General features: G+C 69.6%; 54 protein-coding genes (1 of these 54 cut by a window edge). 19 read left to right on the top strand and 35 right to left on the bottom strand.

The window, feature by feature from the left end; genetic code table 11:
* From HFP15_RS10355 to HFP15_RS10315, 9 genes are all read right to left on the bottom strand, one after another.
* Positions 1–753, bottom strand: partial view of an N-acetylmuramoyl-L-alanine amidase gene (locus HFP15_RS10355; RefSeq protein ID WP_168514083.1) — the 5' portion only. 393 nt of this gene lie to the left of the window's left edge; 753 of the gene's 1,146 nt are visible here — the first part of the coding sequence; its start codon is at positions 751–753; its stop codon lies off the left edge, out of view.
* Positions 754–960: 207 nt separating this feature from the next.
* Positions 961–1,287, bottom strand: a complete 327-nt coding sequence (gene trxA, locus HFP15_RS10350; protein WP_168514081.1) for a thioredoxin — start codon at positions 1,285–1,287, stop codon at positions 961–963.
* A gap of 27 nt (positions 1,288–1,314) precedes the next feature.
* Positions 1,315–2,307, bottom strand: coding sequence for a thioredoxin-disulfide reductase (gene trxB, locus HFP15_RS10345; protein ID WP_168514079.1), 993 nt, complete (start codon positions 2,305–2,307; stop codon positions 1,315–1,317).
* A gap of 95 nt (positions 2,308–2,402) precedes the next feature.
* Positions 2,403–3,152, bottom strand: a complete 750-nt coding sequence (locus HFP15_RS10340; RefSeq protein ID WP_168514077.1) for an RsmA family anti-sigma factor — start codon at positions 3,150–3,152, stop codon at positions 2,403–2,405.
* Positions 3,149–3,754, bottom strand: coding sequence for an RNA polymerase sigma factor SigM (gene sigM / locus HFP15_RS10335; RefSeq protein ID WP_168514075.1), 606 nt, complete (start codon positions 3,752–3,754; stop codon positions 3,149–3,151). Before sigM ends, HFP15_RS10340 begins: the two co-directional genes overlap by 4 nt.
* A gap of 10 nt (positions 3,755–3,764) precedes the next feature.
* Entirely contained in the window at positions 3,765–5,354 is a 1,590-nt protein-coding gene (locus tag HFP15_RS10330) for a protein kinase family protein (RefSeq protein ID WP_168514073.1), read from the bottom strand.
* Between the two features lie 78 nt (positions 5,355–5,432).
* A complete protein-coding gene (gene murJ, locus HFP15_RS10325; RefSeq protein ID WP_168514071.1) occupies positions 5,433–7,262 on the bottom strand; it encodes a murein biosynthesis integral membrane protein MurJ in 1,830 nt (609 codons plus the stop codon).
* 336 nt (positions 7,263–7,598) lie between these two features.
* On the bottom strand, positions 7,599–9,719 hold the full coding sequence (locus HFP15_RS10320) for a DUF6049 family protein (RefSeq protein ID WP_168514069.1): 2,121 nt from the start codon (positions 9,717–9,719) through the stop codon (positions 7,599–7,601).
* The gene (locus HFP15_RS10315) at positions 9,716–10,240 is read right to left on the bottom strand and encodes an NUDIX hydrolase (RefSeq protein WP_168514067.1); all 525 of its coding nucleotides are present in this window, start codon (positions 10,238–10,240) and stop codon (positions 9,716–9,718) included. Before HFP15_RS10315 ends, HFP15_RS10320 begins: the two co-directional genes overlap by 4 nt.
* A 131-nt stretch (positions 10,241–10,371) precedes the next feature.
* Here HFP15_RS10315 and HFP15_RS10310 point away from each other — a divergent pair, with 131 nt between their 5' ends.
* On the top strand, positions 10,372–11,802 hold the full coding sequence (locus HFP15_RS10310; protein WP_168514065.1) for a CCA tRNA nucleotidyltransferase: 1,431 nt from the start codon (positions 10,372–10,374) through the stop codon (positions 11,800–11,802).
* Between the two features lie 93 nt (positions 11,803–11,895).
* Positions 11,896–13,143, top strand: coding sequence for a sensor histidine kinase (locus HFP15_RS10305; protein ID WP_168514521.1), 1,248 nt, complete (start codon positions 11,896–11,898; stop codon positions 13,141–13,143).
* A gap of 31 nt (positions 13,144–13,174) precedes the next feature.
* Here the strand turns inward: HFP15_RS10305 and HFP15_RS10300 are convergent, their stop codons facing one another.
* Genes HFP15_RS10300 through HFP15_RS10290 form a run of 3 tightly spaced genes read right to left on the bottom strand, consistent with a single transcriptional unit; the run spans position 13,175 to position 17,402 of the window.
* On the bottom strand, positions 13,175–15,010 hold the full coding sequence (locus tag HFP15_RS10300) for a TNT domain-containing protein (protein ID WP_168514063.1): 1,836 nt from the start codon (positions 15,008–15,010) through the stop codon (positions 13,175–13,177).
* 28 nt (positions 15,011–15,038) lie between these two features.
* Positions 15,039–16,106, bottom strand: coding sequence for a TNT domain-containing protein (locus HFP15_RS43845; RefSeq protein WP_312871524.1), 1,068 nt, complete (start codon positions 16,104–16,106; stop codon positions 15,039–15,041).
* Positions 16,107–16,163: 57 nt separating this feature from the next.
* A complete protein-coding gene (locus tag HFP15_RS10290; RefSeq protein WP_168514059.1) occupies positions 16,164–17,402 on the bottom strand; it encodes an MFS transporter in 1,239 nt (412 codons plus the stop codon).
* Between the two features lie 407 nt (positions 17,403–17,809).
* Here HFP15_RS10290 and HFP15_RS10285 point away from each other — a divergent pair, with 407 nt between their 5' ends.
* Positions 17,810–18,391, top strand: coding sequence for a YqgE/AlgH family protein (locus HFP15_RS10285; protein WP_168514057.1), 582 nt, complete (start codon positions 17,810–17,812; stop codon positions 18,389–18,391).
* On the opposite strand, the gene HFP15_RS10280 is transcribed toward HFP15_RS10285, so the two are convergent.
* Positions 18,392–18,796, bottom strand: coding sequence for an SdpI family protein (locus HFP15_RS10280; protein ID WP_168514055.1), 405 nt, complete (start codon positions 18,794–18,796; stop codon positions 18,392–18,394).
* Positions 18,797–18,866: 70 nt separating this feature from the next.
* Between HFP15_RS10280 and leuS the strand changes: the two genes are divergently transcribed.
* Positions 18,867–21,698 (top strand): leucine--tRNA ligase, encoded by a 2,832-nt coding sequence (gene leuS, locus HFP15_RS10275; RefSeq protein ID WP_168514053.1) that lies wholly within the window; start codon positions 18,867–18,869, stop codon positions 21,696–21,698.
* Here leuS and HFP15_RS10270 read toward each other — a convergent pair.
* Positions 21,695–22,438, bottom strand: coding sequence for a TetR/AcrR family transcriptional regulator (locus tag HFP15_RS10270; RefSeq protein WP_168514051.1), 744 nt, complete (start codon positions 22,436–22,438; stop codon positions 21,695–21,697). The two genes, leuS and HFP15_RS10270, sit on opposite strands and share 4 nt — an antisense overlap.
* Positions 22,439–22,803: 365 nt before the next feature.
* On the opposite strand from HFP15_RS10270, the gene HFP15_RS10265 reads away from it, so the two are divergent.
* Both HFP15_RS10265 and ptsP read left to right on the top strand, forming a co-directional pair.
* On the top strand, positions 22,804–23,676 hold the full coding sequence (locus tag HFP15_RS10265; protein WP_168514049.1) for a ribokinase: 873 nt from the start codon (positions 22,804–22,806) through the stop codon (positions 23,674–23,676).
* A 103-nt stretch (positions 23,677–23,779) separates the two neighbouring features.
* Complete coding sequence (gene ptsP, locus HFP15_RS10260) at positions 23,780–25,411, top strand: phosphoenolpyruvate--protein phosphotransferase (protein WP_168514047.1); 1,632 nt, start codon at positions 23,780–23,782, stop codon at positions 25,409–25,411.
* Here the strand turns inward: ptsP and HFP15_RS10255 are convergent.
* The 4 genes from HFP15_RS10255 to HFP15_RS10240 are packed head-to-tail and all read right to left on the bottom strand — an operon-like array spanning position 25,408 to position 29,036.
* Positions 25,408–26,016, bottom strand: a complete 609-nt coding sequence (locus tag HFP15_RS10255; protein WP_168514045.1) for a DUF1707 SHOCT-like domain-containing protein — start codon at positions 26,014–26,016, stop codon at positions 25,408–25,410. The genes ptsP and HFP15_RS10255 overlap by 4 nt on opposite strands.
* 49 nt (positions 26,017–26,065) lie before the next feature.
* Positions 26,066–26,710 (bottom strand): response regulator, encoded by a 645-nt coding sequence (locus tag HFP15_RS10250; protein ID WP_168514043.1) that lies wholly within the window; start codon positions 26,708–26,710, stop codon positions 26,066–26,068.
* The gene (macS, locus tag HFP15_RS10245; protein ID WP_168514041.1) at positions 26,707–27,861 is read right to left on the bottom strand and encodes a MacS family sensor histidine kinase; all 1,155 of its coding nucleotides are present in this window, start codon (positions 27,859–27,861) and stop codon (positions 26,707–26,709) included. Before macS ends, HFP15_RS10250 begins: the two co-directional genes overlap by 4 nt.
* Positions 27,858–29,036 carry an AI-2E family transporter gene (locus HFP15_RS10240; RefSeq protein WP_168514039.1) on the bottom strand — a complete coding sequence of 393 codons (1,179 nt, stop codon included), beginning with the start codon at positions 29,034–29,036 and terminating at the stop codon, positions 27,858–27,860. The genes macS and HFP15_RS10240 overlap by 4 nt, the downstream gene beginning before the upstream one ends.
* A 205-nt stretch (positions 29,037–29,241) precedes the next feature.
* Between HFP15_RS10240 and HFP15_RS10235 the strand changes: the two genes are divergently transcribed.
* The 6 genes from HFP15_RS10235 to HFP15_RS10210 all read left to right on the top strand — a co-directional run bounded on the left by HFP15_RS10235 (position 29,242) and on the right by HFP15_RS10210 (position 36,255).
* Entirely contained in the window at positions 29,242–29,970 is a 729-nt protein-coding gene (locus tag HFP15_RS10235) for a hypothetical protein (RefSeq protein ID WP_168514037.1), read from the top strand.
* 364 nt (positions 29,971–30,334) lie between these two features.
* The gene (locus HFP15_RS42675; protein ID WP_246271586.1) at positions 30,335–31,153 is read left to right on the top strand and encodes a hypothetical protein; all 819 of its coding nucleotides are present in this window, start codon (positions 30,335–30,337) and stop codon (positions 31,151–31,153) included.
* A gap of 49 nt (positions 31,154–31,202) precedes the next feature.
* Positions 31,203–31,460 carry a hypothetical protein gene (locus HFP15_RS10225; protein ID WP_168514035.1) on the top strand — a complete coding sequence of 86 codons (258 nt, stop codon included), beginning with the start codon at positions 31,203–31,205 and terminating at the stop codon, positions 31,458–31,460.
* A gap of 56 nt (positions 31,461–31,516) precedes the next feature.
* A complete protein-coding gene (locus HFP15_RS10220) occupies positions 31,517–31,774 on the top strand; it encodes a hypothetical protein (protein WP_168514033.1) in 258 nt (85 codons plus the stop codon).
* A 253-nt stretch (positions 31,775–32,027) separates the two neighbouring features.
* The gene (locus tag HFP15_RS10215; protein WP_168514031.1) at positions 32,028–33,002 is read left to right on the top strand and encodes a hypothetical protein; all 975 of its coding nucleotides are present in this window, start codon (positions 32,028–32,030) and stop codon (positions 33,000–33,002) included.
* A gap of 178 nt (positions 33,003–33,180) precedes the next feature.
* The gene (locus tag HFP15_RS10210; RefSeq protein WP_168514029.1) at positions 33,181–36,255 is read left to right on the top strand and encodes a beta strand repeat-containing protein; all 3,075 of its coding nucleotides are present in this window, start codon (positions 33,181–33,183) and stop codon (positions 36,253–36,255) included.
* A 60-nt stretch (positions 36,256–36,315) separates the two neighbouring features.
* Here the strand turns inward: HFP15_RS10210 and HFP15_RS10205 are convergent, their stop codons facing one another.
* Positions 36,316–37,086 (bottom strand): dioxygenase family protein, encoded by a 771-nt coding sequence (locus HFP15_RS10205; protein WP_168514027.1) that lies wholly within the window; start codon positions 37,084–37,086, stop codon positions 36,316–36,318.
* 134 nt (positions 37,087–37,220) lie between these two features.
* On the opposite strand from HFP15_RS10205, the gene HFP15_RS10200 reads away from it, so the two are divergent.
* On the top strand, positions 37,221–37,607 hold the full coding sequence (locus HFP15_RS10200; protein ID WP_168514025.1) for a tautomerase family protein: 387 nt from the start codon (positions 37,221–37,223) through the stop codon (positions 37,605–37,607).
* A 42-nt stretch (positions 37,608–37,649) separates the two neighbouring features.
* On the opposite strand, the gene HFP15_RS10195 is transcribed toward HFP15_RS10200, so the two are convergent.
* Complete coding sequence (locus HFP15_RS10195) at positions 37,650–38,402, bottom strand: alpha/beta fold hydrolase (protein ID WP_168514023.1); 753 nt, start codon at positions 38,400–38,402, stop codon at positions 37,650–37,652.
* A 225-nt stretch (positions 38,403–38,627) separates the two neighbouring features.
* Here HFP15_RS10195 and HFP15_RS10190 point away from each other — a divergent pair, with 225 nt between their 5' ends.
* Together HFP15_RS10190 and HFP15_RS10185 are read left to right on the top strand one after the other, a co-directional pair.
* The gene (locus HFP15_RS10190) at positions 38,628–38,801 is read left to right on the top strand and encodes a hypothetical protein (RefSeq protein WP_168514021.1); all 174 of its coding nucleotides are present in this window, start codon (positions 38,628–38,630) and stop codon (positions 38,799–38,801) included.
* 81 nt (positions 38,802–38,882) lie between these two features.
* Positions 38,883–39,443, top strand: coding sequence for a dihydrofolate reductase family protein (locus HFP15_RS10185; RefSeq protein ID WP_168514019.1), 561 nt, complete (start codon positions 38,883–38,885; stop codon positions 39,441–39,443).
* A gap of 15 nt (positions 39,444–39,458) precedes the next feature.
* On the opposite strand, the gene dnaB is transcribed toward HFP15_RS10185, so the two are convergent.
* From dnaB to HFP15_RS10125, 12 genes are all read right to left on the bottom strand, one after another.
* Positions 39,459–40,862, bottom strand: coding sequence for a replicative DNA helicase (gene dnaB, locus HFP15_RS10180; RefSeq protein WP_168514017.1), 1,404 nt, complete (start codon positions 40,860–40,862; stop codon positions 39,459–39,461).
* A gap of 455 nt (positions 40,863–41,317) precedes the next feature.
* On the bottom strand, positions 41,318–42,103 hold the full coding sequence (locus HFP15_RS10175; protein ID WP_168514015.1) for an ESX secretion-associated protein EspG: 786 nt from the start codon (positions 42,101–42,103) through the stop codon (positions 41,318–41,320).
* A gap of 1 nt (position 42,104) precedes the next feature.
* Positions 42,105–43,412 carry a PPE domain-containing protein gene (locus HFP15_RS10170; RefSeq protein WP_168514013.1) on the bottom strand — a complete coding sequence of 436 codons (1,308 nt, stop codon included), beginning with the start codon at positions 43,410–43,412 and terminating at the stop codon, positions 42,105–42,107.
* Between the two features lie 12 nt (positions 43,413–43,424).
* Positions 43,425–44,027 (bottom strand): DUF3558 domain-containing protein, encoded by a 603-nt coding sequence (locus HFP15_RS10165; protein ID WP_168514011.1) that lies wholly within the window; start codon positions 44,025–44,027, stop codon positions 43,425–43,427.
* Entirely contained in the window at positions 44,024–44,443 is a 420-nt protein-coding gene (locus HFP15_RS10160; protein ID WP_210717023.1) for a hypothetical protein, read from the bottom strand. Before HFP15_RS10160 ends, HFP15_RS10165 begins: the two co-directional genes overlap by 4 nt.
* Positions 44,444–44,612: 169 nt before the next feature.
* The gene (gene rplI / locus HFP15_RS10155) at positions 44,613–45,071 is read right to left on the bottom strand and encodes a 50S ribosomal protein L9 (protein WP_168514009.1); all 459 of its coding nucleotides are present in this window, start codon (positions 45,069–45,071) and stop codon (positions 44,613–44,615) included.
* Positions 45,072–45,084: 13 nt separating this feature from the next.
* Positions 45,085–45,333: a 30S ribosomal protein S18 gene (rpsR, locus tag HFP15_RS10150; protein ID WP_168514007.1), complete on the bottom strand. Its 249-nt coding sequence runs from the start codon at positions 45,331–45,333 to the stop codon at positions 45,085–45,087.
* Between the two features lie 35 nt (positions 45,334–45,368).
* Positions 45,369–45,863, bottom strand: a complete 495-nt coding sequence (locus tag HFP15_RS10145) for a single-stranded DNA-binding protein (protein WP_168514005.1) — start codon at positions 45,861–45,863, stop codon at positions 45,369–45,371.
* A gap of 7 nt (positions 45,864–45,870) precedes the next feature.
* On the bottom strand, positions 45,871–46,194 hold the full coding sequence (gene rpsF, locus HFP15_RS10140) for a 30S ribosomal protein S6 (RefSeq protein ID WP_168514003.1): 324 nt from the start codon (positions 46,192–46,194) through the stop codon (positions 45,871–45,873).
* A gap of 80 nt (positions 46,195–46,274) precedes the next feature.
* Positions 46,275–47,186, bottom strand: coding sequence for a hypothetical protein (locus HFP15_RS10135; protein ID WP_168514001.1), 912 nt, complete (start codon positions 47,184–47,186; stop codon positions 46,275–46,277).
* Between the two features lie 70 nt (positions 47,187–47,256).
* Positions 47,257–48,111 carry a hypothetical protein gene (locus tag HFP15_RS10130; RefSeq protein WP_168513999.1) on the bottom strand — a complete coding sequence of 285 codons (855 nt, stop codon included), beginning with the start codon at positions 48,109–48,111 and terminating at the stop codon, positions 47,257–47,259.
* Positions 48,112–48,174: 63 nt separating this feature from the next.
* Positions 48,175–48,981, bottom strand: coding sequence for a hypothetical protein (locus HFP15_RS10125; protein WP_168513997.1), 807 nt, complete (start codon positions 48,979–48,981; stop codon positions 48,175–48,177).
* A 101-nt stretch (positions 48,982–49,082) separates the two neighbouring features.
* On the opposite strand from HFP15_RS10125, the gene HFP15_RS10120 reads away from it, so the two are divergent.
* The gene (locus HFP15_RS10120; protein ID WP_168513995.1) at positions 49,083–49,856 is read left to right on the top strand and encodes a deoxyribonuclease IV; all 774 of its coding nucleotides are present in this window, start codon (positions 49,083–49,085) and stop codon (positions 49,854–49,856) included.
* On the opposite strand, the gene HFP15_RS10115 is transcribed toward HFP15_RS10120, so the two are convergent.
* The 3 genes from HFP15_RS10115 to HFP15_RS10105 form a co-directional block, all read right to left on the bottom strand.
* Positions 49,832–51,379: a glycosyltransferase family 87 protein gene (locus HFP15_RS10115; RefSeq protein WP_168513993.1), complete on the bottom strand. Its 1,548-nt coding sequence runs from the start codon at positions 51,377–51,379 to the stop codon at positions 49,832–49,834. The two genes, HFP15_RS10120 and HFP15_RS10115, sit on opposite strands and share 25 nt — an antisense overlap.
* A 66-nt stretch (positions 51,380–51,445) precedes the next feature.
* On the bottom strand, positions 51,446–53,800 hold the full coding sequence (locus HFP15_RS10110; RefSeq protein WP_168513991.1) for a transglycosylase domain-containing protein: 2,355 nt from the start codon (positions 53,798–53,800) through the stop codon (positions 51,446–51,448).
* 355 nt (positions 53,801–54,155) lie between these two features.
* A complete protein-coding gene (locus tag HFP15_RS10105) occupies positions 54,156–54,554 on the bottom strand; it encodes a DUF5318 family protein (RefSeq protein ID WP_168513989.1) in 399 nt (132 codons plus the stop codon).
* Between the two features lie 234 nt (positions 54,555–54,788).
* Between HFP15_RS10105 and HFP15_RS10100 the strand changes: the two genes are divergently transcribed.
* The 3 genes from HFP15_RS10100 (at position 54,789) to HFP15_RS10090 (ending at position 57,348) form a co-directional block, all read left to right on the top strand.
* Positions 54,789–55,352 carry a PadR family transcriptional regulator gene (locus tag HFP15_RS10100; protein ID WP_168513987.1) on the top strand — a complete coding sequence of 188 codons (564 nt, stop codon included), beginning with the start codon at positions 54,789–54,791 and terminating at the stop codon, positions 55,350–55,352.
* Between the two features lie 61 nt (positions 55,353–55,413).
* Entirely contained in the window at positions 55,414–56,505 is a 1,092-nt protein-coding gene (locus HFP15_RS10095; RefSeq protein WP_168513985.1) for an inositol-3-phosphate synthase, read from the top strand.
* Between the two features lie 192 nt (positions 56,506–56,697).
* Entirely contained in the window at positions 56,698–57,348 is a 651-nt protein-coding gene (locus HFP15_RS10090; protein ID WP_168513983.1) for a TetR/AcrR family transcriptional regulator, read from the top strand.
* Positions 57,349–57,499 lie beyond the last annotated feature (151 nt).

The raw sequence follows: 57,499 nt of genomic DNA, 5'->3' as shown, positions 1-57,499 counted from the left end.
CAGCGACAGGAACAGGTCCGCGCCCGCCTCGTTCGCGAACGCCGCGCGCTGCGCCTCGCTCGGGCCGTGGTCGGGACCCCGCGAGATCAGGGCCTCCATGCCGGTCGCCTTCATCCGGCCTTCGAGCCGGCGCGCCAGGTCCCACACGAGCTCGGACTCGCGCACCCCGGACACCTCGACACCGAGATCACCGCCGCCGTGGCCGGGATCGATGACGATCCGCTTGCCGCGCAACCGCGGCCCGGCCTGCCGGACCTGCTCCTGCTCACGCAGCAGCACCGGTCGGCCGCCGCGCGCACGCGGCGAGAGCTGCCGCAGCGCCCTGACCGTCGCGGGGCCACAAATACCGTCGATCACCAGCCCGTAGTCGCGCTGGAAACTGCGCAGCGCCTTCTCGGTCCGCGACCCGAACAGGCCGTCCGGCCGGCCGGCGTCGTACCCGAGCTCGGTGAGCCGATCCTGCAGCGCGAACACGTCGTCGCCGTGCACGGGCGAGGAGATGAGGAACGCCAGCGGCCTGCTGCCGAGGTGGTAGGTCGCGCCGCGCAGCGTCTGGTAGGTCGCCGGACCCACGACGCCGTCGGTGATCAAACCCCTGCGTTGCTGGAAACCACGGACGGCGCTCTCGACCTCGTGGTCGAAGCCAACCTGGCCGCCCGTCTCGCCGATGGCCTTGAGCAGACCCAATGACACCAGCATCGACCGGATCTCAGCGACGTCTTCTCCGGCGTCACCGCGGCGGAGCACCCGCATGCACTCCTCGCTCTTCCTTGGGCACCGGAGACGAAATCCGATGCGACACAAACTGTCCCGGGCCTTGACCCGGATTCTTATTCTGCCTTGTGGACTCTCTGTGACCACGCAGGGCCGGTCGGTGCGTCACCCGGCCGTTCGTCAGGCAGCAGAAAACCCGGGGGCCGTCCAGTGAAGACGCGCTCCCCCGGGTTCTGGTTGCCTTGCTCAGGCCAGAACGTCGGAAAGGTCCGAGAGCAGGGCCGCCTTGGGCTTGGCGCCCACGATCTGCTTGACCGGCTTGCCGCCCTGGAACAGGATCAGCGTCGGAATCGACATGACCTGGTAGTCACGCGCGGTGCCCGGGTTCTCGTCGATGTCCAGCTTCGCGATCTTGATCTTGTCCTTGTGCTCGGAGGCGATCTCCTCGAGCACCGGCGCGACCATCTTGCACGGCCCGCACCAGGTCGCCCAGAAGTCGACGAGCACCGGCGTCTCGCTGGTCAGCACGTCGTCCGCGAACGAGGAATCGGTCACCTTCACGGTGTCGGACATGTTCTCTCCTTACTTGTGGGAGCTTCGTCAGTTGGCCGGGCCGTAGCCGCCGCCGACCAGTTCCGGTGCGGTTTCGGCGGCTTCGGTCGCGGCGTGCTCGGCGAGCCAGCGCTCGGCGTCGATCGCCGCGGAGCAGCCCGAACCCGCCGCCGTGATGGCCTGCCGGTAGGTGTGGTCGACCAGGTCGCCGGCCGCGAACACGCCGTCGAGGTTGGTGTAGGAGGTGCGGCCCTTGGTGAGCACGTAGCCCTCCGGGTCCAGCTCGACCTGGCCGCGCACCAGCTCGCTGCGCGGGTCGTGGCCGATCGCGACGAAGAAGCCCGTCACGTCCAGCGTCGACTCCTCGCCGGTGACGGTGTCGCGCAGCTTGACGCCCTCGACCTTGCCGTCGCCGAGCACCTCGGTGACCTGCTTGTTCAGCGCCCAGCGGATCTTCTCGTTCGCGCGGGCCCGCTCGACCATGATCTTCGAGGCACGGAACTCCTCGCGCCGGTGAATGATCGTGACCGACTTGGCGAACTTGGTGAGGAACGTCGCCTCCTCCATCGCCGAGTCGCCGCCGCCGATCACCGCGATGTCGTGCTCGCGGAAGAAGAACCCGTCACACGTCGCACAGGACGACACGCCGCGGCCGAGCAGCTCCTGCTCACCCGGCACGCGCAGGTACCGGGGCGCGGCGCCCATCGCCAGTACGACCGCCTTCGCGGCATAGCGGACACCGTTGGCGGTGACGTACTTGACGGGGCCGGTCAGCTCGACCTGCTCCACGTCCTCGGCCCGCAGCTCGGCGCCGAAGCGTTCCGCCTGCTTGCGCATCTCGTCCATCAGATCCGGGCCCTGGATGCCGTCCCGGAAACCCGGGTAGTTCTCCACCTCGGTGGTGGTCATCAGCGCACCACCGAACTGCGAACCCTCGAACACCAGCGGTTCGAGCTGCGCGCGCGCGGCATAGACCGCCGCCGTGTATCCGGCCGGTCCGGACCCCACGATGATCAGGTTCCGAACGTCCTCTGCAGCCACCCGTGACCTCCGCTCGTCGTGACCTGCGTACCAGGCTCAACACGATCGTAAGGTCAGGTGTTCCCGGCGGTGACAGGCGTCGCGCCTGGTGGAAACTACCTGCCGACCACCTTGTCCAGCAGCGGCTTCGGCCCGCAGGACGGGGACAGCGCCACCAGCCGGAACTCGGCGATCTTTCCCGTGGTGAGCAGCACCAGAATGGCAGGCTGACCGTCGATGGTGCCCGGCCTGACCCCGACGGGGGACTGTCCCGCGGGATAACCGGCGGCCTGCAGACAGGAGTCGAGCGCCTGTGGTGTGCCGAGCGAGCCGTAGTCCTTCTTCCCCGCCGCCAGCTGCCCGACCGCGGCCTGCGGCTGGTCGCTGCGCAGCGCCAGCGGCGGTTCGGCCGCCGTCCCGCTCGACGGCGGGGCCGCGACCGGGGTGCCGCTGGTCGTCTCGGTCTTCGGCAGCGCGATGGCCACCGCGGCGATCGCGGCAGCGGCCACGGCGACCACGCCGGTCGCCCAGCCGATGCGCTTGTTCCGCTTCCGGCGCGCGTCCTCGAGGCTGACCACCGGCGCGACCTGCGGAAACGCCTGTCTGGCTTCTTCCGCGAGTGCCGTGTCGATGCGTGCCGCGACGTCGGCGGGCATGGGCGGCGCGGGCGCCGCACCGAGATTCGCCAGGTCGGCCGAGGTGGCTTCGAGGGCGTCGATGATCGCGCGAGCCTCCGGGTCCGCCTGGACCCGTGGCCACAACTCCGCTGCCTGCGCCTCGGTCAGTACTCCGGCGTGCAGGTCAGCGAGCAGGTCGACAGACCAAGGCGGACCGGCTGCACCGATCGCCCGGTTCTCGTCTGTCATCGTCCCTCCCGCTGCCGTTTGCTTTCGGAAGTTGGGACGTTCGCAATCGCATCGGGGTTCCGCAGATGACCGAGAACCTTCGCGAGTTTGGCGCGACCTCGCGCACACCGGCTTTTCACGGTTCCCTCGGCGATGCCGAGCATCCGTGCCGTCTCGCTCACCGAGTAGCCCTCGACGTCGACCAGCACGATCGGGGCGCGCTGATCCTCGGGCAACTGGTCCAGAGCGTCGTTGATGACCAGCCTGGTCTCCCGGTCGGCCATAAAGTCACGCGGGGTGGCGGGTTCGTTGAACCCGGTCTCGGGCAGCGGCACCGTCGGCCGCGCCTGTTTGCGGCGCACCCGATCGAGGCAGGCGTTCACCACGATCCGGTGCAGCCAGGTGGTCACGGCGGACTCGGCACGGAAGTTGCCCGCGGCGCGGAACGCCGAGATGAAGGCGTCCTGGAGCGCGTCCGCCGCTTCCTCCGGATCGCGCAGGGTGCGCAGGGCCACCGCCCACATGCGGTCCCGATGGCGTCTGACCAGTTCACTGAAGGCGTTGGGGTCCCCCGAGGCGTGTGCCGCGATGAGATCGGCGTCCGTCGGTGCAGCTGCGGTCACCCGGGTGAGACTACTGGGCGGGCACGAAGGTCAATTCGCCTATCTGGGACTGGTACTTCGACCCGCTCTTACTCAGCTGGGTGATCCAGACGATCACATAGCGTGCCTGCTGCGGCTGCGGCAGGGTGATGTCCGTGGTCGGCCCGTTGAGGGTGGCGTTGCCGACGACCCTGGTGTCGCTGAGCTGCGGATCCTCCGAATCCGCGAGCCGGATCTCCACCACGGTGCCGGGGCTGTTCGCGGCGATCGTGACCTTGGCCAGGTTGATCGGGTTGTCGAAGTTCGCGATCAGCCCGACGCCCTTCTTGATCGTCGGGAACTGCTGGTTGTACTGGTCGGTCCGCCAGATCGTGCCCGGGTCGCCGTCGATCGTGTTCTTCGCGCGACTGGTGTTGTCACCATCGCCGTCCGGGTTGTACACGGCGATTCCGCCGGGCGCGACCGCCGCGCCGAGCTGTGCCTGTCCAGGCGGCGTGCTGGGCGCCGGCGGCTGGGTGCTCGCCGGTGGCGGCGCCGCCGTGGTGGTCGGTGCGGCGACGTTGATCGCCGGGCCGCCCGAGTTCGGGCTGTCCTGGAAGAAGCTGATGGCCAGCATGCCGAGCCAGGCCAGGATGCCGACCGCCGCGACGACCAGCACCGTCACACCCAGCGCGAGCTTGCGCCGCCGCGCCCTGTCCTTGACCGGCTTCTTCGTGGTCCAGATCGTGCCGTCCTCGTCGGGCTTCGGGCCCTGCGAGTTGATCAGCTGGGTGCGTTCCTCGGCCTCGGCCGCGAGTTCCAGCGCACGCAGGATCGCGGCGCTGGTGCGGATGCCGCCGTGCCCGCCGTCCTCGATGGTGCGCACGGCGAGCGAGGACAGTTCGGTCGGCACGGACGGCTGCAGCGAGCGCGGCGGCACCAGCCGCCCGTTGGGAGCGTGTGGTGCCGCCGGAATGGCCGCGGGCCCGCCTGGCAGCGCCCATCTGCCCGTGAGCAGCAGATACAGCACCGCACCGATGGCCTTGACGTCATCGCGCAGGGTCGCTTCCGGCAACGGGCCCGGAAACGCCAGCCGCAGCGTGCCCTCGGAGGTCAGCCGCAGCCGCTGCGGATGGTCGAGGCCGAGCACCAGTCCGGCGTGGTGGGCACGCTCGACCGCCTCGGCCAGCTTCTGCACCATGCGCGCCGCGGTGAGCGGGGCGACCGGATGCTCCGAGACCAGGTCGATCAGGTCGGTGCCCTTGGTCCATTCGGTGACGACGACGCCGAGCAGGCCCTCGCCGGAGGTGATGCCGCTGCCGAGGCTGAGCACGTCCAGTACGCGGGCGACGCCGTCGTGCGTGAACTTCGCCGCGTGTGCCGCCCGCTCCAGCGTGCGCCGGGCCATCCGGGCCGATTCGGCGTCGGCGGGATCGCCGACCAGCAGCGTCAGCGCCACATCGCGGCGCAGCTGACCGTCGCGGGCACGCCACAGATGCGCGCCGGCCCGTTCATCGATACCGAATTGGGCGAGTAGGCGGTACCTGCCGTCGCCGACGACGCTGCCGGGCGCGAGGGAACCTCCCCGCGTCCGCACGCCGGTCCGGGCGGCGCCGGACTCCTCACTCCGCTTCTCGTTCACCCCAAGCTCTCTTTCACGCACCTCTGTCGAGGGTACGTGAATACGACGCGTGAATCCGAGTTATCCGTGCGTTGATCGTTATCCGCGCTTGACCAAACGAGTGAACCTCTTGGTCGCGGGCGCGAGTTCCTCCACCTTCAGCGCCGCCAGCACACCGAACGACACGGCGAGCCCGACGAGCCCCTGGAGGATCAGCTTGACCCACGCGGTGGCCCGCGCGCCGAAATCGGGGACACTGAGCCCGACGAGTATCGCCGCGACGACGCCGAGCGCGCTCGCCACGACGGTGAACAGGATCACCCCGAGCACGCGCTTGCTGCGCAGGTTGCCGAGGCTCACCCACAGCCAGACCTGGCCCATGATCGCGCCGACGACGAACGTCAGCGAGTTCACCATCATCGTGCCCAGCACGATGTTGCGGTCGTCCAGCAGCACCGGGCACAGGTACAGCAGCGGGATCTTGACGATCGTCATCACGAGCATGATCAGCGTCGGCGTGCGCGCGTCCTTCATCGCGTAGAACACCCGCAGCTGCAGCATGACCAGCGCGTAGGGCAGCAGGCCGAACGCCGAGATGGCCAGCGCCTCGCCGAGCCTGCCCGCATCGGTCGCGGAGTTCGCGCCACCGCTGAACAACGCGACACCGATCGACTCCCCGACCACCGTCATCACCGCGGCGATCGGCACCAGCATCACCGTCGAGATGCGCGAGGCGTACGACAGGTCGGCCACGACCTTGCGCGTGTCGCCGTCGGCGGCGTTGCGGGACAGTCTCGGCATGATCGCGGTCAGCAGCGACACGCCGATCACGCCGTAGGGCAGCTGGAACAGCAGCCAGGCGTTGGAGTAGATCGTCACACCACCGGGGTCACCGGCGGTCAGCACCCGCGTGTTGATGGTGAGGCCGATCTGGCTGATCGCGACGTAGCCGAGGATCCACAGCGCGAGGCCGCCGAACTCCTTCATCCGCTTGTCGATGCCCCAGCGCCATTTGAACCGGAACCCGGTCCGCATCAGCGGCGGCACCAGCATCACCGCCTGCACGACGATGCCCATCGTCACGCCGAGGCCGAGCACCAGCAGCTTGGGATCGCTCATGTGCACGGGGTCGGTCGAGATCTTGCCCGGCACCAGCATGAACACGGCCAGCGTCACGATGACGACGAGGTTGTTCATCACCGGTGCCCAGGCGGTGGGACCGAAGATGTGCTTGGCGTTGAGGATCGCCGAGAGCAGCGCGAACACGCCGTAGAAGAAGATCTCCGGCAGCAGCAGCCGGGCGAAGGCGTTGGTGAGCGGGGAGTTGGCGTGCCCGCCTTGCTCCATGTACAGCGAGGTCAGCGCGGGCGCGGCGAACACGGCGACCACCGTGCCGACGAGCAGCACCGACAACCCGACGGTGAGCATGCGCTGCGTGTACGCCGCGCCGCCGTCGGAATCGTCCTGCGAACGCACCATCAGCGGCACGACGACACTGCTCAGCACACCGCCGAGCAGCAGCTCGAACACGATGTTCGGCAGCGTGTTGGCGATGTTGAACGAGTCGTTCTCGACACCGGTACCCACGGCCCAGACCAGCATGATCTTCCACAGGAAGCCGGTGATGCGGCTGACGAGCGAGGCGATCGCCATCTTGCCGCTGGACTTCGCGATGGACTCGGGTACCGGCTTCGTCTCGACGGGCGGGATGTAGCCGGTCGCGTCGAGCCCCGGACCTTCGCCGAAGGAGTCGACGGGAGCGCTGCTCGGCACTCGCGGCAGCATCCGGGTGGCGAGCGAGTCGTAGGGACGCAGCACGTCCGGATCGGCGACCGGCCATTTCGAGCTGGCCGGTACCCCGCCGACCCTCGGGATGAAGATGGTGGCGTCGGGATCGTTGGGCGCCAGCGGAGGCGCGCCGAAGGGCATGCTGTCCTGCTGCCGCTGCTCCTGGCGCCACGGCCGGACCGGTGGTTCGCGCCGTTGCGGCGCTGGTTGGGGCGGCGGCGCCTGCGGAGGAGGTGCCTGCCTTGGCGGCGGCTGCTGCTGACGGGTCCGGGCCGGCGGCGGTTGCTGCCCACGCGGCGGCACCTGGCGGCGACGGCCGTTGGACGCCGGCGGCACGCGGCGCGTCGGCTGCTCGGGGGGGATGCGTTCAGGCGGCGGCCGCCGCGTCACACGTTCGGCGGGACGCTCGGGTGGCCACCCCGGGTCTCTGTCCAACGTGTGCCCAATCGCTCGCGGTCAGTTCGCACCCCAGGGTAGTCACTTCGCGCGACGGCTCCTGATCCGGCGATAGATCTGTCGCCCGGAGAGCAGGACGACGGCGGCACCCCCCGCGATGGTGAGTACCAGCGTGATGACCCCGTACTCGTTGGACCGCAACTCGAAGCGGGCCGGCGTGCCCAGCGCGGTGCCGCCCGGGGTGCTCAGCGAGACCGTCAGGTTGAACCGGCCCGCGCGCAGGGCCTCGACCTGGATCGGGATGTTCCGGCTCAGCCCGGCGGGCAGCAGCTGGTCCGGGGAATTGCCGAAGCGCAGGCCGGTGCTGTTGTTCATGATGATCCGCACCGCGACCTGGACCGGCAGCGTGTTGTGCAGGAACACCGGCAGCGGTGAGGAGCCGGAGGCCATCGAGATCGGCACCGACGGGCTGTCCACCGTCACACCGCGCAGCAGCGCGTCCAGTTCGGCGCGCGAGTCGGCCGCCGAGCCCTCAGCGGCGCCCTTGGTGGTCCGCCACGCCGTCGAGGTGTTGCGGACCAGCGCGTACCGCAGCGGCAGCAGCAGCTGGTCGGGGTCGACCTGTGCGGTCGGGTCGACCGTCATCGCGGACCGGACGTCGGCCATCGTGTTCTCGATCGTGGCCATCGAGTCGGTGACCGAGGCCGGGGTCGCCCCGGCGACGTCCTCGGCGGTGTAGCTCATCCGCGCCGTGCCGCTCGCGGGCATCGCGAGCACCTGCGGGAGCGCGACACCGGTCAGCAGCCGCCGGTCGAACAGCTCCCCCATGGTCTGCAGCAGCTGGGTCAGCTCCGTCTCGGGCACGTCCCACCGGCGCGGTGGCGCGACCAGGACCGACTTGCCCGCGTCGCCGTTCATCCCGCGGTAGGCCAGCGCGGCCAGGCCGTTCTGCGTGCCGATGGCGGGATCGTCGACGGCGGTCGCGGCGGACGAATCGCTGCCCGTCCCGTTGAGCCCGGTGGTGACCAGCGAGTCCACCGGCTCCGCGCGCACGGCCGACCCGGCGATGCCGACCCCGCTGGTGACGTTTCCGGACAGTTGGCTCGGATCCGCGATCAGCGTCTTGATGCCGGCGGTGTCGAGCGCCGTGAGCGACTTGTCGTCGAGCGGTCCCTCGGCCCACAGCACGCCGGCCTGCGGGCGCGTGCCGATCAGATTCTGCACGTGCTGCGCGGTGTTGAGCGCGTAGCCCATCAGATCGCCGCCGCGAACCCGGGCCAGCGCGGGCAGATCGGCATCGGCGTAGGGCATCTGGACCACACACTGGTTCGCGACGAGGCGGCGCAGCGAGTCCAGCCACGTTTTGGCGGCGTCCGCACCCGACCCGGGCACGTTTCCGGACGCGGTGCGGACCTGGTAGCCGCGGCTCATCGCGTCGACCGTGTCGAGCAGATCGGGATCGACCGCGTAGCACAGCGTGCGGCTCAGCTCCGGATCGTCACGTACCGCCAGCGCCGAAGCGACCAGCGCGTCGAGCCGCCCCCCGGGACGCAGCTCCGCGGCGAGCATGTCGTCACCGAGCACCGACTGCCCGCCGAACGGCGCGGCGACGAGCCGGGGGCGGGTGTCGGCGATCGGCCACAGCATCGTGACCTGCGCGGGCCGGTCGGGCACGGGCGACGACGACTTCCCAGGCGCGCCGAGCACCGGCAGCAGCATGCTCAGCGACGCGAGCCTGGCCTGCCCGCCGTAGTCCGGGGTGCCGTTGACATTGACCAGCAACGGATAGATGCCGGCGTTGCTGACCCGCAGGTTGCCTGCCGACCCGTCCAGCTTGACGGTGATGTTGAGCGGGGCGCTCTGCCCCGGTTCGAGCGTCGCCGGGCTGAGGTCGAGGAACCGCGACAACGAGGAGCCGGTCGCGCTGGTGCCGGACATCGCGGTGCGGATCTGACGCTCGCTGCTCATCCGGTCGCCGAGTTCGAGCCGGGCCTGTAGTTCGCTGATGCGGCGGTCGCCGATGTTGGTCACGGTGCCGGTGATGTTCAGCGTCGTCGAGTTGCCGTTGATCACCCGCGGGTTCATCTGCGTGACGCTCAGTCGCAGCCGTGGCGAGTCGGCGGCCTGCTCCGCCGCGGACGTGAACGGCGCGGTCAGCACTACAAGGAACGCGGCCAGCACTACGGCGGCGAACCGCTTCACTCTCCGACTCCTTCGGTAGCCGCTCGGTTCGAATCCTCGAACAGCTGTCGGGCCTTGCGGACCAGGGCACGCTCGTCGGTGTAGGCGAGCCTGTTCTCCAGTTCCGCGACCGGCACCCACGCCACCTCGGTGACTTCGACATCCTCGTCGGAGAGCTCCCCGCCGGTCGCTTCCAGCAGGAAATGATGCACCGTCTTGTGCACGCGGCGACGCTCGGCCACGAACCAGTAGTCGATCGTGCCGAGCGAGCTGAGCACGCGCGCGGAAATGCCGGTCTCCTCTTTCACTTCACGCATCGCGGTCTGTTCGACGGTCTCGCCGTCCTCGATGTGGCCCTTGGGCAGGGACCAGAGCAGTTTGCCGTGCCGGTCAAGACGCCCGATCAGCACGGCGTGCCGCCGGTCCGCGTCGACCACCAGGCCCCCGGCGGAGGTCTCGTCGACCGTGGTCATCCTCCTGCCGCGGCGGCGACGCGACCGGCGTCGCTTTCCGCCGCTGGAGCGACCGGCCGATCCAGACATGCTGCGATGCTAGTGCTTGCGGGTGTCAAACGGTTACGAACGCGTAGCTGTGCCTTCACTTTCAGTGGATCGGTAGGCTGGTTCTTCGTATCTTGTCCGGTTAAGTGGACCTCTCGGGTGGTTGTGTCCCAGTGAACGAACTCGCCGCGAAGCGGAATGCGGTGACGGAGCTGATGCGGATCTCGCCGTTGGCCGACGACCTCGCCGGGTTGTTCGCCGCCGCGGGCCATCGGCTGTACCTCGTCGGCGGCAGCGTGCGCGACGCGCTGCTCGGCCGGTTGTCCAGCGATCTCGACTTCACCACCGACGCGAGGCCGGAGCGCATACTCAAGATCGTCTCCGGCTGGGCGGACGCCGTCTGGGAGACCGGGATCGAGTTCGGCACGGTCGGCATCACCAAGCGCGGATCGACGCTGGAGATCACGACGTTCCGCGCCGACACCTACGACCGGGTCGGCCGCAACCCCGAGGTCACCTTCGGCGACACGATCGAGGGCGATCTGCTGCGCCGCGACTTCACGGTGAACGCGATGGCGATCGACCTGTCGACAAAGCAGTTCGTCGACCCGTACAACGGGCTGGACGCGCTGAGCGCCCGCGTGCTGGACACGCCCGCCACGCCGCAGGAGTCCTTCGCCGACGATCCGCTGCGAATGCTGCGCGCCGCGCGGTTCGTGGCGCAGCTGGGGTTCACACCCGCGCCGCGCGTGGTCGACGCGATGAAGGACATGGCAGGCGAGCTGCGCCGGATCACCGCCGAGCGGGTGCAGGCGGAGCTGTCGAAGCTGCTGCTCGGCGAGTATCCGAGGCGCGCGCTGGAGCTGCTGGTGGACACCGGGCTGGCCGAACTGGTGTTGCCCGAGGTGCCCGGCATGCGCCTGGCGATCGACGAGCACCACCAGCACAAGGACGTCTACCACCATTCCCTGACCGTGCTGGAGCAGGCGATCGCGCTGGAGAAACGCGACGGCTGGCAGCCCGATCTGGTGCTGCGGCTCGCCGCGTTGCTGCACGACATCGGCAAGCCGGCCACGCGCCGCTTCGAGTCCGGCGGCGGGGTGAGCTTCCATCACCACGAGGTGGTGGGCGCCAAGATGACCCGCAAACGCTTGCGCGCACTGAAGTACTCGAAGCAGATCGTCGACGACGTGAGCCAGCTGGTGTTTTTGCACCTGCGTTTCCACGGGTACGGCAACGGCGAGTGGACCGACTCCGCCGTGCGCCGCTACGTCACCGACGCGGGGCCGTTGCTGGACCGGCTGCACAAGCTGGTGCGCGCCGACTGCACCACGCGCAACAAGCGCAAGGCCGCCGCGCTGCAGCGCACCTACGACGGCCTGGAGGAGCGGATCGCGCGCATCCAGGCCGAGGAAGACCTCGCGAAGGTGCGGCCCGACCTCGACGGCAACGAGATCATGAAGATCCTCGGGCTGCCACCGGGGCCGCTCGTCGGGCAGGCCTGGCGGCACCTGAAGGAGCTGCGGCTCGACCGTGGCCCGCTGTCCCATGAGGACGCGGTGGCCGAGCTGCACCGATGGGCTGAAGAGAACGGCGTCGCGTAACTTTCGGCGCTGCCGCGGGGACTTAGGGTCGTGTCCTCCGCCGCCCGCCGAGCCGGGTTCCTGATCACGCTGCTGCGTCGTGGCGCGCCCGCGATGGCCACCGCGACGAGCGACCTCGACGACGGGATCGCCGATCCGGCGCCGGTCAGCGCACTGCGGCGGATGCGTGGGATGGCCGGTCCCGTCGATCTGGAAGTGCGGGACAACCTGCTGCTGCGGGCGACGCGGTACGTCGCGATGGTGCCGCTCGCGTACCGGATCGTCGCGGTGCTCGGGGCGCTGTCCGGCTTCGTGGGCGGCGGTTACGACGGCGTCGTACCGGTGGTGCTCGTCGCCGTGTGCTCGGTCGCGGTGAACCTCGCCGGGCTGCGCTGGCTGCTGCGTTCGGCGCCGTTCCACGGCGGGCAGGCCGCGCGGCTGCTGGCCTTGGACGTGGTGTTCACGCTGCTGGTGAACCTGCTCGTCGCCGCGACGGTGCCCGAGTCGGCGTTCGACGCGGCGATGCAGGTGCCCGGCAAGCAGCTGCTGGGCGCCATGGCGTTGCTGACTCTCGCACTGGGAGTGGGGTACGGGCTCGGCCTGATGCTGGTCAGCGTGCCGCTGCACATCGCGGCGTGGTGGCTCAACACCGGTTTGTTCAACGTGAAACAGGGCTTCGCCGGCTTCGGCACGATGTTCGGCGTCGTGTTCACCGCGACCGGTGCGCTGGTGCTGCTGGGCTTGGGGACCCGGCTCGCGCTGGCGTACGGCATTCGCAACGGGCGCCTGGCGGAACGAGCGCAGCAGCACCGGATGCTGCACGACACGGTGCTGCAGACGCTGGAGGTGCTCAGCCTGCCCGGCAGCGGCAGTGCGGAACGGCAGCTCGCGGAGGTGCGCCGCACGGCGCGGGCGCAGGCGCTGGACCTGCGGAACATGCTGGAGAAGGCGTCCCGCGAGTCGGCGGAGGAGGCGGGCAGGCCCCTGGGCGAGAAGCTGACCGCGCTCGCGGCGGAAATGGCACGGGAAGGGCTGCGCGCGCAGGTCGTGATCGCCGAACTGGACGAGGACACGCTCTCGGAGGTCCGCCAGATCGCGATCCGCGACGCGGCCCGAGAGGCGATGCGCAACACGCTGAAGCATGGCGGGACGGACCAGGTGGTCGTGCGGGTGGACGAGCGCGACGGCGGCATCGCCGTGACGATCCGCGACCACGGCACCGGCTTCGACGAGTCCGAGCGGCCGGCGGGCTTCGGCATCAGCGAGTCGATCAGCGCCAGGCTGGCCGAAGCGGGCGGCCGGGCCAGGATCGAATCACGACCGGGAAGCGGTACCAGGGTCACGCTGTGGATGCCGCGATAGCCCGCGTCCTCACCGGCATGCGACGCGAAGGCTAAACCCGCTCCAGCGCTCCGCTCTCCAGGTGGCTTCCGATCGCCCTCGGCAGCAGGTAGCCCACCGCGCCACCGGGTTGCGGGCCCCACGGCAGCGTCACCCCCGTCAGCACCGGGATCCCCCGGGTCAGGCGATACTGCGCGCGCATCTGCTCCCGGTCGGGCGTCAGCGACGTCTCCGGGAACCCCGTGTCCACGTCGTGCACCAGGTTCCCGGCCTCGTTCCCGAACCGGAGCACGGTGCGGCCCGCGGGCAGCAGGATCATCCGCTTCGAGCGGAAGAACGTCAGCGGCGGCTCTCCCCGCAGCGGCACGATCGGCCACTCCACCGGCGCGGGCTCGGGCATCCGCGCGGGATACAGCAGCAGCGAACCCACCAGGAACCGCGCCGCTTCCTCGACCCGCGCGAACGCCGCCGGCTCTCCGCCGCCGGGTCCGGTGACCTCCCAGCTTTCCTTGGTACGCCGCAGACTCCACGCGTCCTCGGCGATCTCCCCGATCCGGTACGCGGACTCCGGCACGCCGGCCTCCGCGAGCCGCCGCTCCAGCACGTCCAGCACTTCCGAGGCCCGCAGCCCCATCGCCGGGTCGCCGCCGCGGTCGACCACCGTCACCGCGTCCGGCGCGGACTCCTGCGGCAATGGCGGCCGCGGTTTGCCGAGCACGTCCGCCTCGGCGGCCTCACGCACCTGGCTCGGCACCAACGGCACCCGGTAACCGTTGGCACGAATGCGTTCCAACAGCTCCGGCTCCGGCGGGATGCCGTACTTGCGCAGGTAGTGCGGCACCGCGGCGGGCCAGATCCACAGGCCGTCGGTGTGGAACGCGTCGGGTACGTCCGGCGGCGCGGCCGGGTTGACCGTGTCGGCCAGCCAGCCCGGTCTGCTGAGCACCACCGGCGCCCGGTACAGGTAGTCCAGCACGCCCCGGATCTCTTCCTGCGGCACCGGCTGCGGCGTCTCCGCGAACGCCGCGCGCCGGAACGTCACATCCAGCGACAGCCCGGCCTTCGCCGCCAGCCAGCCCGGGATCTGCTGGCGTTCCCTCGGGAAGTGAGCCAGTTCGGCCTCGTAGGCGTTCGCGGTCAACCTGCCGCCGCCCGGCGCCTGCCGCCAGTTCGGTTCGTTCGTGCTGTCGTAGTCGAACTGGAACGACGACGGCGCCTCGAGCGTGAGCGTGCCCTGGAACCACGTGCCCGCACCCGGCTGGTACATCGCCGCCCGCAGCCGCGCGAACAACTGGCCCAGCGCCGGCGGCGCGGACAGCGACACCGACAGCCCTTCGCCGACCGACCGGATCTCGATCTCGGCGTAGTCGCCGACCTGACGGAACTGCGCGGCGACCCGTTCCCAGCCGTCGGGCAGGATCGATCGGACGCTGCGCGCGATGTCGCGCACCAGCGCGTCGGGCTCGCCGGTGCCGGGCTCGGGACGCCTGGCTCCGGGGAAGTCGTGCCGTTCCTGCCACAGCGCGGTGATCTCGTCGGGCGTCGCCGTGGTGGTGAACTCGGTCAGCCCCAGTTGCCGCGCCCGCACGTCGTCGCGCCCGTTCCAGCGCAGGGTGAGCGTGGCCGGATCGGGTGCGATGCGGAACAACTCGTCGTCGAACAGGCAGTGGGTCTGCAGGCTGAACGTCGAATCCGCCTCGTCCTCCGGCACGACCTTCGCCGGCCGCAGGTTCCACTCGGTGTCGAAGTCCTCCGGCGGTTCGTCACCCGCGGCGGCGACGAGCAGCATCGTCCCGTCGGCGGTGGAGCGCTGGGCTTCGAAGACGTTGCCCCGCCACACCCCGTACAGCCCGTCCGCGCGTCGCGCGAGCTCGACTCGATAGCGCACAGTTCCCCCTGTGTAGGTCAAAGGCCCGTCAAACCTTACCCACGACGCGCTCCAGGGCGCCTTCGGTGATGTGGTGACAGATCGACTTCGGCAGGACGTAGCTCACCGCGCCGCCCGGCAACCCCGCCCACGGCACCGTGATCCCGACGATCGCCCACAGGGGCCGGCACAGCCGATAGCGGGCCTCGTCGCGTTCGCGTTCGATCGGCAGTGACGTGGTGGGGAACCGGGCTTCGTCGTGGTGGACGAGGTTTCCGGCGTCGCCACCGAAGCGCAGCACGACGGTGCCCGCGGCGAGCCGGACCATCCGCTTGTTCCGCAGCAGCGTCAGCGGTGGCTCGCCCTCACACGGCTGGATCGGCCAGTCCCCCAGTTCGGCGGAGGTTTCCAGCGGGGTCCGCTGCCCCGCGGTCATCCGTGCCGGGTGCAGCATCAGTGCGCCGAGCAGGAACTGGGCGGCCTCGGCGACGTGCTCGAAGAAGTGGGGATCGACGGCGGCGCCGTGTTCGTGCCAGGCGACCTCCCAGCCCTTGTCGGTCGCGTTGAGGCACCACGCATCGTCCGCGCGGGCCGCGATGCGGTAGGCCTCCGGCCAGACGCCGTGCTCGCCGAGACGCTGGGCGAGCACCACGAGCACGGCGGCGTCCTCGAGTGTCGGGGCTGTCCGGGTTTCCAGTGCCGCCGCGATGTCACCGCTGGTCGGGTCCACGTCACGGTGGTCGGCCTTCGGACGCGGCCTGCCGAGCAGGTCGGCGGCCGCGGTGCGGCGCAGCAACTTGTCGGCATACGGCGGCTGGAACTCGCGTTCCCGGATGTGCGCCACGAAATCGGGTTCCGGTGGCGTGCCGTGTTTGCGCAGGTAGTGGGCCACCGCGGCATGCCAGATCCAGGTGCCGTCGGTGTGGTAGCTCTCCGGGACGTCGGACTCGCCGGTGAACACGTCCGGGCCGAGCCCGCTGCCGACGAGTACCGCGGGTTGTCGCTCCAGATACCGCAGGACGAGCGGGATCTCGTCCTCGGGCAGCGGCGGCCGGTCCACGACCGGACTGCTCCCCGGCTCGTGGGAGTCGACCACCCGCGCAAGCTGGAAAGTCACGGAGAGTGGTTGGCCCGCGGTTCTGTCCACCGCGACACTTTATTCGAGAAGTGGTTCTCAGACCCGGGAATCGCGGCGAATCGCGAGCAGATAGCCCGCCCCGCCGAGCAGGTACACGGCGGTCGCGACGATGAGCAGCAACGGAGAGCGACCGTTGAGCGGGGTGAAGGCTGCCGCGATCGCGACGGCGGCCACCTGCGTGATGTTGAACAGCGTGTCGTAGAGCGCGAAGACCCGGCCGCGGGCTTCGTCCGGGACGTCGGACTGGATCGCCGAGTCGACGCACAACTTGAGCACCTGCCCGGCACCGGTGATCACGAACGAGGCGCCGAGGATGGTCGCCAGCTCCATCGGCAGTCCGAGCCCGATTTGCGCGATCGCCGCGAGCCCCAGCGCGCCGAGCACGACGCGGTGTCTGCCGAACTTCCGCACCAGCCGCGGCGTGGAGATGCCGGCGAGCAGGATGCCGAGACCGGCCAGCAGCGCCATCTGCCCGAGCCCGGGCAGTCCGGACTTCAGCGGCCCGGCGTCCCGGAGCGCGAACCGCATCAGCAGCACGGTCAGCAGCAGCGAGATGCCGTAGGACGCGCGATGTGCGAACAGGGCGACGAATCCCGCGGTGACGGTGGGCGCCGCGAGCGCGGCCTTCCCGCCGTCGGCGAGCCCGTGCGCGACCGCGAGGACGGGATCGGCCGGTTCGTCGACGGAATCGGGGCCGAGGCTGCCGCGGGCGAACCGGGCCGCGATCGCCGCCGCGACCACCGAGCCGAGCACCGCGATCGACGTCGTCCATGCGGAACCGGTGTTCCCCTCGCCGAGCACCGCGCGCAACCCGATGGCACAGGCGCCCCCGAGCACCGCGACCCCGGCGCCGAGCGTGGCCGCGACGGCGTTGGCCGTGACGAGCGTGTCTTTCGGCACCACGTGCGGGAGCGAGGCCGACATACCGGAGCCGGAGAACCGGGAGATGCCCTCGACCAGCAACGCGAGGACGAACAGCTCGGTGCCCGCGACGCCGAACCCGACCGCGAGCGCGGCGGCGATGACGGCGAGCCCGCGCAGCAGGTTGGCCAGCACGAGCACGCGTTTGCGGTCCCACCGGTCGAGCAGCGCCCCGGCGAACGGCCCGATCAGCGAGTACGGCAGCAGCAGGACGGCGAAACCACCGGCGATCGTGAGCGGATCGGCGCCACGTTCGGGGTTGAACAGGACGGCGCCCGCCAGGCCCGCGCGGAACACCCCGTCGGACCACTGCGCGGCGAAGCGGGAGAACAGCAGCCTCCGAAAGCCCGGCATGGCGAAGAAGGCACGCGGACCGAGCTGTTTGGTAGGGGTTTCCGCGCCAGCCGTCACAACTCAAAAGCATACGGCGCGCGAAGGTGGAGCAAAGGCTGGTCAAAGCGAACCGCCCCAGCTCGCCAGGGGCGAGGAGCTCACACCGTGGGGGCGTGGGGACTCGGCCCCCACAACGAACAAGGACACTGGAAAGGTGACCCCGTTCGCCGAACAAGAAGAGGCATGGCCGGCGCACTTGGTCGCCTCTCGGCGGCGTGGCGCAGTGTGGCTCCAGCCGAACGGTATTCCACAAAGGCTCTTCTCAAGTGGGCCCGGGGGACACGGAGTGCGCCGGCCACTGACTCCAACGGTACATGGTGGGCGCTTGTTCCCGCGCCCCGCGAATCTTCTGGGCGGCAGGTGGGATCATGGCTCACGTGCCAGCGGACGCCGAGGTTGAGCCGGGTTCACTCCTGGTCGCCGCCCCCACGATGTTCGATCCCAACTTCCGCCGGACGGTCGTGTTCATCATCGACCACCGGGACGAGGGCACCCTCGGTGTGGTGCTCAACCGCCCGAGCGAGGTGCCGGTCGACGACGTGCTGCCCAGCTGGGGCAGGCACGTCGTGGAGCCGCAGTCGGTGTTCGTCGGCGGTCCGGTCGAGAAGAAGACCGCGTTGTGCCTTGCCGCGCTGCGGACCGGCGAGGTCGCCGCGGCCGTGCCGGGACTGATCGGGGTGCGCGGTCCGGTCGCGCTGGTCGATCTGGACACCGATCCGGACCTGCTGGTGCCGAAGGTGCGTGGGCTACGTGTGTTCGCCGGCTACGCGGGCTGGGACTCCGGGCAGCTGGCTGGTGAGATCGACCGCGGTGACTGGCTGATCGTGCCCGCGCTGCCGAGCGACGTGCTGGCCACGCCGGACCGGGACCTGTGGGGCCAGGTGCTGCGCCGCCAGGGCATGCCGACCGCGCTGCTGGCCACGCATCCCGGCGACCTGCAGCGGAACTAGCTACGCCTGCTGCAGCGCGGAGCAGCCGCCGCAGGCGCAGCCCGAGCAGCCGGCGGGCACCGGCGCGGGCGCGGGGACGGCGAGCGCGGCGCGGTGCCCGAGCAGACCGCCCGCGAGCACGAGCGCGATGATCCCGGCGAGTCCGACGACGGTGGCGATGACGACCCCGGCGGTGCCCGGCATCACGAGCCCGGCGACACCGGCGACGACGCCGACCGCACCGGCGGTGATGGTGGGCAGCCCGGCGACCTTGTTCGCGATCCGGAAGGCCTCGTCGGAGCGCAGCGTGGCGGGCGTGCGCACGCCGGCGCCGCGGTCCCTCGGCAGTTTCTCGCGCCAGCCGAGCAGGCCTCCCCAGCCGACGACGACACCGAGCACGATCGGAAGCAGCGCGAGGACGAACACCAGACAAGACTAAGCGACGGCGTTCGCGGTCCGGTAAAAAGGGTTCGGAGCGGGCGCCTACCATAAGCATGTGAGTGAGGCACCCGAGGAGACGCCAGGCCACCGCTACAACGCGCAGGTGGCGGGCCGGATCGAGCTGCGCTGGCAGAACTACTGGGCCGACCACGGCACCTATCACGCGCCGAATCCGACCGGGCCGCTCTCCGCGGAGCACATTCCCTCGGACAAGCTGTTCGTCCAGGACATGTTCCCCTACCCCTCGGGCGCCGGCCTGCATGTCGGGCACCCGCTGGGCTTCATCGGCACCGACGTCTACGCGCGCTATCACCGGATGATCGGGCGCAACGTCCTGCACACGATGGGCTTCGACGCGTTCGGACTGCCCGCCGAGCAGTACGCGGTGCAGACGGGTCAGCACCCGCGCAAGACCACCGAGGAGAACATCGAGACCTACCTGCGCCAGATCCGCAGGCTGGGCCTCGGCCACGACGAGCGGCGTCGCATCTCCACGATCGACCCCGGCTACTACAAGTGGACACAGTGGATCTTCCTCAAGATCTACAACTCCTTCTACGACGAGAAGCAGGGCAAGGCCCGCCCGATCGTCGAGCTGGAGACCGAGTACGCGCAGGACAAGCGCCGCACGCCGGACGGCCGCGGCTGGTGTGAGCTGACCCGCGAGGAGCAGCTGGCGATCCTGGACCAGCACCGGCTGGCCTACATCTCCGAGGCGCCGGTGAACTGGTGCCCCGGCCTTGGCACGGTGCTGTCCAATGAGGAAGTCACTCCCGACGGCCGCAGTGAGCGCGGGAACTTCCCGGTGTTCCGCCGCAACCTGCGCCAGTGGATGATGCGCATCACCGCCTACGCCGACCGGCTGGTGGACGACCTGGACCGGCTGGACTGGCCGGAAAAGGTCAAGTCCATGCAGCGCAACTGGATCGGCCGCTCGCACGGTGCGCGCGTGAAGTTCACGGCGGCCGCGGAGACGATCGAGGTCTTCACCACCCGTCCGGACACCCTGTTCGGCGCCACCTACATGGTGCTGGCGCCCGAGCATCCGCTGGTGGACAAGCTGACCACGGACGGCTGGCCGTCCGATGTGGACGACCGGTGGACCGGTGGCGCGGCCACCCCGGCCGAGGCGATCAACGCCTACCGGCTGGCGGCCTCCCGCAAGTCCGAACTGGACCGTCAGGAGCAGAAGGAGAAGACGGGCGTCTTCACCGGCTCGTACGCGGTGAACCCGGTCAACGGCAAGGAGATCCCGGTCTTCATCGCCGACTACGTGCTGATGGGCTACGGCACCGGCGCGATCATGGCGGTGCCCGGGCAGGACCAGCGTGACTGGGACTTCGCGAAGAAGTTCGGGCTGGACATCGTACGCACCGTGCAGCCGAGCGAGGGTTTCGACGGCGAGGCGTTCACCGGTGACGGTCCGGCGATCAACTCGGGTTTCCTGGACGGGATGGACGTCGCCGAGGCCAAGAAGGCGATCATCGAGTGGTTGGCCGAGCACGGCCACGGCGAGGGCACCGTGCAGTACAAGCTGCGCGACTGGCTGTTCTCGCGCCAGCGGTACTGGGGCGAGCCGTTCCCCATCGTCTACGACGAAGACGGTGTGGCGCACGCCATCCCGGAGAGCATGCTGCCGGTCGAACTGCCCGAAGTGGACGACTACTCGCCGAGGACGTTCGAGCCGGACGCCGCCGACACCGAGCCGTCGCCGCCGTTGTCGCGTGCGACCGACTGGGTCGAGGTGACGCTGGACCTGGGTGACGGCCCGAAGACCTACCGTCGTGACACCAACACGATGCCGAACTGGGCAGGCTCCTGCTGGTACCAGCTGCGGTACGTGGACCCGGACAACGACGAGCGGTTCGTCGACCCGGAGAACGAGCGCTACTGGCTGGGCCCGCGCCCGGCGGAGCACGGCGCGAACGACCCCGGCGGCGTCGATCTGTACGTCGGCGGTGTCGAGCACGCGGTGCTGCACCTGTTGTACTCGCGGTTCTGGCAGAAGGTGCTGTTCGACCTGGGCTACCTGTCGGCCGACGAGCCGTACCGGCGCCTGTTCAACCAGGGCTACATCCAGGCCTACGCCTACACCGACTCCCGTGGTTTCTACGTTCCTGCCGAAGAGGTGGAGGAAAAGGACGGCAAGTTCTTCCACAATGGCCAAGAGGTCAAGCAGGAATACGGAAAGATGGGCAAGAGCCTGAAGAACGTGGTCACGCCCGACCAGATGTCGGCGGACTACGGTGCCGACACGTTCCGGTTCTACGAGATGGCGATGGGCCCGCTGGCCGACTCCCGGCCGTGGGCGACCAAGGACGTCGTCGGTGCGCACCGGTTCCTGCAGCGCCTGTGGCGGCTGGTGGTGGACGAGACCACCGGCGAGTTGCGGGTGTCCGATGTGGACGCGACGACCGAGGACCGCAAGCAGCTGCACAAGACGATCGCCGGGGTCCGCGAGGACTATGCGGAGATGCGGTTCAACACCGCGGGTGCGAAGCTGATCGAGCTGAACAACCACGCCACGAAGGTGTACGGCTCGACGGCGGCGACGCCGCGTGAGCTGGTCGAGCCGATGGTGCTGATGCTGGCCCCGCTGTGCCCGCACATCGCCGAAGAGCTGTGGCACCGGCTCGGCCACCCGGACACCCTGGTGCACGGCCCGTTCCCCGCCGCGGACGAGAGGTACCTGGTCGAGGATTCGGTCGAGTACCCGATCCAGGTCAACGGCAAGGTGCGTTCCCGGGTCACGGTTCCCGCCGACGCCGGCAAGGACGCGGTGCAGGCGGCGGCGCTGGCCGACGAGAAGATCCAGGCGATGCTGGGCGGCGGCGAGCCGCGCAAGGTGATCGTGGTGCCCGGCCGCCTGGTGAACGTGGTGCTCTAGGTGCTTTCGATGCCGATCTGGTTCGCCAGATCGGCCAGCAGCGCGTCGAACACCGCGTCCGGTTTGGACATCGGGATCGGATAGTTGCCGAACACCTCGAGCGTGATGTGCCCGTAGAGGCGTGCCCAGAACTGGATCATCACGTAGGTGGTGCCGAGGTCGAGCTTCTCGGGTGGGAAATCGACGCCCGATCCGCCGAGCACCGACAGCAGCTCGTCCTGGAACGAGGTGAGGTCCTCGCGTATCTCGACGGGCACGGCTTCGGCCGGTGGCACGGTGAGCTGGTGTTTGACGAGGATGTGCCCCGCGGCCATGAGGAAGACCCGGCCGAAGGGTTCGCTGGCCCGGTTGAGGGTGGCGACGCTGCCCGCGGCGGAGCCGACCTCGCCGGTCGGCGAGGCGAACACCAGGGTGAACTCCTTGGTGTGTGTGAGCGCCCAGCGGCGGAATCCCCGGCAGATGGCGAACAGCTGAGCCGGCCCGTCGGCGGTGAGTTCGGTGACCTCCTCGGCGAGTTGCGCGGCGAGGTCGTTCACGACGTCGACGCGCAGGTGTTGAACGAGGTCGTCCCGGGAGCCGTAGTACCGGTAGAGAGCAGGGGCGGTGATGCCGAGCTCGCGGGCGATGGCTCGCAGCGTCACGGCTTCCGGTCCGCGCTCGACGAGCAGTGCACGCGCGGTCCGCCGGATGTCCTGGTCCGTCGCCACACGCACGCGGCCCCGGCGCGTTGGCTTGTCCATTCGAGCATTCTAGGAGGACCGCACATAGCGGACGCGAAGAAGGAGCGATCTGCGTCGGAGAACCGACCCGCGCGGGACGTCGAGTCGGGCGCCACCGGTGCCGATCGCTCGGGGGGCTACGCGATCGGCACCGGCGACCCGATGCCCTTCCCTCGGTGGGACCGGGGTCGGACAGCTCAGGAGAGTCCACTCGCCCCTCGGCGGGACGCGCGACTCCAGCAATTACCCCATTTGGGTGAACACTGCGTGATGCTTACCTCTAGTGTCGCACTCCTCGGCCCAGAAGTTACAAAGATCTTCACATTCGCCAACAGGGCAAATCGCCGTCCACGACGCGGGCCGCCCCGCGTCGCTAGGTTGGTCTGGTGGCACACGACGTAGTGGTGGTCGGCTCGGCGAACGCCGACCTCGTGGTCAAGGCGGAACGGCGTCCCGGCGCCGGTGAGACGGTGCTCGGCGAGGACACCGTGATCATGCCCGGCGGCAAGGGCGCCAACACGGCCGTCGCGGCCGCGCGGCTGGGCGCCGACGTGGCATTGTTCGGCGCGATCGGCGACGACCACCACGGCACGATCCTGCTCGACTCGCTTCGCGACGCGGGAGTGCACACTGAGCTGGTCGAAACCACCGCGAGGCCGACCGGAATCGCCTACATCACGGTGACACCCGACGGTGAGAACTCGATCCTCGTCTCCCCCGGTGCGAACCACGCGCTCGAACCCGAGCGGGTCGAGAAAGCGCTTTCCGGCGCGAAGGTCATGGTGGTGTCCCTGGAGATTCCGCTGCGCACGGTCGAGCGGGCGATCGAGACCGGGGCGCGGGCCGGGGTGCGCACGCTGCTCAACCTCTCGCCCGCCGCCGCGCTCAGCGAGCGGACCCTGGCCGCGCTCGATGTGCTGCTGGTCAACGAGCACGAGGCGGCCTGGCTGCTCGGCTCCGCCGACGATCCGGCCAAGCTGCTCGACCTCGGCCCGCGCGCCGCGGTGGTGACCCTCGGCGCGCGGGGCGCGCTGGTGCTGACTCCCGGCTCCGCGGCCGAGATCGCCGCACCCCAGGTCGACGCCGTCGACACCACGGGTGCGGGAGACGGGTTCACCGGTGCGCTCGCCGCCGCACTCGCCGGTGGGGCCGACCTCGAATCCGCCGTCCGCAAGGCGGTCCAGGTCGCCGCGATCTCGGTGACCAGGCCCGGCGCGCAACCGTCGTATCCGACCGCGGCGGAATTGCCCGGTGGGTGAGGTGTGTCGGAGCCGCCTGCTCGCCCGAGACGTGCGGGTTGCCCGTTGTGGCATCACCATGAATGACTGTGCGCCGCCGTCCCGGAAAGGTATGGTCTAGACCATGTCCGATACCGCGCTGACCGGGGTACCCGTGAGCCCCGGCCGTGCCAGTGGCCCCGTCGTGCGCGTCGCCGAGCCGCTCGGCGAACCGCCCAGCTCGCCGAAGCCGGAGGATCCGCAGGCCGAGGCCGCTCGGATCGCCCCGGCGACGCAGGCGGTGGCGAGCAGGCTGGAGGCCCTCGCCGCGACCGCGACCGGCGACGCGGCGACGATCCTCATCACCACGGCCGCGATGGCGGGTGACCCGGCGTTGATCAGCGAGGCCGAACGGCTCGTCGTCGCCGAGGGACTGCCCGCGCCGCGTGCGCTGTACGAATCCGCCAACGGGTTCGCCAAGACGCTCGCCGCGGCGGGCGGATACCTGGCCGAGCGTGTCCGCGACATCGAGGACGTCCGGGACCGGGTGGTCGCCGAACTGCTCGGCGTCGAACCGCCCGGCGTTCCCGAACTGTCCACGCCGAGCGTGCTCGCCGCCAGGGACCTCGCTCCCGCCGACACCGCCGGGCTCGATCCGGGCCGCGTGCTCGCGCTGGTCACCGAGGAGGGCGGGCCGACCAGCCACACCGCGATTCTCGCGCGCTCCCTGGGTATCCCGGCTGTCGTCGCGGTGCGCGGCCTGCTCGCCTCGGACGCGAAGGCGCTGCTCGTGGACGGCGACACGGGCGAGGTCGAGGCGGTGGACCCGGCCGCGCCGGTGCTGACCGCGGTGGCGAGCGGACCGGCGGACTGGGACGGCGCAGGCACCACCTCCGACGGGCATCGCGTCAAGGTGCTCGGAAACGTCGGCTCGCCCGCCGACGCGCAGGCCGCGGCGGACGCCGGCGCCGAGGGTGTGGGCCTGTTCCGCACCGAGTTCTGTTACCTCGACGCGCCCGCGGAGCCGAGCGCTGCCGAGCAGCGCGAGGCTTACGCGGCGGTGCTGGCGCCGTTCGCAGGCAAGCCGGTGATCGTGCGGACCCTCGACGCCGGCGCCGACAAACCGCTCGCGTTCCTGTCTTTCGAGGCCGAGCCCAACCCCGCGCTCGGCGTGCGCGGCGTGCGGGTGGCGTTCGACCGGCCCGGCGTGCTGGACCGCCAGTTGGAGGCGATCGCGGGTGCGGCGGCCGACTCCGGTGCCGACGTGTCGGTGATGGCGCCGATGGTCGCGACCGCGGCGGAGGCGGCGTGGTGCGCCGAACGGGTCCGCGCGGCGGGGATCGCGCGCGCCGGGGTGATGATCGAGATCCCGGCGGCGGCGTTGTGCGCCAAGGAAATCCTGGACGCGGTCGATTTCGTCTCGGTCGGCACCAACGATCTCGCGCAGTACACGTTCGCCGCCGACCGGCAGCTCGGCGCGGTGGCCGCTTTGAACGATCCGTGGCAGCCCGGCCTGCTGCGGTTGCTGGAGCTCGTCGGCAGCGCGGCCAAGGCCACCGGCAAACCGGCCGGCGTCTGCGGCGAGGCAGCGGCGGATCCGTTGCTGGCCAGGGTGCTCACCGGGCTTGGCATGACGAGCCTGTCGATGAACGCGGCCGCGGTGCGGGCGGTCGGTGCGAGCCTGGCGTCCGTGACCTTCGCGCAGTGCGAAGCCGCGGCGCGGGCCGCGGTCGCGGCGGCCGATTCCACCGCCGCGAGGTCGGCCGCCCGCGGCTAACCGAACAGACCCCGGCGGGGATGCCGGATGACGAGCGAACCGCCGTGCACCCGGCCGGAGAACACCAGGTGCGGTGTGCCGTTGCGGCCCTCGGACCTGCTCTTGTCCTGCAGCGAGCCGTACTTCAGTTCGGTGATCGCGTTGAGGTCCACCGACGCCTGCTCCGGGATGACGACCTCGACCGAACCCCATTTGCAGTCCAGCTCGACCTGAACCACCCGCGAGGCCACCTGTGCGTCGCTGAAGTCGAGCTTGGTGGACCCGTACTTGTTGCGCACGACGAGTTCGGGCGGCACGATCCACCGGCCGTTGCGCACCAGTGTCGAGTACTTCGCGGACAGCTCCAGCCGCTGATCCGACGGAACGTAGGCCGGCACCGAGTGGACCTCGCGGTTGATCAGGCCGGGAATGTCGACCAGCACGGCGTTCAGCTCACCCCGGGTACGCGCGGCGAGCGCTATGTCGGTGCGCTGGGTGAACTCGTCGAGATCGAGCATGCCGTGGCCGATGGCCTTCTGCAGGACGCCGACGACGTGCTCGCGCTCCTCGTCGGAAACCCGGTAGTCGCGCGGCGACAGCGGCTTCGTCTCGGTCTCTTCGCCCATGCGAACCAAGGTAGAACCGGCGGGCGCGGGGCGGATCAGGGAAAAACCCCTATTCGGCGTCCAGCCCGTGCTCGATCGCGTACCTGGCCAGCTCGACCCGGTTGTGCAGCTGGAGTTTCCGCAAGGTCGACTGCACGTGGTTCTCCACCGTGCGGTGCGAGAGCACGAGCCGTTCCGCGATCTGCCGCGACGTCAGGCCCTTCGCGACCAACCGCAGCACGTCGGTCTCGCGCTCGGTCAGCTTCGGCGGCGGGGGTCCCCCGTCGGGTGCGTCGGCCATCCGCCGGTACTCGCCCAGCACCAGCCCGGCCAGTCCGGCCGTGAACACCGGATCGCCCTGTGCCGTCCGGTGTACGGCGTCGACCAGCTCCCGCGCGGACGCCGATTTCATCAGGTAGCCCGAAGCTCCGGCTTTCACCGCTTCCAGCACGTCGTCGTGCTCACCGCTCGCCGACAGCACGAGCACCCGGGTGTCCGGCAACGACGCGGTGATCTCCCTGGTCGCGTCGACGCCCGAGGAGTCGCCGAGGTTGAGGTCCATCAGGACGACGTCGGGCCGCACCGTGTTCGCGATCCGTACCGCCGCGCTCGCGTCCGGCGCGGTGGCCTTGACGTCGAACCCGTTCTCCGTGAGGTCCCTGGCCACCCCGTCACGCCAGATCGGGTGATCGTCGACGACCATCACCGAGATCATCGGCGCCTCCTGCTGCGTGTCTTCGGTACCCGGATCTCCCACTCGGTGCCGCGGTGCGGACCGGTGTCCAGTGAGATGGTGCCACCAAGGTCGGCGACCCGGCCCCGCATCGACCGTGCGACCCCCAGATGGCCCTGTGCCGCCGCGGCCTCCAGCCTGCCCTCGGGGATCCCGGGCCCGTCGTCGCGAACGGTGATCACGACGTCCGTGCCGAGGTCTTCCAGCAGCACCCAGGCCTGGGCCGTGCGTCCGGCGTGCTCGTCCACGTTGGACAGCGCCTCGCGCACCACGGCGGTCAGCTCTTCGGTGACCTTCGCGTCCAGCGGCACGTCCCCGGCGGGCGCGGCGACCTGCACCCTGGAGGAGGCCAGCAACTGCAGCGCGGCCCGCAGATCGCGGTCGCCGCCGCTGGTTCCGGTGGGCTCGGTGGTGACCAGCGCGCGCAACGCGATCTCCTGCTCACCGGCCAGTTCCGCCAGTTCGGCCGCCTCACCGCCCAGTTCCGCGCCGCGGCGGCGGACCCTGGCCAGCACCTGGAGCACGCTGTCGTGGATCGACCTGGCGAGCCGTTCGCGTTCGGCGTTGGCCGATTCGGTGCGCCACGCCTGCGCCAGCGCCGCGGCCGACTTGCGGGCGGTGGACGCGCTCATCCCGATCAGCAGGCCGGTCGCGATCAGCAGCACGCCGTCGCGGGCCACGTCGAGGGTGAAGGCCTGCCGTGCCACCGCTGTCGCGGCACCGACCACCGCTCCGGCGGCCACCCCGCCGACGCCGCCGAACCGGGTGCCGACCGCGACCGGCACCCCGGCCACCCACACCGTGGTGATCAGCGGATCGAGGGTCGCCAGCCGCGCCGGGTCGAGGATCCATGGCGAGGTGAGCATCAGCCCGCAGGTGACCACCAGATCCAGCACCACGAACCAGCTCCACCGCCAGCGCAGTGCCTCCCGCGAGTAGACGAGGCTGGTCAGCACCGTCCATACCGCCATCGCGCCGAGCACGATCCAGGCCAGGTCCGGGCGCCGGTAGTCGTGCTGGTGCACGATCACCGCGCCGAGCGCGAACAGCCACGTCAGGATCCGCAGCCCGATACCGCCCCACCACAGCGGGGTGGCCGGTTCGACGGCGGTCGGCCCGAAACGGCGGGTCATCGCTTCCCGGGTTCGTCCTCGGTGTCCGCGGGTTCCTCGTTCGGTGCCGGCGCCTGCTGGTCGTGCAGCACGTCGACGTCGGCCGGATGTGGATCCTTCTCGTGGATCAGCGAGCGGATACCGGCGTTGAGCACGGCCAGCAGCGGTACGGCCAGCAGCGCACCCGCGATCCCGGCCACGACGAGACCGGCGGCGATGGCCAGCACGACGGCCAGCGGGTGCAGCTTCACGGCGCGGCCGAGCAGCAGCGGCTGCAGGATGTGGCTTTCCAGCTGCATGACCAGGACCACGATGCCGAGCACGATCAGCGCGGTGATGAACCCGTTGGTCACGAGCGCGACGAGCACCGCGACCGCACCCGCCACGAACGCACCGAGGATCGGCACGAACGCGCCGAGGAAGACCAGCGTCGCCAGCGGAATCACCAGCGGCACCTGCACGATCCACAGCCCGACGCCGATGCCGACCGCGTCGACCACGGCCACCGCGGCGGTCGCGCGCACGTAGCTGACCAGCGAAGCGAACCCGCGCCGCCCGGCGACGTCGACCCGGTCGCGCACGTAACCGGGGACCGCCAGCATCACGAACGACCAGATCTTCTCGCCACCGGCGAGGAAGAAGATCGTGACGAACAGCGTGAGCAGCAGTCCGGTGAGGATTTCGCCGACGGTGCTCGCCGTGGTCAGCGCGTTCGTGGTGATCGCGGCCTGGTTGTTCTGCAGGAAGCCGATCGCGTTGTCGATGAACTGCTGGATCTGTTCCTGTCGCAGGTGCAGGTCGTTGATCAGGAAGTCGCGGACCTGCGAAAGGCTGTTGTTGAGCTGTTTCTGAAGCTGGGGAAGGCCGTCGGTGAACTGGATGATCACGAACGCGAGCAGCCCGCCGAGCACCGCGAGCCCGCAGATCAGCACGATGGCGGTGGCGAGTCCCCGTGGCACCTTGACGTTGACCAGATGCCCCACGAGCGGGGCGCCGAGCGCGGCGAGCAGCAGCGCGATCGACACCGGGATCACGACGACCGAGAGCCTGCCGATCAACCAGAGGATCACGTAGAGGGCCGCGATGACCACGAGAAAGCGCCAGGCGAATGCGGCGCTTATCCGCAGCCCACGCGGTACCAGGTCCTCCGTCGCCGGGTCTTCGGCGAGGAACCGGGGCTTCTGACGGTCACTCACGTGCCCACCCTAGCGAGTGGGGCGAAACGGGCGCCGACCTCTGGCTTGGACAAATAGGTGTCACACGATCAGGCGCTCTGGCTGTGTCCATCCTGCACACAAGCGAAGCAGTCTGGGAATCTTCAACCGACCGGAAAGTTCGTGACCCAGAAGGGAATTGGACCTCGGGGTGAGTCGGAAGGCGTTGTGCCAGGTGGTACGCGGCGTGGCGGGGCGGATCGGCCTCGGCGTGCTGCTCGGTATCGCCGGTGCCTTCGTCGTCACCGCGCTGTCCTGGCTGGCGTCCTCCACCGCGGCCTCGGCCGAGGAGGATCCCGCCCCGCCACTGGTCAATCTCTCCGGCACGGGTGAAACACTCGATCTCGTGCACGACACCGTGCGGGGCACCGTCGATACGGTGACCGCCAAGGTGTTGCCGCCGCCGGTTCAGCCCAAGGAGGCCGGGCCCGCCGTCGACAAGGTCGTCGACGAGACGCTCGGCCAGGTCGACAGGACCGTCAGCGCGCTGAGCACGAAACCGGCCAAGCACCGGTCCGCACCGGCAACGGCCGAACGGACCGTCGTACCGGCCGGGGTTCCCGCGCCGCCGCCGGACCGGCACGTGATCCAGCCACCCGTGAAGCGGCCACCGGTGCCGATCCACGTCGCCGCCGCGCCGGCGCCCAGCGCGCCGCCCGCGGCGGAACACCACGCGCCGGCGCCCGGATCCGGCGTGCCGCACGGTCCGGTCGTCCCGGGCCCTGGTCCGGGCCTTCCGGCCGCGCCCGCGCCCAGCGGTGGTGCGGGCAGCACTTTCCACGCCCCCGACACGCCTGTCTTCGACAGCGGCGTGTCGCGCTTCTGGGCCGGACAGCCCACGTACCGCATGCCGCGTCGCGCGGTGCCGGTCGTGTTCAGGACTGTCAACGCCCAGCCCGGCGTCACGCCTGACTGAGTAACCACGCGGCGAGCCGAAGTTCGCCTCGTGGTCATTTTGCTGCCCCTTTTCGCCGTCGAGGAGTACCCCCGTGAATGGTTGTCCGCATGGGTGAGTAGCCCATTTCCAATTCCTTGCCGACACGCGTGACGAACAGGTGACGCGTGCAATTCCCTATTGCCTGGAAAAGGTGTTGTCAATGGGCGTTTTTTACGCTTGGTGCAGGTACGCCGATCAGGTGCCACTCGATGGGGTAAAGCGACTGGAAAATATTTCAGGCCGGTGTTTAGTTGGTTGTGCGGGAAGCCGAATAAGTTCCCGGAACCGCTTGGTGACAGTTTCGACTGAATAATCGAAGATTCCAGGGAGAACAGTCGTAATGATGAGTAAGGCCAAAAAGTTCGCGGCCGCTTCGGTGGCCGCCGCGGCTGGTGTCCTCGCGCTCGGGGCGTTCGGATCCCCGGCGATGGCCGCCGAAAGCACCCATGTGTCGCCGCGTACGGCCGACGCCAGTTGCCCGGCGGCCGTGCCGTCGCTCCCGACCGGTGCGGACTACGTGAACGCGTGGAACCAGTCCGGGATGTGCTTCGGTGCCGGTGCGGCCGGCCTGGCGAGCTCGGCGTGGGCCGGTGCGATCCCGTCGATCGTGCAGGGCGCGATGGGTTCGCCTGCCTCGGCCACGATGCCGGCGCAGCAGGCCGGCAGCCTGACCGCTCCGGTGGTCGTGCCGTCGAACCCGACGGGCGCGGACTACGTCAACGCCTGGAACCAGGCCGGTGCGCTGGCGGGTGCCGGTGCGGCGGGCTTGGCGAGCTCGGCGTGGGCCGGTGCGATCCCGTCGATCGTGCAGGGCGCGGAGGGCACGCTCTCGACGCCTGCCAAGGCCGACGTTCGTCCGGCACACAAGACGGTGTCCAAGTCGCACAAGGACACCGCGACCTCCGTGGCCAAGAAGGCCGCGGAGCCGGCGAAGGCCACCACGACCAAGAAGTCCACAAAGGACGTCAAGGTCGCCAAGTCGAGCGCTCGTGACGTCGGCAGCCTGACCGCTCCGGTCGTCGTGCCGTCGAACCCCACGGGCGCGGACTACGTCAACGCGTGGAACCAGTCCGGTGCGCTGGCCGGCGCGGGCCTTGCCGGCCTTGCCAGCTCCGCGTGGGCCGGTGCGATCCCGTCGATCATCCAGGGCGCGCTCGGCTGACCCGCAACCCCAAGAAAAGTAATCACCACAAGAAGGAGATGAAGTTCGCATGCGCAAGACCCTGACCCGTGCTCTGGCCGTGGCCGCCCTTTCGGCTGGTGTGCTCGGCCTCGCCGGTGGTGTCGCTTCCGCCGACGAGATCTCCGCCCCGGTCGTCGTGCCGTCGAACCCGACCGGCGCGGACTACGTCAACGCCTGGAACCAGGCCGGTGCGCTCGCCGGTGCCGGCGCGGCCGGCCTCGCCAGCTCGGCCTGGGCAGGCACCATCCCGTCGATCGTGCAGGGTGCGGCCGGCACGCTCGGCTGATCTCGGCGTTTTCCCTTACCCAGCAAAGAATCCCCGAACTCGCAAGGAGTAATCACATGCGCAAGACCCTCATCCGTGCCGGTGCCGCCGTCGCCATCGCCGCCGGGATCCTCGGCCTCAGCGGCGGAATCGCTTCCGCCGACGAGATCTCCGCTCCCGTTGTCGTGCCGTCGAACCCGACCGGTGCCGACTACGTGAACGCCTGGAACCAGGCTGGTGCGCTGTTCGGTGCGGGTGCGGCCGGTCTGGCCAGCTCGGCTTGGGCGGGCACCATCCCGTCGATCGTGCAGGGTGCGGCCAGCACGATGGGCTGACGCAGTCGCGAAACCGGCCTGCCTGCGGGGTTTTCTCCGTGCGGCGGGCCGGTTTCGGCGTACTGGCGAGTAATGACCGCGGGTGACATCCGACCACACCCTGTGTTCTTCACACGATCGTGCCATCAAGTCGCGTCGAAGATGCGCGGTGGGCCCCGCCTTTGGTTATCTCAACGGTGCAAGTTGCTTCCGTATCAATACGAGTGCGTTTCAGCTTCGTTTCCGATACGGCATCCATCCCGGTAGGAGAACGGTGATCCAGTACAGCGCGGCCGAACAGCGGGGCTCGAGTGCCCTTCGCTGGCTCGTGCGCGCGCTGTTCGTGATCGCGGGCGCCCTCGCGGGCACCGCGGCCGCATGGGCGATCAGCACCGCCACCGCCTCCGCCGACACCGCGTTCCCCGCACAGCCCCAGCAGGAGCAGGACCAGGCCGCCCCCGCGGGCGACCAGCTCACCCCGACCACCGACGCGATCATGGGCACCTCGGACGACCTCGTCCTCGGTGCTTCCAACCTCGCCGGTGACACGAGCGCCGCCGCGGTCCGGGTGGCCACCTCCGGCTTCTCCGCCGACTCCGCGGACCAGCGTCACCAGCAGGTCGCGGGCGACGTCAGCGACGCGGTGCACGAGTTCGCGAACACCGCCGTGCTCAGCCCGGCTCAGCGCGTCCTCGGCACCGCCGAGCACATCAGCCGCCAGCCGCAGGACGCCCCCCGCGTCATCGGCAACGCGCTGACCCCGCCGCAGGACTTCCTCAACTTCCTGCGGCCCGCCTGCGGTGACAAGCTGCTCAAGCTGCCGGCGCTGCCCGGCACGCACAACGGCACCACCGATCAGCACCAGCCGGCCGACCTCGCGCACGCGGACGCGCCGTCGACCGCCGCTGCCCCGGCGCCGGCAGGCCCGCTGGGCCCGTTCACCGACGCGGTGCAGGCGCAGCACGCCGACGCCAAGTACGGCGACTGGCAGCGGGACCGCGACAAGCACCTCCGTGGTGACGAGTCCGGTCAGCTGCCCTACTCCCCGAACCGTGGGCCCATCGCCCCGGCCGGTCTTCCACTCGTCCCCGGTGGCGCCGCCACCGGTGGTCACGTTGACGGTCCGCTGCTCGGCGTTCCCGCCGGCGCGCTGACCCTGGTCGACACGCACGGCGAACGCGCCGTCCGTTTCGGCGTCCGGCACACGCCGGTCCAGCCGGGCGCGCAGCCCGGCGTCACGCCTGACTGATTTTCGCGCGGGGTAGTTCCTCCGCGCTCTTTCCGCCATGCCTTTTCCGCATCGGCGCGCGCGTGTGGCAGCCCCCGCATTTCCGCCGCGGACATTTCCGCGAACCACCGGGTGCTTTCTTCGCGCGCACCCCCCATAAGCCCCCGTAGGGGAACCCAAGGAAAAGGAGAAAATCCGAATGCAGACCTGGGCAAAGCGTGGACTCCAGACCGCGCTGGTCACGGGTGGCCTGCTGATGCTGGGCACCGGCATCGCATCTGCCGACGAGAACGTCAGCCCGGACACTCCGGCCGGTCCGCTCGACGTCAACGCGAGCGTTCCCGTCGACATCTCGCAGAACGCGATCGGGACTCTCGGCAAGCAGGTCAACCTGCCGGAAGTCAAGAAGGAAATCAGCACCAAGCCGGTCACCGGCGCGCTGAACAAGGCTCTTGCCCCCGTCAGCAAGACCGGCGCCATGAAGGCCGCTGCCCCGGCGACCAGCGCCGTGAACGGCGCGGTGTCGAAGGCCACGGCGGCGACCTCGGCGGCGACGGCGAAGGCCACCAACCGCACCGAGCAGGCCCCGAGCGTCCAGTCCACCGGCGACCCGTTCATGGGCAACAAGGTCGTCGGCAACGTGGCGGTGCCGATCCAGATCACCGGTAACGCGCTTGGCGTGCTGGGCAACGCCACCGTCGACTCCTCGTCGAGCCAGACCTACGAGCACAACAGCGACGTCAACACCAGCGGGGCGCACGGCGGCCTCGCGGGTAACGTCGTGAACCTCGACTGGGCGCTGCCCGTCCAGATCGCCGGCAACGCGCTCGGCCTCGGCGGCAGCGGGCACACCACCGGCTCCGCGTCGCAGTCCGCCACCACCAGCGGCGAGACCACCACCGACGGCACCAACGGCGGGCTCGCCGGAAACGTCGTCGCCCCGCAGGGTGCGACCCCGGTGCAGGTGTCGGGCAACGCGCTGGGCTGGTTCCTCGGCCACGCCGACACCAAGTTCGACGCCAGCAGCGAAGCCAACTCCGGCGGCTCCATCGCGACCCACGGGTCGAAGGGCGCCGGTACCGGCAACGTGGCCGGTGTCCCGGTCGCACTGCCGGTGAAGGCCTCGAACAACGCCGTGTCCTGGGGCGGCGACGCCGACTCGGCCGGCAGCGCCACCGCGGACTCGACCGCGGGCGGCAAGCGCCCTGGCCTCAACGACATCGACAGCTACATCCAGACCGACGGTGACGGCTCGTTCCTCGCCGGCAACATCGCGCAGCCGCAGCCTGCCGCGCCCGTCACGGTCGTCGGCAACGCGGCCGCGTGGATCGGCAACTCGGTCGCGGGCAGCGGTGCCGAGCGCGCCGCCAACGTCATCGGCAGCAACGCCACGGCGGGTGGCTTCTCCAGCACGAGCGGCCAGAACGCGGCCGGCTCGGGCAACATCGCGGACGCTCCGGTGGCTCTGCCCGCCGAGGTGTTCTGCGTGGGTGGCACCTGGATCGGCAACGCGCACGCGGGCGGCTGCGAGAACACCGTCAACGCGCAGGCCGGCGACGGCACCTACACCAACGGCAACGGCAGCTTCCTCGGCGGCAACAGCGTCGACGCGCAGCCGGCCGGCACCGCCGAGGTGTTCGGCGTGGGCGGTTCCTGGATCGGCAACGCGTCCGGTTCGGCGACCGAGGACAAGACGGTCAAGGCCGGTGGCTACAACGGCAGCCAGGGCAACGACTCGACCGGTTCCGGCAACGTCGTGCAGACCCCGGTGGCTCTGCCTGCCGAGATCCTCGGCGTCGGCGGCTCCTGGATCGGCCAGGGCCAGGGCACCGCGTCCGAGACCAAGGTGATCACCGCCGGTGGCGGCGGGAACACCCAGGACGACCACGGCGCCGGTAGCGCCAACCTGGTCGCCGTCCCGGTGTCCGCGCCGGTGCAGGCGTTCGGCATCGGTGGCTCCTGGATCGGCCAGGGCCACGGCACCGCCTCGACCGACACCACCTCCAAGGCGGGCGACAAGCTCAACGCCAACGGCAAGGAAGGCTTCCTCGCCGGGAACCTCGGCGCCGTCCCGGTTTCGCTGCCCACCCAGGTGCACGGCATCGGCGGCTCGTGGATCGGTAACGGGTTCGGCGAGAGCCAGAACATGACCGACTCGACGGCCGGTGGCAACGCCACCGCGACCGGTCAGGGCGGTTCGGTCGCCGGCAACATCATCCAGGCCCCGCTGGCCGGCGCCGCTTCGGTGTTCGGCATCGGCGGCGTGTGGGGCGGCGTGGTCGGCGGCGACGCCACCAACGACGTCGTGTCCACGGCCGGTGGTACCGCGGAGACCAACGGCGACGGCGGCTCCATCGCCGGCGACGTGGTCAGCCCGCAGCTGATGCCCGTCGCGCAGGTGTTCGGTGACGCGGCGAGCCTGACCGGTGTCGCGCACGGCTCGGGCATCAACAGCACCGAGACCACCTCGGGTGGCGACATCACCACCTCGGGTGTCGGCGGCGCGCTGTCCGGCGACATCTTCGACGTGCCGGCCGCCGCTGTGGCCCAGGTGTTCGGCGTCGCCGCTTCGCTCGGCGGTGTCGCGCACGCGGTCGCCGACAACACCACGACCGGCACGGTCGGTGGCACCGACACCACGTCGCCCACCGCCGCCAGCTCGCTGGCCGGGATCAGCAAGCAGGTTCCGCTCGGCGCCGTCGTGCAGGTCTTCCACCTGCCGCTCGGGCTGCTCGCCGCGGTGAGCTCCACGACCACCAACGCGACCGACATCTCGGTCGCCGGTCACGAGCCGCAGATCAACCTGCCGATCTCGCTGCCGGAGATGGCCGCCACCGGGCTGCCCTCGCTGCCCGGCGCCAAGACCCTGCCGGTCGCGCAGCGCGCGGACGTTCCGGGTCTGCCGGTCCAGCTGCCGGGCACCGACGGTCTGCCCTCACTGCCGTCGCTGCCGGAGCTGCCCGCCGCCGGCCTGCCCTCGGTCCCGGGTCTCCCGGCCGCGGGTCTGCCCTCGCTGCCGGAGCTGCCCGCCGCGGGTCTGCCGTCGCTGCCGGCTGCCGGGCTGCCCTCGCTGCCGTCGCTGCCGGCTGCCGGGCTGCCCTCGCTGCCGGGTCTGCCCTCGGTCCCGGGCCTGCCCGCCGAGGCGACCAACCCGCAGAACCTGCTCCCGCAGGCCGAGCTGCCCGCGATCGCGAACCTGGACTCGAACCCGGCTGCGGCGTTCGACAAGGTCACCGGTCTGGTCAGCGGCAAGGGGATCAGCATCCAGGGCTGATGTCTTAGCCCGATGAACGCGGGCCCGGGAGCAACGGCGCTCCCGGGCCCGTTTTTCGTGTCAGCCCAACTGGATCGAGCGCTTGGCTAGGCCGTACCAGTAGCCGTCGATCACCGTTTCCGGTTTGGCGTCCTCGATCCCGGCGCCGAGCGAGACGAACAGTGGCGCGAAATGCTCGATGCGCGGATGCGCGAGCTGGGCCGCGGGCGCCTTGCGCTCGAAGTCGAGCAGCGCGTCGAGGTCGCCGGCGCGCAGCATGTCGTTGCCCCACTGGTCGAACTCGGTCGACCACTGCGGCGGCTGTCCGTGCGTGCCGACGCGCATCGCCGAGAGGTTGTGGGTGAAGAACCCGCTCCCGATGATCAGCACGCCCTCGTCACGCAGCGGCTTGAGCTTGCGGCCGAGTTCGAACAGCACCCGGGGGTCGAGCGAGGGCATGGAGACCTGCAGCACCGGGACGTCGGCGTCGGGATACATCTCCACGAGTGGCACGTAGGCGCCGTGGTCGAGTCCCCGCTCGGGTGCCTCGTGCACCGGCGTCTGCGGGCTGTGCAGCAGCTTGCGGACCTTCGCGGCCAGTTCCGGCGCACCCGGCGCCGGGTAGGTGACCTGGTAGTAGTGCTCGGGGAAGCCCCAGAAGTCGTAGACCAGCGGCACCGTTGTGGTCGCGCCCACGGTCAGCGGCGCCTCCTCCCAGTGCGCGGACACGACCAGGATCGCCTTCGGCTTGGGCAGTCCGGCCGACCATTCCGCGAGCTGGCTGGTCCACAGCGGATCGTCGGCCAGCGGCGGCGCGCCGTGGCTCAGGTACAGCACGGGTGTCGCACTCATCGCAGCCTCCATCTGTTTGAATCTTCAACTAGTGTAGTTGACGCCTCGGGGTTCCGCGATATTCCGCGTTGACAAGCGTCACATCTCCTGAATAGCTTTGATTGCAAATATATTTGTACTCAAAGGGAGATTTCGTGCCGCACCTCGACGTCCACGTGCTGGAGAACGACCTCGCCGGCCGTGAAACCGAACTGATCAAGAAGCTCACCGACGCGGTGGCCACCGTCTACGGCGACTGGGCGCGCAGCATCGCGGTGGTCCGGCTGATCGGCATACCGCCCAACCGCTGGGGAATCGGCGGTGAACCCGCGCAGGCACCCGCGCCTGGCGTCACGTTCGGCATCAAAGAGGTCGCGTTCGGCAGACCCGACGCCGACGACCTCGTCGCGCGCCTCGTTTCCGGCGTCACCGACGCACTCGTCGACGTTTTCGGGGAACGCGTCCGCAGCGGTGTGACCGTGGAGCTCGTCGGCACACCCGCCGGACGCTCCGGCGTCGGCGGTGTCGTGGACCCCCGTTGATCGGTATGGACTAGGCGAAACCGGGTGCGGCGGTGCCTATCCTCAGGCGAGGAAATCCGCGATCGCCGCGCCCAGTTCGGGTTTCGTGACCGCGCTCATGTGGTTGCCCGCAATCGCGACGTGCCGTCCGTCCGGCAGCACCCCGGCCAGCTCCTCGGCGGAGCCGTTGTCGTGATCGTCCACTCCGGACAGTACGAGCACCGGCAGCGTGAGACGCCGGAGTTCCTCGCGCGTGGTGTCGGCGAACGTGTCGAGCACACGTAGCAGCGCGACCGGATCTCCTTTGGTGGTCCTGAGAAACGCCTCGGCCGACCACTCCGGTGTGCCGCGCTGGAACGTGCCCAGGTTGGTCAGCAAGCGGCGGAAGAAGTCGCCGCGGTGGGCGGTGTCGGTGATCCCGGACAACCCCATCCCGGCGACGACCGCGCGCCCCGGTCGCGCGCCACGGACCAGCATCCGGACCGTGGTGCGGGCACCCAGCGAATAGCCACCGAGGTCGTAGTCGGTGAGTCCGAGCTGGTCGATGAGGGCGAACCCGTCGTCGGCGAGCGCGTCGCGTGGGTAGGCGGCCGGCTCGTGTGGTTTGGCGCTGTCTCCATGGCCGCGAAGATCCGGCATGATCACGCGCCGACCGCGTTCGGCGACCTTCGCGGCGTGCCCGTAGCGGACCCAGTTCACCGTCGCCGTCGAGAAATACCCGTGGATGAGCACCACCGGACGCCCCTCGCCCAGCTCTCGGTACGCGAGTTTCGCACCGTCGTGGCCTTCGAAGTACCGCACGGGAAGCTCGTTCATACCCCGAATTCAAACAGCCGCCGCGCCGGGTCGTGCATCACACCGACCTCAGATCACGAGCTTGCCGCCCAAGGGCGAGTGCCCGGACCGACACTCCGCCGCGTCGCGCGCATGAAGCTGCTCCGTATTTCTGGTAGGGACAACCGCATGGCAATCCCGCACCCGCCGTCGCGGCTTCCCGCGTGTGAGTTATGTGGCGGCCCGCAGATCGGCAACCTCGGCCTGGTGACTCAGCAGCACGTCGGGATACATCCGAATGCGCGCATGCTGGGGGCGAAGCCGCTGTCGACGCTGAGCGCGATCGTCTGCCTGTCATGCGGACATACGAAGTTCTTCGCCGCCGAACTCGCGAAGGTCCGGGAGGAGGCGGAGAAGCACCCCGAGCGGTTCATGTGGTGAGCTGAAAGCCGAACCACCGATGACTTTCCCATGCCGTTCGGGTCTGTACACCGGAGACCGAGCCACGGAAAGGTCTGCGCTATGCGGAAACTGATCTACGGCATGAACCTGACCCTCGACGGTTACATCGCCGCGGCCGGCGACGACATCGGCTGGAGCGCGCCGAGCGACGAGCTGTTCCAGTGGTGGTACGAGCACGAGCGGGCGAGCGGCCTGACTCTGTACGGGCGCAAGCTGTGGGAGACGATGAGCTCCCACTGGCCGACCGGCGATCAGCAGCCGGGCGCCACTGCGGCGGAAATCGCGTTCGCGCGGCTTTGGCGGGACATGCCGGAGGTGGTGTTCTCCTCGACGATCGACAAGGTCGACTGGAACACCCGCCTGGTCACCGGCGACGCCGTCGCCGAGATCACCCGGCTGAAGGCCGAGGACGGCGCGCCGATGACCATCGGCGGCGCGACGCTGGCCGCGGCGGCCATGCGGGCCGGGCTGATCGACGAGTATGTGCTGGTCACCGCACCGGTCCTGGTGGGTGGCGGCACGCCGTTCTTCACCGCGCTGGACGGCTGGGTGAACCTGAACCTGGTGGAGACGCGGACATTTCCCGGCGGCGTGCTCCTGACCAGGTACGAGACCAGATGAGCGAGATCGCCGCGATCAGGTCTGGGCCAGGTCGGCGAACCGGCTGTAGTGCAGCTGGTGCGCGACCACGACGGTGCTCGTCGGCCCGGCGCGGTGCTTGGCCAGGATGAGGTCGGCCTCACCGGCGCGCGGATCGTCGCGCTCCCACGCGTCCGGCCGGTTGATCAGCAGCACGATGTCCGCGTCCTGTTCCAGCGAACCGGACTCACGCAGGTCCGACAGCATCGGCCGCTTGTCGGTGCGCTGTTCGGGACCACGGTTCAGCTGGCTGATCGCGACCACCGGCACCTCGAGTTCCTTGGCGAGCAGCTTGAGCTGCCGCGAGAACTCCGACACTTCCTGCTGCCGCGACTCGACGCGCTTGCCCGACGTCATCAGCTGCATGTAGTCCACGACCACGAGCTTGAGGTCGTTGCGCTGCTTGAGCCGCCGCGCCTTCGCCCGGATCTCCATCATCGTCATGTTCGGCGAGTCGTCGATGAACAGCGGCGCCTCGCTGATCTCGCTCATCCGCCGCGCGAGCCGGGTCCAGTCGTCGTCGGACATCTTCCCACCACGCATGTCCGCGAGCCGGATCCTGGCCTCCGCGGAGAGCATGCGCATGACGATCTCGATCCGGCTCATTTCCAGCGAGAAGATCACGCTGCTCATGCCGTGCTTGATCGAACACGAGCGCGCGAAGTCCAGCCCCAGCGTCGACTTACCGACACCGGGCCGCGCCGCGACGATGATCATCTGGCCGGGGTGCAGGCCGTTGGTCACCTCGTCGAGATCGGCGAACCCGGTGGGTACGCCCTGCGCGTTGCCACCGCGGGAGGCGATCGCGTCGATTTCGTCCATCGTCGGCTGGAGCAGTTCCTCCAGCGCGACGTAGTCCTCACTGGTGCGGCGCTCGGTGACCTCGTAGATCGCGGCCTGCGCACGGTCCACGACCTCGTTGATCTCGCCGCCCTCGTTGGCCGCACCGTAGCCGTACTGCACGATCCGCGTGCCCGCCTCGACGAGCCGGCGCAGGATGGCCTTCTCCGCGACGATCTCGGCGTAGTACCCGGCGTTCGCGGCGGTCGGCACGGTCGCGATGAGCGTGTGCAGGTACGGGGCGCCGCCGACGCGGGCCAGTTCACCGCGCCGCTCCAGCTCCGCCGACACCGTGATCGGGTCGGCGGGCTCGCCGCGCCCGTAGAGATCGAGGATGCAGTCGTAGACCGCCTGGTGCTTGGGCAGGTAGAAATCGCCGGGCCGCAGCGCCTCGACCACGTCCGCGATCGCGTCCTTCGACAGCAGCATGCCGCCCAGTACCGACTGCTCGGCCGCGACGTCCTGCGGCGGCTGCCGGTCGAACTCGCCGTGCCTCGGCCCGGGTTCCTCCGGCCCGGGTTCGGTCAGGTAGGCGGGACCGCGGTCGTCCGTCAACGCCACCGCGTGGACACCTCCTCGTCAAGCGAACACCAGTTCGATTATGCCGTGTCTTCGACTCGTCGCCCACCATTTCGACAGGCGTGTCGCGTACTCCGCGCTACTAGTCGCGCGGGCACGCTAGATCCCTCGGAAGGAGCAAGGCAAACCCGCCTGTTGATCGCGTGGGGACACCCTGTGGACAACTTGTGGATGAGCGGCCCGAACGAATCACAAGCCGTCGCACACCTGTGTACAAGTTGGGGACAAGCACGGCGGCCTCCAGGAAAAGCGCAGTTCGGGCCCTGTGGGAAAGCTGTGGAAAACATTGCTGAAAACTCGTCGGCGTGTCGCGTGGCAAGACGCGCTCGGCGTGTCGCGCGGCTGCGGCTGCACACAGGGATGGGCGGACCTGTGGATGGCTGCTACCGACGGTAGAGAAATCACCGGATGGGCTGAGCGGGTGGTCAAGCGGCCACTCAGACCAAGACGCCCTGTGCGTTGCGTAACCGTTCGGCGAGGACCTGCGGCGTGCCGGGAGTGAACACGACGAGCGGCTCACCGCGCCCGGGCCGTTCCTCCATGAGCCAGCGGCCCTCGACGGTATCCACGAAGTTCAGCGGCCGTTCACATCGGCGCCGCGCCCCGCTGCGGGTGCGCGCGGCGACGTACAAGCTGCCCGCGCCGACGCGCTGAACGCCGGCGATCCGCCGCATCTCCTTCGCCTGGTCGGGCCGCGCCGCCGCGTTCGCCGACCGCATCACGGTGAACTCGTCTTCGTTCGGCACGCTGCTGCCCGCGGCATACTCCGCCTGGGTCGCCACCAGCGGGCTTCCCGTCGCGGGCCGGCCGCGCGGAACCTGGTTGAGGAAACCCGTGAGCAGCTCCTCCGGCTGTTCCGTGGCGAGGATGACCGACTCCTCGGCCAGCAGGCGCACGGCTACGAACGCACCGCCGCTTCCGCTGCCCGCGTACACGGTGAAGTTGCCGGGGGAGCCGGGATAGGAGCCCTCGAACCAGCCGTAGTACTCCAGCTGCGGCCGCGAGATCGACTCGAGCAGGCCGAGTAGTTCGCGGTCCATCCCGCGCGGGCCCATCAGCCCGTGCCGGGTCAGCAGCGCGTTGACCTCCTGGTCGATCGTGCGCTGCGCGCCCTCGTCGTACCAGACGGCGGTGCCGGACAGCGTCGCGTGCGGCTCGCCTCCGCGGCGTCTGATCAGGTTGTGCAGGATCGGGGTGGCGAGCTTGATGGGACCGTTGCGCACGCTATTCACCGATCACCGGCGGCGCGGTGAGCTCGTCGGTGCCGAACAGTTCGTTCGGGTCCTCGCTGACAAGGAACCGGTTCCGGTGCTCCTCGTCGTCGCCGCCCTTGCCGCGACCACCCGCGCCCATGGCGCCCATCCCGCCCATGCCCGCGCGGCCCGCCGCACCGGCGGCACCCGCCGCGGCGCCACCGCGGATCGCGCCGGCCGCACCGCTGCCCGCACCCGCGCCGGTGCTGGACCCGGCACCGAGGCCACCCGCGCCGGACCCGCCCGGCCCGAAGCCGCCGACCGCCCCGACGCCACCGCCCGAAGACGAGCCACCGCCGGACGACGGGTAGCCGGAGCCGGATCCACCGGGGCCGAACGTGCTCGCGTCGAAGCTGCTGGAGGGCGGGTCCGGGGTGTACCCGGCCGCCGAGGTGCCGTCGTTCCAGGCGGGACTCCGGTAGCCGGGGCCGGTGTAGCCGGGCACGTTGGGCTGGTAACCGCCACTGCCCGGGGTGTTGCCGTAGTTGCCGCCGCCGGGCGTGTTCGGGATGGTGCCCGTGCCGGGGATCTTCCCCGTGTTGCCCGGCTGGTAACCACCGGAATCGCTGCCGCCGGGTCCGCGGCCGGTGTCGCCGGGATCGCGCCCGTCGTCCTTGCCGCCGCCGTTGTCACCGCCGTCGGAGAACGTGTTGCCCTCCCACGCGCTGTACTGCGGCATCCCGGCCGCGTTCTGCGCGCTGGCCTGGTAGTAGGCGTTGAACGCCTCGACGTTGCCCTGGCCCTGCTGGTTGTACTTCTCGATCTCCTGGTCTTTGTCGCTGAACGGGTTGATGTGATCGAGAAACCCCTGGTGCGGCGGGGTCGCGGCGATCTCCTGCACCTTCGAGTGCACGGTGTCGAACGCCTCGCCCTGGTTGTCCAGGTAGGTCTTGCTCCTGGTCAGGTTGCCGGCGGAATCGTCCAGCCAGATGCCCAGCGGATGCGCGCCCGCCTGCACCTGCGCGGAGGCGTCGCCCTGCCAGGCCGCGTCCATCGCCTGGTTGATCGCGTTGATCTGGTCGACCCGGTCCTGGTGGATCGTCTGCAGGTGCCCGGCCGATTTCGCGCCCTCGCGAAGGGAGTCGGCGTTGCCGGGGTTGATCTGCTCCCAGATCTGCCTGGCGTCGATGGAACGCCCGCCGATGTCGGCCGACTGCTGCTGGGCGTCCGCACCGGTGAACAGGCTGACCAGTCCCCCGACCGCCGTGCCGATGACCGTTCCGGCTCCGGGCATGATCGCGGTGCCGATGTTCATGCCGATGAGCGCTTCATTGGACATGAGACCCCATCCTCATTCCCTACCCTGCAAGTGGTCGATCATCGCGGTGGCGACCCGCCCGGTGGCCGGGCACGGGTTGGTCTTGTTCGGCCCCTCGCCGATCTGGGCGGACACCGAGACCGACAGTTCGTCGCTCACCCCGACCCACAGCTGACAGTCGCCGCCCGAGCGGTTGTCGGTGGGACTGGCGTAGACCCCCGGATAGCCGTCGACCGTCGTCGGCTCGAAATACGCGAAGTTGCCCTTGGTCGCGTAGATGTCGCTCAGCCCGTTCTTGTTGACGGTCATCGGCGAGATGTAGACGACGTTGAGCTGGAACGCGGCCGAGCGCCATTTGCACGTCGGTCCCGTGTCGCTCTGCGACTCCGCGCCGGGAGCGGCAAGGCCGACAGTGGTGATCTGGCTCGCGGAAAGACCGTTGCAGGGATTCGCGATCAACGCGTCGGTGGGCAGTGCGCCAGGCACCGGTGGCGCCGACCGGGACGGGCCGGACGCGCTGGGCGAACCCGTACCGGACGTCGAGGGTGTTCCGGCGGTGTGGCTGGAGCACGCCGACAGTACGGCGACCGACGCGACGACGAACGTTCCGAGCCGGAACGCCCGGGTCCTGCTCATATGATTCCCTGCCCCTGGTGCGTGGCGGCGTGCAGCGCCTCGTCCTCGGACTGCTGGATCCGGCCGCTCGCCTGCTGGAGGGCCGTGATGTAGTTCCGGATGTACTCGCGCATGCGCTCGTGCTGCTGAAGCAAGGTCTGGCCGGACGGACTCGCGCCCTGCCGCACGAAGTCGGTGCTCGCGAACTCCTGGCCGGGCGCGGCCACACCCGCGATCTTCTGCGCGTGCTGGATGTCGTCTTCCACCTGGTCCAGCAGGGCTTGCCATTTGTTGATCACGCCCTGGACCTCGTCCGGCGAGAACTTGTAGCCACCGGAGGAACCGGAAGTGCCGACCTGGATCGGCGCGGGCGGCGGGACCGAGGTCAGTGTGTCCTTCGGCGCGGCAGCCGGCATCGCCTGGCTCGGCTGAGTCATGCTCGGATCCCCCTTCGCTCCTACCCGCCACCGCTGTACGCGGTCGCTCCCACGGCGAGATCAGCTCCTTGGATGCTAGCGCGGCGATCATGGTTCCCCTGGTGACGAACCAAAAAACGGCCCCTCCGCTTGGCGGAGGAGCCGTTTTTCGTGGAAACCGCTGTGCGAACTACTGACCGGCCTTGATGTCCAGCCGGACGCTCGCCTCGACACTCGGGTGCAGCTTCGCGCTCACCTGGTGCTTGCCGACGGTCTTGATGTGGCCACCGGTCTCGATGATCCGCTTGTCCAGCAGCGGGCCACCGGCCGCCTTGATCGCCGACACGATGTCCGCGGTGGTGATCGAGCCGAACAGCTTCTTCGAGCCCTCGGCCGCCTTCGCGGTCAGCTCGACCGTGCCGAGACCGTCCAGCGCGGCCTTGACCTCGCGGGCGTGGTCCAGGTCGCGGATGCGGCGGGACTCCTGAGCGCGGCGGATGGTCCGCACGTTCTTCTCCGCGCCCTTGGTGGCCGCGATCGCGAAGCCACGGGGGAACAGGAAGTTGCGCGCGTACCCGTCCTTGACCTCGACGATGTCGCCGGGGCCGCCGAGGTTGGCCACGTCGGTGGTCAGAATGATCTTCGCCATTGACGTGCCTCCCTTAGCGCGCGGTCGAGGTGTAGGGCAGCAGCGCCATCTCGCGGGAGTTCTTGACCGCGATGGCGATGTCACGCTGATGCTGGCTGCAGTTGCCGGTCACCCGGCGGGCACGGATCTTGCCGCGGTCGGAGATGTACTTCCGCAGCAGGTTCGTGTCCTTGTAGTCGATGTTCTCCGGGCGGCCCTTCTGCTCCGCCTTGCAGAACACACAGACCTTCTTCTTGGGCTTGCGAATGGGTGGCTTGGCCACGGTGATGCTCCTGGTAAATCAGTGAAAGTGGTTGGTTAGAAGGGAGGTTCGTCCGCGAAACCGCCGCCGCCCCCGGCAGGCGGGGCCGAACCCCACGGATCGTCCGCCGGCGCGCCGCCGCCACTGCCGCTACCGCCGTAGCCGCCGCCACCGCCCCCGGTGCCGCGGCTGACCTTGTTGACCTTGGCGGTCGCGTAGCGCAGCGAGGGGCCGATCTCGTCGACCTCCATCTCCACGACGGTCCGCTTCTCGCCTTCCTTGGTCTCGAACGACCGCTGCCGCAGCCGGCCCTGCACGACGACGCGTGCGCCGCGGGTCAGGCTCTCGGCCACGTTCTCCGCCGCCTGGCGCCAGATGTTGCAGCGCATGAACAGCGCCTCGCCGTCCTTCCACTCGCCGCTCTGGCGGTCGAAGGTGCGCGGGGTGGAGGCGACGGTGAAGTTCGCGACGGCCGCACCGGAGGGTGTGAAGCGCAGCTCCGGGTCGGCGGTCAGGTTGCCGACCAGCGTGATGACAGTCTCTCCGGCCATGATCGCCTCAGGCCTTCGCCGCGACCTTGGCGGCCTTGCGCGCGCCGAGCTTGCGGACGACCTTGGTGCGGAGCACGTTCTCCTGCAGGTTCAGCTGCCGGTCGAGCTCCTTCACCGCGTCGGGCTCGGAGTTCAGGTCGAGCAGGGCGTAGATGCCCTCGGCGTGCTTCTTGATCTCGTAGGCGAGGCGCCGCCGTCCCCACACGTCGACCTTCTCCACGCTGCCGCCGGACGTGCGGATCACGTTGAGGAACGTGTCCAGCGTCGGGGCGACGGTGCGCTCGTCGAGCGTCGGATCGAGGATGACCATTACCTCGTAATGGCGTGACACAACCACTCACCTCCTGTGGGCTTCGCGGCCATGGACTGTCCATGGCAGGAGGGTTGTCGAGGTACCAGGGTAGCGGTCCGCTACGACAGCTTTCGCAGCACCCAGGTACGGACCAGCGCGGCGCTCACCCCGGCCAGCGCGACGACGGCGAGCAGCATCGGCAGCCGCACCACGTCGGAGGCGGGTTCGGGGGCCGCGAGCGAGTTCGCGTTGCCCGCGTCACGGACGTCGGTCTGGCCGGACGCGCCGCCCAGCGAGCCGATCTGCGGCAGCGGCTGCCCGCCGCCCAGCGGGGTGCTGGTCGGGTAGCGGTCCGTCGGCGAGGTGCCGTAGCCGGGAATCGCGTTGCCGTAGTTCGGGATCGTCAGGCCGGGCACGGCGGCCGGGATGTTGCCGTAGTTCCTCGGCGGTGCGGTGGCCGTGCCGGTGCCCGAGACACCCGGGGTGACGCCGCCCGGTGCGGCCGTGCCGCCGGTCTGCGGCACGGTGGGCAGCGCCGTGTTCTGCGTGAAGTTGCCCGCGAAGGCGGTGAGCCCGCAGTTGCCCGCGACCTTGTTCCCGATCGCGTCGAGCGTGTCCTGCCGCTGCTGGGGACTCCACCAGCCCAGCCCGTCGGCGTCCTTGAGCGCGGTGGTGACGGCGGTCGCGACGGCCTGCCCGGAGATCGGGCCGTTCGCGGCGTTGGGCACCTGGCCGACGGGCAGCGCCCCGTCCGCGGTGATCTCGTTGGCGAGCTTGTCCGGATCGACGCCGCTGAGGAACAGCGGCCGCTCCTGCGCCCCGGCCTTGACCAGTGCGGCGACGTCCTTGCCCTGCACGGCGACCTGGTCGCCCATGTTGCCGACCACATTGCCGGTGCACCCGGAAGCCAGCACGGTGCTCGCCGAGGCACTGCCGGTGAACGCGGCGCCGGTGAACATCGCCGCGAGGGCTGTGGTGGTGAGCAACCGGCGGGTCGTCCTGGCCAGTCTGGTCCGGGTTGGCTTCCGCACGGGTGGGGTCCTCCGGGAGTCGCGGGCACACGTCGTCAGCGGGACAACGAGCAACGGGGTCCCGAGGATACTAGGCGGTAGCCCCCCGCAAAACCCACCTGCGCACCAGGGCGGCGCTGACGCCGGACAGCGAGAGTACGGCGATGAGCATCGGCAGCCCGACCGGATTCGGGCCGTTGGTGGCGCCGGACATGGACTCGGCCTGACCCGCGTTCTGCACCGAGTTGCCACCACCGTTGCCCTGGCCCAGCGCGCCTACCTCGGGTGCGTAACCCGGGATCTGACCGCCGTAGCGCAGGCCCGGCGACGGCGACCACAGACCGGCGAGCGCGTAGGGGATGCCGCTGTAGTCGCGCATCGGCGCGAAGCCGGCCAGTGAGCTGAACGGCAGCACGCTGAACGCGGCCGGGTCGCCGCCGAGCACGGGGCTGTTCGAGCTGGGGATGGAGCCCGGGGAGCCCTGGTTGGCGGGCGCGTTGCCGCCGTTGGGACCGGACTGCTGCGAACCACCGCTCGGCGGCTGCTGCTGGGACGGCTGCTGTTGCTGGGCACCGGGCACCATCGAAGCCGCGCCCTGCAGCGTGCTGGTGGCTCCGTTCGTGGCACCCGAGACGGTGTTGTTGACGGCACCGGCGACCGGCGCGCCGACCACCGGCACCGGCGCGACGGCGGTGTTCACCACGTTCACGGTGATGGTGCACAGCCCGGTCAGCAGGTTGCCGACGAGCGAGGTGAGACCGTTGGTCACTGTCTGGGGGCCGAACGGTGTGCTGATGATGTCGCCGGGCGAGGCGGTCACGGTTTGCCCGCATTGCGCTGGAATGGTGGCGGCGGCCGCCGTGCCCGGTGTCGCGAGCACAGCGGTTCCCGCCAGTACGAAGGCAGCCGCACCAGCCGCGGCGGTTTTACGTGTACGACCATCCATCGGTCTCGGCCCTCCCGCGTGGGTCACTCCCTGGTTTAACGATAGTGACCGAGCGGCGTGACGCTACTTGACCGAACGTCGCAACCAGATGTTGGACAACGCGGCTGTGACCAGGGCCAACGCGACCGCGGCGAGAATCAGGGGAAGCTTCTCGGGCGCGGTCGAGGCGGCGGGCAGTGCCTCGGCCGTACCGGAGTTCTGGTTGACGATGCCGGGCCCGGGCGAGGTGCCGGTCGGCGGGACGAGGCTGGGCGCCGACGGGGCGATCGCACCCGGCGCGATCAGCGCGGACAGGTCGGCGGCGCCCAGCGGGAAGGCGCCGTCGAGCGGGAACGACACCAGCTCGAAGCCACCGGACGCCGCCCCGGAACCGGGAGCCGGTGCGCCGGGTGCGGGGGTCGGCGCGGGTGCGGGTGCGGGCGCCGGAGCCGGGTTGCCGGCCGGCGGAGCGGGCTGCAGCGGCTTGCCCGCGATCAGGCCCTGCGTGGTCGCGGACAGCGCGTTCACCGTGTTCTGGGCGCCGGGGCACACGGTGTCGGTGACCGGGGCGCCGAGCACCGGCAGACCGCCGACGTCGAGCCCCTTGGTGATGTCGGCGAGCGGCAGCGACAGCGTGGGCTGTTTCGCCGCGCCCGACCCCGTGTTCGCCGAGTCCGAGCCGGTGCCGACGGAGACAGTGTTCGGGGCGTTGAGCGGGGCACCGGCGTCGACGGTCAGCGCCTGCCCGGTGCCGCCGTTGCGCAGGGTGGCGTCACAGCTGCCGGAGATCGCGGGGTCCGCGGTGTCGGCCGACGCGATGCCAGGGAACAGGAACACGGCCGTGGCCGCGAGCAGACCCAGTGCGCCGATCCGGTTCGCGTTCTTCCCCATCGTCTCCCCCTGCGCGTGGGCTCACGGAACGCGCTCACGCTACTGCATACGGTGGAACGCTTCGGGCAGAACCCGCGGAATTAAGCCTGTAGCGTGGCGACATGCAGATCGGGGCACATGTTCGCGACGACGATCCGCTCACCGCGGCGCGGGAACGCGATGCCGACGTGGTGCAGTTCTTCCTGTCGGACCCGCAGGGCTGGAAGAAACCCGTGCCGGCCCCGGCCAAGGCGGAGATCGAGGCCGCCGGGGTGGACGTGTTCATCCACTCCCCCTACATCGTCAACGTGGCGTCGATGAACAACCGCATCCGCATCCCGTCCCGGAAACTGGCCGTGCAGCACGCGGAGGCGGCGGGCGAGATCGGCGCGAAGGGGCTCATCGTGCACGGCGGGCACGTGCGCAAGGAGGAGGATCCGGCCGAGGGGCTCGCGAACTGGCGCAAGCTGTTCGAACGGCAGGCCGAGCAGGGCGGGTTCGCCGTGCCGATCCTGATCGAGAACACCGCGGGCGGCGACGGCGCGATGGCCAAGCAGCTGGACATGCTGGCCCGGCTGTGGGACGAGGTCGGCGAGTTCGGCGCCGGGTTCTGCCTCGACACCTGTCACGCGTTCGCGGCGAGCTGGCCGCTGGAGGACGTCGTGGACAAGGTCATGGCGATCACCGGCCGGATCGACCTCGTCCACCTGAACAACTCGCGCGACGAGTTCGGCTCGACCCGCGACCGGCACGCCAACGTCGTGCACGGCGGCGGCACGATCGACCCCGGGGCGCTGGTGGCCGTCGCCAAGGCCGCCGGCGCGCCGGTGATCGTGGAGACCCCGGCCGACGGTCAGGCCGACGACATCGCCTACCTGCGCGAAGCGCTCAGCTGAGGCAGCCGGACCGGCTTGAGCCGGAACACGTCGCCGACGTTGTCCAGCGCCCCGCCCGCCGGATCGTCGACGCCGGCCAGTCGCACCTTGTCCAGTGCCGGCCGGTAGATCTCGCGGATCACCAGCACGCACAGCCCCACGACGGCCAGGTCGCGCACCACGACGAAACCGAGGAACCAGTCCTGCGGCAGTCCTTTGTGGTCGGTGCCGAGGTAGTAGAACATCCTCGGCGCCCACACCGCGGCGTCGATGACCATCCAGCCGAGCAGCAGCCGCCACCGCGGGATCGCCAGCACCGCCAGCGGCACGAGCCACAACGAGTACTGCGGGCTCCACACCTTGTTGGTGATCAGGAACGCGGCCACCACGAGGAAACACAGTTGCGCCACCCTGGGCCGTCGTGGCGCGGTCAGTCCGACGTAGGCGATCCCCGCGCAGCAGAGCAGGAACAGCGCACCGACGACGAAGTTCAGCGCCGTCGGTGTCTGGCCCGGTCGCAGCGGCCCGTCGAAGCCGGCCCAGCCGGTGAAGTAGGAGACCACGTTGTACAGCGAGTCCGGGTCCATCCCGCGCTGCCCGTTGAGCCGGAAGAACTCGCGCCAGCCGGGGTTGAGGCTCAACGCGATCGGCAGGTTCACCGCGAGCCACACCACCACCGTCGCGCCGGCGGTGCGGGCCCAGTCACGGAACTTGCCCGCCCGCACGCACAGGATCAGCAGCGGGCCGAGCAGGAACAGCGGATACAGCTTCGCCGCCGCGCCGAGTCCGAGCAGCACACCGGCAAGCACCGGTTTCCGCCGCGACCAGGCGAGCAGGCCGGTGGCCGCGAACGCGGTCGCGATCGTGTCGAAGTTGGTGAACGCGTGCACCAGCACCAGCGGCGAGATCGCGACGAGCGCCGCGTCCCAGATCCGGCGTTTCGCGGTTCTGCCCACCGCCCACACGGTGACCAGCCAGGCCGCGGCGAGCCAGAACGCCGTGATGTCGAAGTAGATCGCCACCGGTAGCGCGCCGGGTAACCAGCCCGCGTTCGACATCGTCACCCAGCCCTGGGTGAGCTTCGCGTCGACCCACTGGAACAGCCCGGTCAGCACCGGGTACTCCATGTAGCGGACCTGCGCGTTCGGCGTGCCCGCGTTGTCCACCCAGCTCGTGCGGTACGGGAACGTGCCCGGCTGGTTGAGCCGCTCCGCGGAGTACAGCGGCACGATGTCGGAGTAGCACATCGCCACGTACGGCCTGCCCGCTCGCCAGTCGAGCTGGTTCTCGCCGTTGGAGTCGGTGTACTGCTGGATGCAGCTGGCCTTGCCGAACCAGCTCACCATCAGCGCCAGCGTCGCGAGCAGCAGCCCGATCCGCTGGGGCGTCCAGAACCAGTGCCTGCCGACGGCGGCGTGCTCGCCCAGCGGCCCGCCCACCGGTCTGCTCGCGGCCGCGACCAGCGGTTCGGTCCGGCTCGGCGCGACCCGCGCGTCGGCGTCGAGTGACGCGGGCACGGCTTCCTGCTCGGTGGGGCTGGACACGCGCGCGATGTTACGGGCAGTCACGTGGGTTCGGGCTGAAGACCACGTGACTGCCCGCCCGGTGTGTCAGCCGCCACCCGGGCGGCCGGTGCCCGTCGGGAACAGCTGGACGCCCGTCGTGGTCGGGGTGGTCTGCCTGGTCGGCGGCGGCGACGGGGGCAGCTGGGTCGACGGCAACGTCGGCGTCGGCGTCGGCGTCTGCGTCGGGGTGGTCGCGTTCTGCGTCGGCGGCTTCGTGGACGAGGCGTCGTCGGCCGTCGCTCCCTTGCCGATCAGGTCGACCGTCGAGAACTTCTCGTTCGGCTTGCCCTTGAGGTAGTTGTTGATGAACTCCTGCCAGATCTGGGCAGGCAGGCCGTCCGAGGAGACGTTCTTGCCGTTCTTGTCCTTGATCGGCGAGTTGCCACCGGTACCCACCCACGAGGAGACCGAGATCGACGGCGTGTAGCCGACCATCCAGACCTGCGAGTTGTCGTTCGACGTACCGCTGGCGTTGGGGCCGCTGGCGTCGTACTGCTGGGTACCGGTCTTGCCCGCGCATTCGTGACCGTCGGGGCACTTGAGCTTCGAGAACCCGATGACCGGCTTGAGCGCGGTCGTCACGTTCCCCGCGATCTGCTTGCTCTTGGCCGCGTTCGGGTCGAAGGCAGGCTTCGGCGCGCTCGGCGTCTGATAGACGACGTTGCCGCCCGGATCCGTCACCTTCGTGACGAAGTGCCGGTCCATGCTCACCCCGTCGTCGGCGAAGGTCGCGTAGCCGGACGCCATGTCCAGCGGCGTGACCTCGGTGGTACCACCGCCGAGCGAGATGTTGTTGTCGACCGCGGTCTTGTCGAGGCTGGTGACCCCGGCCTGCTGCGCGGCGTCCTTGACCGCCTGCGGGCCGGTTATGTTCGAGACCAAGTCGAAGAACACGGTGTTCGTCGAGCGCATGGTGGCCTCGGCGACCGTGCACTGCGCGGAACAGCTGTTGGAGTCACCCGCGTTGTTGATGTAGCGGGGCTTGCCGTCCACGGTGCCGAACTGCCGGTGCGTTCTGCCGTCGAAGGTCTCGCCGAGTCCCTTGCCCATCTTGAGGAACGCGGTGATGTCGAACGCCTTGAACGACGACCCGGGGTTCCGCGTGGTCCGTGCCCAGTCCTTGGCGTCGTTCTGGTCGTTCGGGCCGCCGTAGTAGGCGACCACCCCTCTTGTCTTGGGATCGACCGCCACCATGGCCTTGCGCAGGGTGTCCGGCTGGTCGGCCATGTACTTGTTGACCGCGTCCTCGGCGATCTTCTGCGCCGCCGGATCGATCGTCGTATAGATGTTGTAGCCGCCCGCCTGCAGCTTCTCCTTCGAGTAGCCCGCGGCTTCGAGCTCGTCCTCGACCTGCTGCTGGATGAAGGCGTTGGGTCCGCTGATGGTCGCCGGTTTGGTCTGGTCCTTGGGCAGCGGCGTCGGGAACTGTGCCGCGTCGCGTTCCGTCTTCGGCAGCCAGTTGTACTTGACCATCTGGTCCATCACGTAGTTCCAGCGCCACGTCACGTAGTCGGTGTTCTCCGACTTGCCGGGTCCCTGGATCAGGCCGGCCAGCACCGCGGCCTCGGACGGGCTCAGCTGTGCGGCGTCCTTGTTGAAGTAGGCGTGCGCGGCGGCCTGGATGCCGTACGCGTTGCGCCCGAAGTAGACGATGTTCAGGTACGCCGTGATGATGTCTTCCTTGGGCTGGGTCTGGTTCATCTTGAACGACTTGACCAGCTCGGTGAACTTACGGGTCAGCGTCGGCGCATCGTTCTCGGTCGCCTTCTTGATGTACTGCTGGGAGATCGTCGAACCGCCACCGCTGCCGCCGGTGAGCTGGTTCTTGACGGCGTTGAGGATGCCCTTGACGTCGAACCCGTTGTTGGTCTCGAACGTGGCGTCCTCGGCCGCGTACACCGCGTGCTTGACGGTGTCCGGAATCTGTCCCGGCTTGAGGAGCTGGCGGTTCCCGGTGTCCGGGACCTCCTTACCCATGATCGAGTTGTTGCTGTAGTAGTACGTGACGACCTGGCTCTGCTGCGCGAGCACGTCCTCCGGCTTGGGCACGTCCACCAGGAAGTAGGCGATCGTGAACGCGATCGCGGGCACCACGACGAACAGGCCGAACAACGCGTAGAGCGTGCGCCGGACGATCTTCCAGCGCCGCTTCTTCCGCTGCTTCGGCGTCAGCAGCGCCTTCTTGCCCTTCTTACCGGTGTCGGTCGCCTCGGCTTCGGACTCGCCGTCGGGGCCGAACTCGTTGAAGCGCGTCTGCTCGTCGTCGTAATCGTCGTAGTCGTCGTCCGGGAGACCACCGGCGCCGAGCTCGCTGTGTGTGAGCAGGCCGGGCTCGCGCTCGGGCGGACGGTTCGGCCCTGGCGGTGGCCCGCCGGCCGGCGGGCGGTAGCGGCCACGCATGGCCCGCTCGCCCTGCGGTCCGGGCGGCGGGCCCGGCTGGCGTGGCGGCGCAGGGGGCACCCGTCGACCAGGAGGAGGTGGGGGTGGCATCCGGCGCTGGTCCGGTTCGGCGCCGGGCCAGCGGGGTTGCCGCGGCTGCTGTCCCTCGCCGGGCCACTGCGGGGCCTGGCCGCGGCCCGGCGGCTGCTCACCGGGCCACTGCGGGCCGCCACCCTGTCGCGGGGCACGGCGGGGTTCATCAGGCTCCTGACCTGGCCAGGAGCGGTTGTACTGGTCGTTCACGAATGAGCCTCCCAGACCGGCGGTTCGGGGTACGCCGCTCTGCGGTCAGGTTGGTGCTGGCCGGTGTCCGGACTCACTGGTCAGCGGTCCTCTTCGAGGGCCGCCTCCGGACACCCGTCCCCAGGACGTATGACCGCACCAGGTGGTTCCAGTGGCAGGTCCGGCAAACCTCTACCACGTGGACGTTGAACTCCGCGAAAAGTTGCGACATCCGCACGAGTTCACTGGACGACCTCGCCGACCCGGCGACGTGCTTGAGCTCGTCGCCGTAGACCCAGGAGACCAGGGTGAGTGCCTCTTTGCGGCAGATCGGGCACGTGTCCTCGGTGGGTTCGCCGTGGAACCTCGCCGCGGTGAGCAGGTACGGACCCGCGTCGCAGACCTCTTCGGTGCCGACGCGACCGGCGCGGACGGCGGCCAGCAGCGCACGCCGCCGCAGCCCGTAGTCCACTACCTGTCGCTGGTTTCGCACGCTGACAGAGTACGTGTCCCTCGTTTGGACGCCATGAGCTGTTCTGACTAATGATCTCGGCACCGCGAGCGACACGCCGTCGATTTGATAACGCTCTGGTGAACATCCCTGAGATCTGAGGTGCCTTTCGGGTGATCGACTCCGTTACGTACGCCACTTCGATGTATCGGCTCGATATACTCAGACGTTAGGTTGCCGATGTGGAGTTCTTTGCGACCCGAGAGGGGGTGCACCGTGCTGGAGTTCGCGATACTCGGACTGCTGCACGAGGCGCCGATGCACGGCTACGTGCTGCGCAAACGGCTGCACGAAACGCTCGGCATGTTTCGCACGTTCTCGTACGGCTCGCTGTACCCGACGCTACGGCGTCTGCAGCGGGCTGGCTTCATCGTCGAGGAAGCCGATGAGGTCGGTGATCACGCCAAGGTTCAGCCCAGGACACGGGTTCGCCGGGCCCGCCGGGTGTACAAGCTCACGGCCGAGGGTAAAGAGCATTTCGCGCAGCTCCTCGGCGACGCCGGCCCACAGACGTGGGACGACGAGGGCTTCGGAGTGCATCTGGCGTTCTTCTCCCGAACACCGGCGGACGTCCGGATGCGGATCCTCGAAGGCAGGCGCCGTCGTGTCGAGGAGCGCAGGGAGGGTCTGCGCGCGGCCATGGCCAGAGCCGAGGAAAAGATCGACCGCTACACCAGGGAGTTGCATCGCCTCGGCCTGGAGAGCAGTGAACGCGAGGTTCGCTGGCTCAACGAGCTGATCGCGCACGAACAAGCCGAACAACGTGGCCTGCAGCAGTAGCGCTGACGGCCGCGACCACACCTGACCTAATCAAGTCTCAAGGAACGAAGGAGAAACCGGCATGGGCGACAACAGCGGCCGCGTGAAGGTGGCCATCGTTGGCGTCGGCAACTGCGCGGCATCGTTGGTGCAGGGCGTGCATTACTACCGTGATGCGGACCCGGCGTCGCGGGTGCCCGGCCTGATGCACGTGCGTTTCGGCCAGTACCACGTTGGTGATGTCGAGTTCGTCACGGCGTTCGACGTAGACGCGAAGAAGGTCGGGCACGACCTGTCGGAAGCGATCCTCGCCAGCGAGAACAACACCATCAAGATCTGCGACGTGCCGCCGTTGGGCGTGCCGGTGCAGCGCGGGCACACGCTGGACGGGCTCGGCCGGTTCTACCAGGAGACGATCGAGGAGTCCGACGAGACGCCGGTCGACGTCGTCGCCGCGCTGAAGGAGTCTGGCGCGGACGTGCTGGTGTCCTACCTGCCGGTGGGTTCCGAGGCGGCGCAGAAGTTCTACGCGCAGTGCGCGATCGACGCGGGCGTCGGGTTCGTGAACGCGATCCCGGTGTTCATCGCCTCCGACCCGCAGTGGGCGCAGAAGTTCACCGACGCGGGCCTGCCGATCGTGGGTGACGACATCAAGTCCCAGGTCGGCGCGACGATCACGCACCGCGTGATGGCCCGGCTGTTCGAGGACCGCGGCGTGCAGCTCGACCGCACGATGCAGCTCAACGTCGGCGGCAACATGGACTTCAAGAACATGAAGGAGCTGGAGCGGCTCGAGTCGAAGAAGGTCTCCAAGACCCAGGCCGTGACCTCCCAGATCGACCGCGACCTCGGCAAGGCGAACGTGCACGTCGGCCCGTCGGACTACGTGCAGTGGCTCGACGACCGCAAGTGGGCCTACGTCCGGCTGGAGGGGCGGGCCTTCGGCGACGTGCCGCTGAACCTGGAGTACAAGCTCGAGGTGTGGGACTCGCCGAACTCGGCGGGCATCATCATCGACGCCGTGCGCGCCGCGAAGATCGCGATGGACCGCGGAATCGGCGGGCCGCTGCTGTCCGCGTCCTCGTACTTCATGAAGTCGCCGCCGGTTCAGTACAACGACTCCGAGGCGCGGCAGTCGGTCGAGGCCTTCATCGCGGGCGAGAAGGACCGCTGACGCGCTGAACCCGATCTTCACCCGGCCTCCCCTGGTCGGGTGAGACGGGGTTCACTCTTTCGACTGGATGTACATACAGTCAAAGGGCGAGGGCGGGTTCCGGTGCTCTCCGGCAGGCACACTAGAGGGGGTCTGCCGGCGAGTGCCGGCTTTGTGTCGTCCCAGCGGTGGCGACCCCGACTAAGGAGTGCAGTGCCCCGGTCCGCCAGCGCCAACCGCGAAATGCGCGAGGAGTCGCGGCGGAAGATCCTCGCCGCGGCGCTGGAGGTCTTCGCCGAAAAGGGCTACAACGGCGCGACGATCACCGACATCACCCAGCGTGCCGGCGTCTCGCGCGGGCTCGCCTCGTACTACTTCCCCAGCAAGCACCTGCTCGTCGAGGAGCTGCTCGACGCCTACCTCGACCAGGTCGCGGCGATCATCGAAGTGCCCGGGCCGCCGGACGCACAGCTGGCCGCGATCATCGACGGCACGCTGCGGGTGACCGTGACCGGCCTGCCGATGCAGGGCGTCATCCTGGGCCTGATGGTGCAGCCCTCGACCCATCCGATCTATGCCGCGGTCGAGGCGCGCAAGGACGAGCGGCTGCGGAAGCTGGAGGACAACCTGCGCGCGATGTTCGCCGCCCGCGGCTCGGCCGAACCCGAGGTCGAAGAGGTCATGCTCCGCAGCGTCCTGGAGGGCGTCATCTACAAGGCGGTCGTGTACGGCGCGCGCTACCCGGTCGAGCGGGTGCGCCGCCGGCTGTACCGGATGTACGACCTGCCACAGCCGGAGGACACACTCAGCGGCGAAGAACCACCCCCGGTCAGCCGCCTACGCGCCACCGAACGCGGCTTCTAACCCCCACTCGCCCACCGGGAACCCCCAACCCGCACCCCAGCAACCCTCAACTCGCACCCCGGCAACCCTCAACTCGCCGGGGTGGGGGTGGCGCGAGTTGAGGTTTGCGTGCGCCCGAGTCGAGGGTTGGGTGTGTGCGAGTTGGGGGTTG

This window comes from Amycolatopsis acididurans, from assembly GCF_012328925.1.
Lineage (GTDB): Bacteria > Actinomycetota > Actinomycetes > Mycobacteriales > Pseudonocardiaceae > Amycolatopsis_E > Amycolatopsis_E acididurans.
This window is presented reverse-complemented; position numbering and strand designations above follow the sequence as displayed.

Excerpts from the sequence above, each read along its gene's own strand:
- trxA (WP_168514081.1), bottom strand. The coding sequence starts at position 1,287 with ATGTCCGACACCGTGAAGGTGACCGATTCCTCGTTCGCGGACGACGTG.
- HFP15_RS10340 (WP_168514077.1), bottom strand. The coding sequence starts at position 3,152 with ATGACAGACGAGAACCGGGCGATCGGTGCAGCCGGTCCGCCTTGGTCT.
- murJ (WP_168514071.1), bottom strand. The coding sequence starts at position 7,262 with ATGCCCTTCGGCGCGCCTCCGCTGGCGCCCAACGATCCCGACGCCACC.
- HFP15_RS10315 (WP_168514067.1), bottom strand. The coding sequence starts at position 10,240 with ATGTCTGGATCGGCCGGTCGCTCCAGCGGCGGAAAGCGACGCCGGTCG.
- HFP15_RS10305 (WP_168514521.1), top strand. The coding sequence starts at position 11,896 with ATGGCCACCGCGACGAGCGACCTCGACGACGGGATCGCCGATCCGGCG.
- HFP15_RS10290 (WP_168514059.1), bottom strand. The coding sequence starts at position 17,402 with ATGCCGGGCTTTCGGAGGCTGCTGTTCTCCCGCTTCGCCGCGCAGTGG.
- HFP15_RS10285 (WP_168514057.1), top strand. The coding sequence starts at position 17,810 with ATGGCTCACGTGCCAGCGGACGCCGAGGTTGAGCCGGGTTCACTCCTG.
- HFP15_RS10270 (WP_168514051.1), bottom strand. The coding sequence starts at position 22,438 with ATGGACAAGCCAACGCGCCGGGGCCGCGTGCGTGTGGCGACGGACCAG.
- ptsP (WP_168514047.1), top strand. The coding sequence starts at position 23,780 with ATGTCCGATACCGCGCTGACCGGGGTACCCGTGAGCCCCGGCCGTGCC.
- HFP15_RS10255 (WP_168514045.1), bottom strand. The coding sequence starts at position 26,016 with ATGGGCGAAGAGACCGAGACGAAGCCGCTGTCGCCGCGCGACTACCGG.
- HFP15_RS10250 (WP_168514043.1), bottom strand. The coding sequence starts at position 26,710 with ATGATCTCGGTGATGGTCGTCGACGATCACCCGATCTGGCGTGACGGG.
- macS (WP_168514041.1), bottom strand. The coding sequence starts at position 27,861 with ATGACCCGCCGTTTCGGGCCGACCGCCGTCGAACCGGCCACCCCGCTG.
- HFP15_RS42675 (WP_246271586.1), top strand. The coding sequence starts at position 30,335 with ATGAGTAAGGCCAAAAAGTTCGCGGCCGCTTCGGTGGCCGCCGCGGCT.
- HFP15_RS10225 (WP_168514035.1), top strand. The coding sequence starts at position 31,203 with ATGCGCAAGACCCTGACCCGTGCTCTGGCCGTGGCCGCCCTTTCGGCT.
- HFP15_RS10220 (WP_168514033.1), top strand. The coding sequence starts at position 31,517 with ATGCGCAAGACCCTCATCCGTGCCGGTGCCGCCGTCGCCATCGCCGCC.
- HFP15_RS10210 (WP_168514029.1), top strand. The coding sequence starts at position 33,181 with ATGCAGACCTGGGCAAAGCGTGGACTCCAGACCGCGCTGGTCACGGGT.
- HFP15_RS10205 (WP_168514027.1), bottom strand. The coding sequence starts at position 37,086 with ATGAGTGCGACACCCGTGCTGTACCTGAGCCACGGCGCGCCGCCGCTG.
- HFP15_RS10195 (WP_168514023.1), bottom strand. The coding sequence starts at position 38,402 with ATGAACGAGCTTCCCGTGCGGTACTTCGAAGGCCACGACGGTGCGAAA.
- HFP15_RS10185 (WP_168514019.1), top strand. The coding sequence starts at position 38,883 with ATGCGGAAACTGATCTACGGCATGAACCTGACCCTCGACGGTTACATC.
- HFP15_RS10170 (WP_168514013.1), bottom strand. The coding sequence starts at position 43,412 with ATGTCCAATGAAGCGCTCATCGGCATGAACATCGGCACCGCGATCATG.
- HFP15_RS10165 (WP_168514011.1), bottom strand. The coding sequence starts at position 44,027 with ATGAGCAGGACCCGGGCGTTCCGGCTCGGAACGTTCGTCGTCGCGTCG.
- HFP15_RS10160 (WP_210717023.1), bottom strand. The coding sequence starts at position 44,443 with ATGACTCAGCCGAGCCAGGCGATGCCGGCTGCCGCGCCGAAGGACACA.
- rplI (WP_168514009.1), bottom strand. The coding sequence starts at position 45,071 with ATGGCGAAGATCATTCTGACCACCGACGTGGCCAACCTCGGCGGCCCC.
- HFP15_RS10145 (WP_168514005.1), bottom strand. The coding sequence starts at position 45,863 with ATGGCCGGAGAGACTGTCATCACGCTGGTCGGCAACCTGACCGCCGAC.
- HFP15_RS10130 (WP_168513999.1), bottom strand. The coding sequence starts at position 48,111 with ATGGATGGTCGTACACGTAAAACCGCCGCGGCTGGTGCGGCTGCCTTC.
- HFP15_RS10125 (WP_168513997.1), bottom strand. The coding sequence starts at position 48,981 with ATGGGGAAGAACGCGAACCGGATCGGCGCACTGGGTCTGCTCGCGGCC.
- HFP15_RS10120 (WP_168513995.1), top strand. The coding sequence starts at position 49,083 with ATGCAGATCGGGGCACATGTTCGCGACGACGATCCGCTCACCGCGGCG.
- HFP15_RS10110 (WP_168513991.1), bottom strand. The coding sequence starts at position 53,800 with ATGCGTGGCCGCTACCGCCCGCCGGCCGGCGGGCCACCGCCAGGGCCG.
- HFP15_RS10095 (WP_168513985.1), top strand. The coding sequence starts at position 55,414 with ATGGGCGACAACAGCGGCCGCGTGAAGGTGGCCATCGTTGGCGTCGGC.